Origin of the sequence: Erwinia aphidicola, from assembly GCF_014773485.1 — a bacterium.
GTDB lineage: Bacteria > Pseudomonadota > Gammaproteobacteria > Enterobacterales > Enterobacteriaceae > Erwinia > Erwinia aphidicola.
Genome location: NZ_JACXBP010000003.1, coordinates 1 through 57671, shown reverse-complemented (window position 1 = coordinate 57671; position 57671 = coordinate 1). Strand labels below are relative to the sequence as shown.

Below are 57671 nucleotides of genomic sequence, written 5' to 3'. Positions count from 1 at the left end.
AACGGCGAACGACAGCATGATGAGGGCCGGGCAATCTGTCCGGCTTTTTTATGCCTGCTGTTCCGGAGCCTGACGGGTGCTGGCGCGCACCACCAGCGTGGTGGCAAAAGGCGTCAGCGCCTCACAGGCAGCGGGGTTTTCCAGCTTAGCCACCAGCCAGTTCACGCTGCATTCACCTAGCTGGCGCATATTCTGGCGCACCGTGGTCAGCGGCGGCTGATACCAGGCGCTGTCGGCGGTATCGTCATAGCCCACCACCGACATCCCGGCGGGTACCGCCACGCCAAGCTGGTGCAGCGCCTGCATCGCACCGAGCGCCATCTGATCGTTAGCCACTAACAGCGCCGTAGAGCGTGCCGCGTCGTCCAGCTGCATCACCGCGCGGTAGCCCGACTCTGCGCTCCAGTCGCCGCTGAGCTGCTGTGAGGGTGCCAGATCCCGTTCCTTCAGCACTGCCAGCCACGCCCTGCTGCGCACCTGCGCCGCCACCGAGTCCGCCGGCCCGTTTAATAACGCAATTCGCCGATGCCCCAGTTGCAAAAGATGCTCGGCCCCCTGGCGTGCGCCGGTCTGTGCGCTGAAGCTGCATATCGCCACCGCGGCATCCTCCGCCACATCCAGAAAGATGCAGGGCAGGGACCCCGCCATCTGCTCAATCTGGCTGGCGGCAGAGGCATCAAGCGGGATATTGATTATCAGCGCGTCGACGCGCTGTGCCAGCAGGTCGCTGACCGCCTGGCGTGCGCCGCCGCTGCCCGCCATCGCTATCACCAGGTGGTAATCCAGCTGGCTGGCGCGCTGCTGAATGGCGGAGGCAATCTGCGCCGGAGCCAGCAGCGCGAGGTCGCTGGTGGCGAGGCCCAGCGTGCGCGTATTCTTGCCCGCCAGCTGCTGTGCCACCCGGTTTGGCACATAGTTAAGCGCCTGCATCGCTGCCTCAACCCGCTGGCGGGTCTTTCCGGAGACCTGCTGCGAATGGTTCAGCACTCTGGAGACGGTCTGATACGAGACGCCAGCGGCACGGGCGACATCTTCCAGCGTCACGGAACGGGGTTTCATAGGTCACTCCTGTTTTTGATGGCGCAGTGTAGCAACAAATCGCGCGCGCATCTTTCGCTTTACCGCAGGCGGTTCCGGGGCTGGATCGTTTAGTCGGGGTTTAATCAAAAATCCATCGTCTCCCTATAATGGCCGGGTAGAAGTTCCCCTTGTGGCATGCAATAAGGATATCAAATGTCTGAACAATCTTTATCTCAGGAGCTGGTGATTCGAACACTGCCCAACACGCGTTGGGATGAGTCATTGGTGGATACCAGCGCTATTGATGCGCTGGAGCAGGGTAAAGTGCTGTTTCTGCCCCAGCTGGCTTTCACTCTGACAGCCGAAGAACAGATGCTGTTAACGCCGCAGCTGGTCGATGCGAAGCGCAAAAACATCAGCTTTAATCCGCAGACAGATCGGGTTAACGGTGTGGCCGATGACAGCAAACTACCGCAGGTTAAAGCGCTGATGGTGCGTCACTACCAGCACTCTCTGCGGTTGATCGACGGCATACTGCCTGATTATCGCGCGTCGTTACACTCCCCGGCCAACACCCTGCGCCTGCACCCGATTGCCGCGTGGCGCGATGCCACTTCGTGGCGCAAGGACGACAGCCGACTGCACGTCGACGCATTCCCGTCGCGGCCTAATCACGGCGAGCGTATTTTGCGCATCTTCTCCAATATCCATCCCCACGGTGAAAGCCGCCGCTGGCGGGTGGGGGAACCTTTCCCGGTATTAGCGCAGCGTTTTATCTCACGCCTGAAAGGGTACTCGCCGCTCGGCAGCTGGCTGCAGCAGCGTCTTGGCATCACCAAATCCTACCGTACCCATTACGATCATCTGATGCTGCAGCTGCATGATGCAATGAAAGCTGACCTGCGCTATCAGGAGCAGGGCCCGCAGGTGGCACTGGAACTGCCGGCGGGCAGTAGCTGGATCTGCTTTGCCGATCAAACGCCACATGCGGCGATGAGCGGGCAGTTTATGATGGAGCAGACCTTTTTCCTGCCGGTGGCCGGAATGAGAAATCCACAAAATGCGCCGCTCACGATCCTTGAAAAGCTGCTGCAGCGACCGCTGGTCTGAGTGGCAAAGGGCATCTGCAATGGAGGCCCTTTTTTTTTGCTGCACTTTGATACATAAAAAGACTTTGCAGAAACCCTGTCCCTTTACCATGATAACAGTGACCCCCTCCTCTGGTAATAAACTGGAATACTCTTGCTAAACTTCAGAACTTCACTGCTGCAGGCTATCCAGCACAGTGCGTGGTATCCGAAACGACGTTCCCTGCGGATACTCTTCTGGCGAGAAATCACCCCGCTGGCCGTGCCGATCTTCTTTGAAAACCTCTGCGTTCTGCTGATGGGGGTGTTGAGTACTTTCCTGGTCAGCTGGCTCGGGTCGGAAGCGATGGCCGGAGTCGGGCTGGCGGACAGCTTCAATATCGTGGTGATCTCATTTTTTGCCGCCATCGATCTCGGGACCACCGTGGTGGTGGCTTTTAGCCTCGGCAAGCTGAACCGGGAGAGGGCAGTTGCCGCGGCGCGCCAGTCGCTGATTATTATGACGGGGTTCGCCGTGCTGCTGGCGCTGGCGATTGAGTTTATCGGCCCGCAGATCATCGACCTGATTGCAGGCAAAGCGGAGCCGCAGGTAAAAGCGCTGGCGCTCTCCTATCTGCAGACGACCGCATGGAGTTACCCGGCGGCGGCTATCGCGCTGATCGGCTGCGGCGCGCTGCGCGGCGCCGGGAATACCAAAATCCCGATGCTGATCAACGGCGGCATGAACATCCTCAACATTGTTATCAGCAGCGTGCTGATCTACGGCTGCTTCTCCTGGCACGGTCTGGGGTTTGTCGGGGCGGGACTCGGGCTGACCATTTCACGCTATATCGGGGCCGCTGCCGTGATTTACGTGCTGGTGATTGGCTTCGTCCCGGCGTTGAAAATCTCCCTGAAAAGCTACTTCACCCGGCTCAATCTCAACATCCTGCGCGAAGTGCTCGGTATTGGCGTCCCTGCCAGTATCGAGTCCGTGCTGTTTAACGGCGGCAAGCTGCTGACCCAGGTGTTCGTCGCCGGGATGGGCACCGATGTTATCGCCGGTAACTTTATCGCATTTTCTATCGTCTCCCTGATTAACCTGCCGGGTAACGCGCTGGGTTCCGCTTCCACTATTATCGTCGGCACCCGCCTTGGCCGGGGTCAGCTGGGCCAGCCGGAGCGCCTGCTGCGCTATATATTCTGGCTGTCGACCATTGGGCTGTGCGCGCTGGCGCTGCTGACGGTGCCGTTTGCCGGGCTGCTGGCACAGTTCTACACGCGTGATGAAGAGGTGATCCACGTGGTGAAAATGCTGGTGTGGCTCAACGCCGCGTTTATGCCGTTCTGGGCGGCTTCATGGGTATTGCCCGCCGGATTAAAAGGCGCGCGCGATGCGCGTTACACCATGTGGGTGTCGCTGCTCAGCATGTGGGGTGGACGCATCGTGGCCGGTTACCTGCTGGGAATTGTGCTCGGTTTTGGCGTGGTGGGGATCTGGTTAGGTATGGTGCTGGACTGGATGATCCGCGGCTCCTGCTTCTATCGCCGGCTGGACAGCGGTAAATGGCTGTGGAAATACCGCCCGCTGGTGAAGGAGCCGAAGGATTAGCACAGACTGCCACGTTTTTCCCGGCTGAGGATAGCGTGCTGGCTTGCATTCAAGATATATCATAGATATATTTTATCTCGCAAATGAGAATCATTACTGAAATTAAGCCGGGAGAATCTTCGTGACCGAACAGAGCAAAAATTCGCGGGCGCCACAGCGCGTGCGTAACGAACTGCGTTTCCGCCAGCTGACCGTCACCGGCAAAACCAAAGTGGCCGACAGCTTCTGGCGTATCGACTTTGGCGGCGCCGACCTGAGCGGCTTTACCTCGCCTGGCTTCGACGACCATATCAAAGTGTTTTTCCCCGATGCCAGCGGTGTGCTGAGCCTCCCTGAGGTGACCGAGGACGGCGTGGTGTGGAAAGAGGGGGTGCGCCCGGTATCGCGTGACTACACGCCGCTGTTCTTCGACGGGGAGAAAAATACCCTGACCATCGACTTCTTTATCCACGACGGCGGCGTGGCCAGCGACTGGGCTGAACAGGCTAAAATCGGCGATCCGCTGGCGATCGGTGGCCCACGCGGGTCGCTGGTGGTGCCAGATGATTATGCTTTCCAGCTCTATGTCTGCGACGAAAGCGGCCTGCCCGCCTTTAAGCGCCGCCAGGCCAGCGTCAGGGCGAAGCGCCTGAAGCTGTTTGCCTATGCGGATGAAGCACAGGGCAGGGTATATCTGGATCCCCTGAATGGTATCGATGCCAGCTGGTTCGGGCACGGCTGCATGGATAAAGCGCATCTTGACGCGCTGGTGGCGCAGCTTGACCAACTGGTGCTGCCGCCGGAGGAGTACTTTATCTGGCTGACCGGGGAAGCCGACTTCGTGAAGTCGCTCAGTGACTATTTCATTAACCAGCGCGGCTGCGATGCCACCTTTGTGCGCGCCGTGGCCTACTGGCATCAGAAATAGCATGCGCGTGCCGTTTCCCGCTGCGGAGCCCGGGCAGGGCCGCCGCAAACGCCGTGAAAAGATGCTTGATGCCGCCGATATTCGCCTGCTGGTGCTGCATTTTCTCAGCCTCAATCCGGCGCACGGCTACGAGCTGATTAAGGCGATAGAGGAGCTGTCGAAGGGCGAATACACGCCAAGCCCCGGCATTATCTACCCCAATCTCACCCTGCTGGAGGAGATGGAGTGCATCGCGGTGCTGGATGCGCAGGCCACGCGTAAAGCGTACCGGCTGATCGACAAAGGGTTTGAACTGTTACAACAGGAGCAGGCAGCGCTGGAGATCATCGTGCAGCGGCTCTCTTCGATGGCGGTACTGGTGAATAACCGCAGCCTGCCGGACGTGGAGCGTGCGATTCATAATATGAAGACCGCGCTTAATGTGCGCCTGTCGCAGGAGGGGATTTCTCAGGATGCGCTGTACGCGATTATTGATGCGCTGGATGACGCCGCAAAGAAGATTGAGCGCAGTTAAGTTCGCGGCGACCGGAAAAAACAGTCGCCCCTGCGGAATTTGTCGGGGCCGACCCGCTTTTTCGGTCAGCCTGTTTCCCGGCGTGTGAATGCGCTAAACGGGTTCTTCACGCAGCGGATTCTCTCACCGTGCTTGCGGCAGAACTGAATCACCCTGCAACGGAAGAGCGGCAGGGGCATAATCGAAAGAAAAGCAAAAAGCCCGCTCAGGTTTCCCTGAGCGGGCTTCTCAAATATGGCTCCTCTGACTGGACTCGAACCAGTGACATACGGATTAACAGTCCGCCGTTCTACCGACTGAACTACAGAGGAATTGTTGGAACGGGGCGCATCATATCCAGCAGGGCGGGTGATGTCAAAGGCTGATTTCACGCTTTTGGTTCGACTGCTGAATAAAACAGCATGTTGTGTGGGGGCGGCCGCTTTTTTCGGCAAATATCCGGCATTTGCGCTGCCTGCTGCAACTTCCGGCTGGTGTTGCAGTAGCGTTGCACTCTTTTTCGTCAGCGCGATCACGTTTGTTTCATTTTTATATTGTGAAGCCCGTTAATGGAATATACATTCCAATTACATTGTACGTTTGTTCCATTTTCACCCTGCACAAGGACCCACCATGCAAAAAGTCAGAATTGGATTGATCGGTACCGGCTATATTGGGCGCTGCCATGCCATTGCCTATTCGCAGGCGCCGACGGTATTTAACCTCAAGGGTGAACTGGTGCGCGAGATGCTGGCAGAGGTCAATCCAGAGCTGGCCGCCGCCCAGGCCGCAACGCTGGGTTTCAGCCGCTCAACCGGTGACTGGCGCGAGCTGGTGGCGGATGAAAATATCGACGTGGTGGATATCTGTGCCCCGAACTTCCTGCATAAAGAGATGGCGCTGGAAGCGATCCGTCACGGTAAGCATGTTTATTCCGAAAAGCCGCTGGCGCTGAATGTGGCGGACGCCGAAGAGATGGTGCGCGCCGCGGAAAAAGCCGGAGTGAAAACCCTGGTTGGCTTCAACTATATGAAAAATCCGACCAGCCAGCTGGCGCGTGAAATTATTGAGCGCGGCGAAATTGGCGAGGTAGTGCATTTTTACGGCACCCATAACGAAGATTATCTGGCAAACCCGAATACGCCGCTCGACTGGCACTGCCAGAAAGCGCTGGCGGGGCTGGGCGCGCTGGGCGATCTGGCGGCGCATATCGTCAATATGGCGCACTTCCTCGTCGGCAATATCGATGAAGTCAGCGGCGATATGATGACGGTAATCAAACAGCGCCCGGACCCGAAAAATCCGTCCCAGCAGCGCGAGGTGGAAAACGAAGACCAGGCCAGCGCGCTGCTGCGTTTTGCCAACGGTGCGCACGGCGTGATTGAAACCTCACGCATCGCCTGCGGCAGCAAAATGGGCCTGACCTATGTGGTCACCGGCACCAAAGGCAGCATTCGCTACACCCAGGAGCGCATGGCGGAGCTGGAGCTGTATATTCATGACGAACCGGCAGGGCGCCAGGGCTTCAAGACTATCCTTACCGGCCCGGCGCACCCGGACTATGCGGCATTCTGCATCTCTGCCGGGCACGGCATCGGCTTTAACGACCAGAAAACCGTTGAAGTACGTGACCTGATCAACGGCATCGCCGCTAACGATCGCATGTGGCCGGACTTTGCCGAAGGGTTGCAGGTATCAAAAGTGCTGGAAGCTATCGCCATCTCCGCTGCCGAAGGGCGCTGGATGAAAGTGTAAGTGAATGGCCGGGTGCGCCCGGCCTGATTTATCCCGCATCACTATCCCCGCAGCCTTAAGCGTTTAATTCGCCCGCCATTAATTGTATGATAATAAGACTCATTTACGATGAAATTGCCAAGATGAAAAAATCCTTCTCCTTCCCGCTGCTGTGCGCAGCGTTGATTATTGCTGCCCTGGTGATGGTGGTCGCAGTGCGCAGCTGCTCTACGCAGCATAAAGAAGCCCCCCCGGTTAGCACCGCAAACCAGGCAACCACCACAGTAGCTCAGGGCTGGCCGCGCACGCTGCAGACGCCAAAAGGGCCACTGACTCTACAACAGGCGCCCAAGCGCATTGTCTCAACCAGCGTCACGATTACCGGCACGCTGCTGGCGATTAACGCGCCGCTGGTCGGCTCCGGCGGCACCAGCCGCAACAGCACCGTCTCTGACGATCAGGGTTTTTTTAAGCAGTGGAGCGCGGCGGCAAAAAAGGTCGATCTCAAACCCTTGTATATCAGCGAACCCAATGCTGAAGCGATTGCCGCTGCGGCGCCCGATCTGATTGTGATTGCCGCCACCGGTGGGGATTCGGCACTGAAACTGTACGACCAGCTTGCCGCCATTGCGCCCACGCTGGTGATTGATTACGGCGATAAGAGCTGGCAGCAGCTGGCACAGCAGCTAGGGAAAATCACCGGCCATGAGCAGGACGCCGCTGCAGCGGTCGGCCAGTTTGAGCAGCGGGTGCAGGCGGTGAAGCAGGCAATAACGCTGCCGCCGCAGCCGGTTTCCGCGCTGGTCTACTACGAAGATGGGCGAGGGGTGAATCTGTGGACCCCGGCTTCCGCTCAGGGCAAACTGCTGGGCGAGCTGGGCTTCGCGCTGGCCATGCCGCCTGAAGAGGTTCACGGCGGCACCAGCATGGGTAAGCGTAACGACATTATCCAGCTGTCGGGGGAGAATATGGCGGCGGGGCTGACCGGGAAAACGCTGCTGCTGTTCGCGGCGGATAATGACACGGTGACGCGCGTGCGCGCCAATCCGTTCCTGGAACATCTGGAGCCGGTCAGCGCGCAGCGCGTGTATGCGATGGGGCCGGATACTTTCCGCCTGGATTACTACAGCGCCAGCAATATGCTTAACAGCATTGAGCGCCAGTTCACCGCGCATTAATACTGTGCGGGTCGACCCCTACGAGGGTTTTGCAGGGGCCGATTATCTTTTTCGGTCAGCCCTTAACCCGCAGGCGCAAGGCATGCCTTGCGCGGATTTTCCCTCTCACGTTGCTACGGGTTGGCAACCGGCTCTGCGATTTCCGGTTCTTGCGTAGCCAGCGTACTGCGGCGCAGCGTGCCGACACAGGCCGCCAGCACCAGCGCCACCCCAGCCGCCGCCGCGCCAAACGACAGCACTCCCACCAATGGCGTAAACAGTTTGCCCAGCACGCCTAATCCCAATGCCCCGACAGAATCCCCGGTGACGTCCTGCGCGCTGCCCAGGCTATTGACGCGGCCCAGCAGAGGGTCCGGCGTATGGTGCTGGATCAGCATATATTGCAGTAAGGATGCGATGGCGTTGCAGTAGCCGTAAACCACCAGCGCCAGCAGCGCGGGCAGGAAATGGCTGTAAAGACCAAGCGAGGCGATGGCGAGGAATGCACAGGTGGCGCTGACCAGCACCAGGATGCCCGGGCGGCGATGGCGCGGCACCCAGCCGCTGGTAAAGGCTCCAATCATCGCCCCCAGCGGCACGGCTGAGTACATCAGGCCAATCGCCGATGCATCCGCGTGATAGCTGATTGCCAGCGCCGGGAACAGAATACGCACCGCACCGACAATACTGATCAGCATCCCCAGCAGCACCACCGAACCGACCACCTTCTGACGGCAGACAAACTGCACGCCGCTGACCATCGCACGCAGCGGATGTTCCGGCTCCTGCGTTTCCGGCTTCATCGACGGCAGGCGCACCAGTGGGATCAGGGTCGCCAGCGTGCCCACAGCCGCCACGGCAAATGCCCAGCCCACACCGCCCGCCACGATAATCACGCCGCCAATCGCCGGGGAAAGAATGGCCCCGAGACGCACGGTCACCATGCTCAGCGCGCCGGCAGCGCCGAGGTTTTCGCGCCCGACCAGCAGCGGGATCACCGCCATCAGCGCGGTCATCCCCAGCGCGCCGAAGAAGCCATCCCAGAAGGCCAGCAGGTAGAGCGCCCACAGGGAAGGGGAGGCGCTAAAGGCGTTAAGGCTGAGGAACACAAAGCCAATACCGCAGGTGCCGCGCGCAAACAGGATCAGCTTACGGCGATCCAGGCGGTCAGCGAGAATGCCGCCCAGCATCAGGCCGATAAACATCCCTACGCCGTCCAGCGTCACCGCCACGCCAACCTGTAGCGTTGAGCCGGTCATCGCCTGGATCTGGATCGGGACGCCGACGGCCAGCATGCCGAGGGCAAACACCGACAGCATACGGGCGCAGAAGATGGCGCGAAAATGCGCGTTATTTTTCAGCAGGCTGAAATTAAGCAGGATGGAGGGCTTAGCCATAATTTTCCATTTTGGTTGACTGAAGTTTTGAGGCGAAGGTTGCCGATGTTTTTCTGGCGGGCGCATGGTAACATATTTGATTAATAACGTTAATGATAATAATACTCATATTCATTTGCATATGAGCAGGGGGTTTGGGGATGTCGTTGCAACAGGCTCGGGCTCGGCCGGCCACGGGCGTCGCGCTACCGCGTGGTATAACGCGCAGCGGCGGTGTGCTGCTCTGCCTGATTTTACTGCTGGCGATAGCCGCCATCAGCCTGATGTTGGGCGCGAAATCGATCCCCGCGCAGGGGGTCTGGCACAGCCTGAGCGGGCAGCTCAATGATGCTGACAGCACGATCGTGCTCAACGCCCGCCTGCCGCGCACGCTCGCCGGTATTCTGGTCGGAATGGCACTGGGCGCGGCGGGGGCGGTGATCCAGGCGCTGACGCGTAATCCGCTGGCGGACCCGGGTATCCTCGGCGTAAACGCCGGGGCCAGCTTTGCGCTGGCCGTCGGCATAACCCTGTTCGGGGTCAACGGTATGGCGGGCTGGCTCGGCTTCGCCTGGGCTGGCGCGCTGGCGGCCAGCGTGGTGGTGTGGACGATAGGTTCGCTGAGCGGCGGGCGCGTCAACCCGATCCGCCTGACGCTGGCCGGGGTGGCGCTCAGCGCGGTGCTCAGCGGGCTGACCTCTTCGCTGTCGCTGCTCAACCCGCAGACGCTCGACCAGCTGCGCTTCTGGCAGGCCGGTACGCTGGATATCCGATCGCTGCATAATCTGCTGCTGGTCACCCCGGCCATCCTGGTGGGTGGGGTGCTGGCGCTGGTGGCGGCACGCTCGCTCAACAGCCTTAGCATGGGGGAAGAGATGGCGGCGGCGCTCGGCACACGGGTTGTGCTGGTGCGCGTGGTGGCGCTGCTGGCGGTGATGCTGCTGTGTGGATCCTCCACCGCGCTGGTCGGGCCGATTGGCTTTGTCGGCCTGATGGTGCCGCACGTGGCGCGTTGGTGGGTGGGGGCCGATCAGCGCTGGGTGCTGATTTACTCCTCGCTGATGGCGCCTATCCTGCTGCTGTCGGCCGATATCCTCGGGCGCTTTATGGCGGCGGGGGAGCTGCGCGTGTCAATCGTTACGGCGCTGATCGGCGCGCCGGTGCTGATCTGGCTGGTTCGCCAGCGCAGGTATTAAGGAGAACAGGATGCAGAGCCGTACTTTACTGATTGGCCGCGCAGAGGGCTGGCTGAACCTCAAGCTATCCGCGCGCACGCTGTGGGTCAATCTGAGCGTAATCCTGCTCTGCCTGCTGCTGGCGCTGTTTGCCCTGTGCTACGGCACGCTGCGCATCGCTCCGCTGCAGGTGTGGCAGGCGCTGCAGGGCGAAGGGCCGCAGGGATTGATGACGGTGGTCGGCCAGTGGCGCGCGCCGCGCGTGGTGCTGGCGCTGGTGCTCGGCGCGGGGTTGGGCGTCAGCGGGGCGATATTTCAGTCGGCGATCCGCAACCCGCTCGGCAGCCCGGACGTGGTCGGTTTTAACACCGGAGCCTACACCGGCGCGCTGGTGACGATTATTCTGCTCGGCGGCGGCTACTATCAGGTTGCCGCCGGGGCGCTGGTCGGCGGCGTCGCCTCTGCCGCTCTGGTCTACCTGCTGGCGTGGCGTCAGGGCATTAGCGGCTTCCGCCTGATTATTGTCGGCATTGGCATTGGCGCCGTGCTGTCGGCGTTAAACAGCTGGCTGATTATCAGCGCCTCGCTGGAGAGTGCGATGAGCGCCGCGCTGTGGGGGGCGGGCTCGCTCAACGGGATCACCTGGGCCAAAGGCCAGCCCGCGCTGCTGCTGGTGCCGTTAACGGTTTGCGCCGCGCTGCTGCTCGGCCGCCGCCTGCAGCTGATGGAGATGGGTGATGACAGCGCGCGTGCGCTGGGCGTCAACGCGGAATCAAGCCGCCTGTGGCTGATGCTGTGCGGGATTATCCTTACCGCGATTGCCACCGCCAGCGCCGGACCAATTGCATTTATTGCGCTGGCCGCGCCGCAGATCGCCCGTCGCCTGATCGTGGCCAGCGCCGTTCCGCTATTCTCTGCCGCCACCAGCGGCGCACTGTTATTGCTGGCGGCGGATATCATCGCCCAGCACGCCTTCAGCGGGATACAGCTGCCGGTCGGCGCCGTCACCGTCAGCATCGGTGGGCTGTATCTTATCTGGTTGCTTATCAGGGAGTCACGACGTTAATCATGGAACCTTCCACCTCGCGTTTACAGGCTTCAGCACTGACGCTGGCCTACGATCAAAAGACCATTGCGCGCGATCTCAGCGTCGGGATCCCCGACCGCCAGTTCACGGTGATCATCGGCCCCAACGCCTGCGGCAAGTCGACGTTGCTGCGCGCTTTATGCCGCCTGCTGAAGCCGCGTAACGGCCAGGTGCTGCTCGACGGTCAGGATATCCACCGGATGGGCACCAAAGCCCTGGCGCGCCAGCTCGGCCTGCTGCCGCAGCACGCCATCGTGCCGGAGGGGATCAGCGTTGCTGACCTGGTGGCGCGCGGGCGCTATCCGCACCAGAGTCTGTTAAAGCAGTGGAGCGAGGCCGACCGCCAGGCGGTGGATGCCGCCATGCAGGCGACTAACATCAGTGAGCTGGCCGCGCGCAGCGTGGATGCCCTGTCCGGCGGCCAGCGCCAGCGCGTGTGGGTGGCAATGGTGCTGGCGCAGCAAACCCCGCTGCTGCTGCTGGATGAGCCGACCACCTGGCTGGATATTGCCCACCAGATTGAGCTGCTGGATCTGTTCCGCCAGCTGAATCAGGAGCACGGGCATACGCTGGTGGCGGTGCTGCACGACCTGAACCAGGCCTGCCGCTATGCCGACCATCTGATCGTGATGAAAGAGGGGGCGATTATTGCCCAGGGTAAGCCCGCTGAGATTATTAGCGCGCCGCTGGTGCAGCAGGTGTTTGGCATGAGCAGCGTGATTATCAACGATCCGGTGTCACATACCCCGATGATCGTCCCGTGCGGGCGCTATCATCAGCCTGGATAAATAAAAAAGGGTCGACCGGAAAAAAGGTCGACCCCTACATGGGTTCTTACAGGGGCGGACTGGAAAAAGGTCGACCCCGACGGCGAGACTTGTAGGGGCGAGGCAAGCCTCGCCCGTGATTCTACGCCAGGTGCTGGCACGCCTTCATCAGCCTGTCCAGCAGCGGCCCCAGCGTCACCAGCGTTTCCGGTGACAGGATATCCATATGCTCGCAGGCCAGCTCATGGACTTTCAGCTGTGCGATATACGGCGCCCAGCTTTCACGCACATCCATGCCCTGCGGCAGCGTTTTGCTGGCGACAAACAGCGTGGCTTCACCGTCAAAGCGCGGGCTGCTGGCGGAGGCCAGGCGCAGCACGGCATCTTTGTAGTTGGCCACAATGGTGCTGAACATCGCCGCTTTCTCCGCCAGCAGCAGCGCATCGTCGTCGGTGGCTGCCATAAACTCGGCCTCCTCCCGCGCCACTTCCTCACGCGCATCCTCTTCTGACGGGCTGGTCCAGTCCTGGCCTTCCGGCGGATAAGTATCCAGCAGGCCAAGGAATTTCACCGCTTCCCCCTGCTGCTGCAGGCGTGCGGCGATGCCGTGGGCAAGGGTGCCGCCGAGCGAGTAGCCAAGCAGGTGGTACGGCCCCTGCGGCTGCACGCTGCGGATGGTCGCCAGATGGCGCTCGCACATCTCATCGATGCTGTCACAGGCGGCAATCACCCCATCAGGGCGCGGCGACTGCAGGCCAATAATCGGGAATGCGCCCGCCAGGTGGCGCATCATGCCGGAATACTGCCAGGCAAAGCCGGACGCTGGATGGATGCAGAACAGCGCCGGTCCCTGACCGCTGCGCAACGGCAGGCTTTCACCGTTGGCGCGGCCATCAGTGCCATCGCCGGAGGCAGCATCATCCAGCAGGCGCGCCATCTTCTCAACGCTGCGCGCTGCCATAATCTGGCCGATAGAGAGTGGATGCGCCAGCGTGCGGCGCAGTTCGGCCGCCAGGCGCATCGCCAGCAGCGAATGCCCGCCGAGCGCGAAGAAGTCGCCGTCGGCAGAGACCGTTTCCAGCTCCAGCAGGCGGGCGAACAGCTGCGCCAGCAGCGTCTCGTGCGGTCCCTCAGGCTGACGACCAGCGGCCTGCGGGGCCTGCGGTGACGGCAGGGCTTTGCGGTCCAGCTTGCCGTTGGCGCTGAGCGGGAAGCTATCGGTCAGCACATAGCTGACCGGCAGCATATGCGCCGGCAGCCGCAGCGAGAGCTGCTGGTGCACTTCTGCCGTCTCCAACACGCTGCCGGGCTGCGCGATGAGCCAGGCGACCAGCTGGCGCGCATCGGCCCCAGCGGCGGCCACATTGCCGAGCTCGCGGGCGGCCACCACGCTCTGCGCGACCCCCGGTAAGGTCAGCAGCGCCTGTTCGATTTCGCCCAGCTCAATGCGCTGACCGCGAATTTTCAGCTGATCATCGCTGCGGCCCAGATACTCGACCGCGCCACTCTCCAGCCAGCGCGCGATATCGCCGGTGCGGTACATACGTTCACCGGCGGCAAACGGGTCGGCGACAAAGCGCTGCGAGGTCAGATCGGCGCGGTACAGGTAGCCTTCTGCCAGCTGCGCGCCGCACAGGTAGAGATCGCCCGCCACACCGATCGGCACCGGGCGCAGCAGCGCGTCCAGAATGCGCAGCTCGGTGTTCCATACCGGGTAGCCGATCGGCACGCCAGCACCCTGACATGCGGCGAGATCCCTGCCGGATGCCGGATGCCGGATGATAGGTGACATCTACCGCCGCTTCGGTCGGGCCGTACAGATTGTGCAGCGGTGCCGCGATCAGCGCCTGATAGCTGGCTGCAAGGTCGCACGACAGCGCTTCACCGCTGCAGAATACGCGCTGCAGGCTGTGGCAGCCCTTATCCGCACCTGAACGCTGCTCCAGCGCGCTGACCCAGGCGGCCAGCATCGACGGCACAAAGTGCATCGTGGTGACCGCATAGTCCTCAATCAGCTGCACCAGCGCTTCCGGATCGCGGTGCGCTTCCGGCGGGGCCATTAGCAGCTGTGAACCCACCATCAGCGGCCAGAAGAACTCCCACACCGACACGTCGAAGCTGCACGGCGTTTTCTGCAATACCACGTCGGCGGCACTCATCGGATAGGTATCCTGCATCCACCACAGGCGGTTAACGATCGCCTGCTGCCCGACCACCACGCCTTTGGGGCGCCCGGTAGAGCCGGAGGTATACAGCACGTAGGCCGGGTGGCTGCTGTCAGGCTGCGGCAGCGCATGCCGTGGCTGCTGATGCTCGTCGGCCAGCTGGTCAAAAGTCAGCAGCGTGCCGAGCAGGGCGAAACGGTCCTGCAAAGCACTTTCAGTGATGATCAGGCGCGGGCGCGCATCCTCAACCATGTAGCCGAGGCGCTCATCCGGGTAGCCGGTATCCAGCGGCAGCCAGGCGGCACCGGCCTGCAAGATGGCGGTCAGCGCCAGGCTGAGGCGCACCGAGCGCGGCAGGGCCACGGCGACGATATCACCCGGCTGCACGCCAGCGTCAATCAGGCGATCCGCCAGCAGGCGCGCCTGCTGCTGCATCTGGCGATAGCTCAGACGATGGTCGGCATCCAGCAGTGCCAGCGCGTCCGGCGTGCGCGCAACCTGCTGCGCAATAGCCCCCTGTAGGGTGCCCGCCGCCAGCGGATACGCGGTGTTATTGATATTCGCGATCAGCGCCCGTTCGTCCGGGGTTTGCAGCTGCCAGCGTGCCAGCGGCAGGTCCGGCTGCGCGACCAGTTGGGATAACAGCATCAGCAGGCGGGAAGCAAAACGCTCTGGCTGCAGCAACGCATCGCGGTACTCCAGCAGCAGATGCAGGCGCTCACCCGGCAGCACCAGCAGCGTCAGCGGATAGTGGGTGTAGCCACGGTTGCTGATAGCGTCGCAGCGCAGGCCATCGTGGCCCTGCAGCAGTTCGGCGTTATCCGGGTAGTTCTCGACCACCAGCAGGGTATCAAACAGCGTGCCGCTGCCCGCCAGCTGCTGGATCTCCCCCAGCCCCAGATCGTCATGCTCAATCAGCTGGATCTGCTGCGCCTGATGGTCGGCGAGCTGTGCCAGCAGCGGGCGCTGGCTGTCGAAGCGCAGGCGCACCGGCAGGGTGTTGCTAAACAGGCCGACGTGCTGCTCCTGGCCCTCAATCTGACCAAAGCGCCCGGAAACCGGCGAGCCGAATACCACGTCCTGATGACCGCTTTCGATGCTCAGCAGCAGTGCCCAGATGCCCTGCATCACGCTGTTGAGCGTCAGACCACGCTCGCGGCATAGCGCCATCAGGCCCTGTTCCACCTCTGGGGCCAGCGTCAGATCCCTGTCGTGCACCGGGCCGTCGTGCGGTTCATTGCCGAACAGCAGGGTCGGGCGCACGTCCTGCAATACCTGCTGCCACAGCTGGCGCGAGGCGTCGGCATCGCGCGCTGCCAGCTGGCGCACAATGGTGGCGTAGCTGAAACGGTGCGGCGTCAGCGCCTGCGGGCCGTGGTTCAGCGCGCTGAACAGATCGCGCAGGATCACCGGCGTTGACCAGCCGTCGACCACCAGATGATGCGCATTGAGCATCAGGGTAAAGCGCGCAGCGTCGCCGTGCTGCACCAGCAGCGCGTGTAACATCACCGGCTGGGCGAACAGATCGCGCGCCAGCTCGCGTTTCTCCAGTGCCAGCAGCGCTTCAGCCTCTTCGGCGGCGGTCAGTTCAGGCAGTGCATGGCGATCCAGCGCCCAGTAATGCCGGTTGGGCTGCATCAGTGGGATCAGCTGTAACGGCAGCAGGGTCTGTTCACTATCAAAGCGCGCCGCCAGCTGCGGATGATGGCGCACCACCGCATCCAGCGCCGCCTGCAGCCGCTGCTCATCGAGCGGGCCGCTGAAGCTCAGGCGCGTCAGCGAGTTATAGCTGCCGCTGCTGTCGGCGGTCTGGGCGTGGAACAGCAATCCTTTCTGTAGCGGCAGCAGCGGCAGCACGGCAGCCAGCGGGCCGTGATGCTGCGACAGGGCCAGCAGGTCCTGCTGGCTGACGCCGTCAATTGCCACCTCCGCCGCCACCAGCGTGTCAGCCGCCTGCTGTGGATGGCGCCGGGCGAAATCGCTCAGCCCGTCAGCGGCCTGGGCCATCGCGCTGTGCAGTGCATCAATATCCGCTTCGCTGAAGACGTCGTGCAGCCAGCCCCAGTTGATCGCCAGGCGCGGCTCGTTGGCGGTCTCATCAACGAAGATGTTGACCTCGAGCGCGTGCAGCTGCGGCATGTCGGCATCCTGATGCACGGCAAAGGCATCGCGGAAATGTTTGCGCGTGCGCTGCGGCGTCCAAAGTCCATCCCCGGCGCTGAAACGGCCCAGGTAGTTAAACAGCACCTCCGGCGCGTGCTGCTGCGCCAGGGCTTGCAGCTGCGGCGCACGCACCGCGTCGAGATAGTAGAGCTGGCCGTAGCCAATCCCGCGATCCGGCACGGCGCGCAGCACGCTTTTCACCGCGCGCAGCGCATCGCGCAGGCAGCCCGTTTCCCCTTCATCCAGCGTCACCAGCAGTGGATATTCGGCGGTCAGCCAGCCGACGGTACGCGCCAGATCGTGCTCACCGTCCAGCCCGGCACGGCCGTGGGATTCCAGAGTGTAGCGCAGTTGCGTGGCATTAAAGCGGGCGAGCAGCGCCAGCGACAGGGCGCACAGCAGGGTCTCTTCCACGCTGGCGCGATACTGCTGCGGCAGGCGGTTAAGCAGCGCGGCGGTTTGCTCTGCGCTCAGCAGGGTGCGCTTCTCTTTCATCGCGCGGTGGCAATCCTGCGGCAGCAGCGCACGCCGGCCGAGCCGGGGCACCGGCTGCTGCAGCATGCTCTGCCAGAATGGCAGTTCAGCGGCACGCTTTGCCACGCCGCGTTGCACGCTGGCGGACCAGTCGTGCAGCGAGGTCTCTTCGGCGGGCAGTGCCAGCGGCGCTCCGCTGAGTGCAGCCTCACTCGCCTGGCGCAGCTCATCGAGCAGCACGCGCCACGAGACGCCATCAACCACCAGGTGATGGATCGCCAGCACCAGGCCAAAGGCGTGCTGATGATGCTGCAACAGCACCGCCTGCATCATCATGCCGCAGGCAGGGTCAAGGCGGGTAACGGCGGCGTCAAAGGCTTCCTCGGCGCAGGCTTCGGGCGCGTGGTGCAGGATCTGGCTGCTGACGCGTGCTAAACCGGCAGCAGGGGAGGGTTCACCGACAATCAGCTGACCGTCGCGGGTAAAGGCAGCCAGCGCCGGGTGCGCCACGCTGAGCGCATGCAGCGCCTGTTCCAGCTGGGCAGCCTGCAGTTCAGCCGGCACCCGCAGGAACACGCCGTGGGCAAAGCGCTGGTTAATGCCGCCGTGCTGGTTAAACCAGTGCAGGATTGGCAGACCCGTTACCGGCCCCTGCTGCGCCACGCGATTGACCGCCACGCCGGAGCTTAGCGGCTGCATGCTGCTGGCCATGCGCGCCGGAGTGCGCTGGGCGAAAATATCGCGCGGGCGCAGCAGCCAGCCCGCCCGGCGGGCGGCGGTGCCCAGGCCCATGGCGGAGATACTGTCGCCGCCGAGCGCGAAAAAGTCATCGTCGGCGCCGACGCGCTCCATGCCTAACAGGTCGGCGACGGCCTGGCAGATCAGCGTTTCCTGCGGGGTCTGCGCATCGCGCCCCGGGGTAAAGGCCATCTGCTGCGGCGCGGGCAGCGCCTGGCGGTCGATTTTACCGTTAACGTTAAGCGGTAGCTCTTCCATCACTATCAGGATCGCCGGCACCATGTAGTCGGGCAGGGTGATGGCCAGTTTGCCCAGCAGCCTGGTTGAAATCTGCCGATCGGCGCGCAGCGCGGCGTCACCGACCGAGCAGTAGCCGATCAGACGGTTGGTCGCCCCAATCGGCTGAGCGATCACCACGGCGGTGCTGACCTCCTCCAGCGCTACCAGCGCGTTCTCAACCTCCCCCAGCTCAATGCGGAAGCCGCGCACTTTAATCTGATGGTCAGTGCGGCCGATAAACGCCAGCTGGCCGTCGCTGCGCCAGCGCATCAGGTCTCCGCTGCGGTACATCACTTCCCCCTCCAGGAACGGGTTAGCGACAAAGCGCGCGGCGGTCAGGTCCGGGCGGCGCAGGTAGCCACGGGCGATACCGCTGCCGGAAATATAAAGCTCGCCGGGGCAGCCCACCGGCACCGGGCGCAGCTGGTTATCCAGCAGCCACACCCGGGTATTGCCGACCGGGCGGCCAATCACCGGCTGATCGGAGACCATCACGCTGGCGCCGAGGGTATCGATGGTGTATTCCGACGGGCCGTAATAGTTAACGATCTCCAGCTCCGGGTGCTGCTGCATCAGCTTCCACAGCGTTGGCGTGGCGGCTTCACCGCCGATCATCACAAACGCCGGGCGATGATTTTCCGGCTCGAACAGCCCGGCGTCGATCATCTGCGAGAAGAACGACGGGGTGATATCCAGCAGATCGACCGGCACCTGCTTCATCTTCTGCAGCAGTGCCCAGGCATCGCGGCGCAGCTCTTCATCGAAGATATGCAGCTCGCAGCCCATCATCATGCAGAACAGCGGTTCCCATGACGAGTCGAACGAGAACGAGGCAGTGTGGCCGCTGCGCATGCGGCGCGTACTGGCGGCGGTGAATTTCTCTATCGCCGGACCGAACAGGTTGCTCTGGTGCGACAGAAACAGGTTCAGCAGCCCGGCGTGGGTGCTCATCACCCCTTTCGGACGCCCGGTAGAGCCGGAGGTGTAGATCATATAAGCCAGATGATCACCGCGCTGGGCGACGCGGCGCTCGTCATCGCACACCGGGCTGGCGGGGTGCGCATCGCACGCGGCGCGCACGGCGGCATCATCGATGCACAGGTAAGCGCCAGGCGGCATTTGCGCCAGCGTGCTGCTGTGGGTAAGCAGCAGCTGCGGCTGCGCGTCGTCGCACATCAGCGCCAGGCGTTCGCGCGGATAGTCGAGGTCGAGCGGCATATAGGCCGCGCCGCTTGCCAGCACGCCAAAGATCGCCACCAGCGAATCGACCGAGCGCGGAATGCCAATCGCCACCACGTCTTCGGCCCGAAGGCCGCGGGCGATCAGCTCCCGCGCCAGCTGCATCGCGCGCGCCGAAAGCTGGCCATAGGTCAGGCGCATCTCACCGCAGACAACCGCAATGGCGTCCGGCTGCCGATCGACCTGACGCTGAAGCATCGCCAGAATCGACACCTCACCCGCTTGAGGCGTGACGCCGATGCCCTGCGACCAGCTGGCGAGATGCTGCTGCTCATCGTGGCCCATCAGCGCCAGCGCCGCCAGCGGCAGCTGCGGTTGCTGCGCCAGCTGCTCTGCCATAAAGGCAATGCGCTCGCCGTGCCACGCCAGCAGTTGGCGGTCATATTTTTCCGCATTGGCGACCAGCGTCAGCTGAAGCTGGCCCTGCTGGAAGCCGATCTCAAACTCCAGATCGTCCACCGGTCCCATCGCCAGCGTGTGCGTTACCGCCGGGATGCCGTCAAACTCCAGCGGGTCGTGATAAACCTTCAGGTTGATCACCGGACCATACAGCGGCTGGCTGCTGCCGACCAGGCCGAGATCGCGCCGCAGCTGCTCCGCTTCATAGCGCTGGTGGCGGCGCACCTGCCCGATCTCCGCCTGCACCCGCTGACCGATCTCGGCCAGCGTCATCGCATCGTTGAGCGCCAGCTGCAGCGGCAGTACGTTGACCACCGGGCCAGTAGCGGCCAGCGCGGCCGACCCCATGCGGCGCATAAACGGGAAGCCAATGCTCAGACGGTTTTCGCCGCTGATGCGCGCCAGATAAGCGGTGAGCAGGGCGCAGGCGATCTCCGCCGGGGCGCTCTGCTGCAGGCCGGGCTGCTGCGCCAGGCTGGTGAACAGGGCGGTGGGAAGCGTGACCTGCTGCTTGAGCGGCGCACCATCGCCCTCAGGCGTGAACTGTTCGGCGGAGAGTGAGATGGCCGCCGGGAAAGCCTGGGTGTGCTGCTGCCAGAACAGCGCCGCCCGCTGGCAGGCGGGGGAGTGCTGCCAGGCCTGATATTCGGCCACCACTTCACCAAAGGAAATGAACGGCGAGGGGGCTGGCGTCTGCTGCTGACGCAGCGCCTGGTACACCGCCGCCACGCGCCGGGTCAGCGCTTCGAAGCTAAAGCCGTCGAGCATCAGATGGTGATAGCGCTGGTACCAGAACCAGCGATCGTCGCTGACGCGGATCATCAGTTGCCGGTACAGCGGGCGTTCGCCGTCGGCGGGCAGGTCGGCGGCCAGGTCGGACTGCATCAGGCTGAGCGCAGCCTGCGCACCGTCAGCACGCTGGCTGAAGTTGAGCCATTCAACGGGCTGCACCTGCTGCGCTGAGCAGGCGTTGGGCAGCCGCTGCACGGCACTGCCGTCGGCGGCGAGGCCGAACTTAGCCTGAACGGTGTCGGCTTCCGCCATCGCCTGGCGGATAGCCGCGTCCAGCGCGGTGCGGTCGATATCACCATGCAGCTCGCTGTAGTGGGCGACGGCAAAGGTATTACCTTTGGTCGCGATCTGATCGGCGATCCAGATGCCGGGCTGCGCGGCTACCAGCGGATATTCACTATAGCTGGCCTGCACGACGGGCGTAATTTGAGCTTCTGACACGGGAGCGATTCCTGTCGATAAATGAAAAATTCATCATTAAAATTCAGCGCCGACCGAAAAAAGGGTCGGCCCCTGTGTTGTATGGCGTAAATATTCCGTTGTCGGGGGCGACCCTCTTTTCCGGTCGACCCGTTCCTTGATTAACCGGCCGTTTTTATCGCTGCCGGGCGCATATCCTGCCAGTGCGTTTCGATGTAGCTGATGCACTCGGCGCGGGCTGCGGGACCGGACACGGTCTGCCAGCCGGCGGGAACCTCGGCAAAGGCAGGCCACAGGCTGTACTGCCCACGCGCGTTCAGCAGCACCAGGAAGTCCAGGCTTTCATCGTCGAAGGGGTTTTGTTGTTCGGTCATGGTCGTTACCTGTTGTCGCCAGAGAAAGGAGGGGTGATAAAATCGGCCAGCAGCCAGCGCAGCCCGTCAAGCAGCCCGCCGCGCCAGCACAGCGAGTCGTGCCCGCCGGAAAAAATACGGAAGTGAATGTCATGCCCAGCCGGCAGCAGGGCCTGGCGCATCTGCTGGTTGACGTAGGCCATATCGCCTTCGCGATCGCCAGCTTCCTGGAAGATCTTCAGCCTGCCCTGCGGCAGCCTACCGGCCAGCACTTCAGCGGTCAGCCAGCCCATTTCATGGCCTTCAATCTCGGCAAAATGCGTCACCAGGCGGAAGTCCGGCCACCAGAAAGAGCCGGACTGGCTGAGGATGCGGCCAAAGCGTGCAGGCCAGTTAAGCCCGGCATATATCGCGGCCAGCCCGCCGTAGCTCTGACCGGCCACCACGGTGTGGTCGGCCCGTTCGCTGAAGGCCATCCGCGCGCGCACCTGCGGCAGCAGCTCTTCCTGCACCGCCTGCCAGAACTGCGCATTGCACGGCAGCTCCTTCTCGCGCCACTCGCCGTTAATCGCATCAATAAATAGCCAGCAGGCGGCGGGCAGATGGCCGCTGTTGGTTTCCGCATCCAGCGCGGCAAAAATCGGTAATCCCAGCGCCCAGTTCTGGCCGTCCAACAGGATGCCTAATGGCCGGGTTTCTGGGGTGACGGTGCTGCCGGTGGTGTAGAGCCAGATGCGGCGCTGATTGCCGAGCAGGGCGCTCTCCCAGCTGAACTGCAGCAGGCGCTGCTCATCAACCCGCGCCAGACTGCCGTCCAGCGCATGCCAGGCCGACTGGTCCGGGGCGGCGGGCATATGGGCCGCGGATGTCGGATGGCGGCGGCTGTTGCAATGCGCGCAGCTCCGGTTAAGCGGATCGGCGATGGCGCTGGGGAACAGCGAGATCCACCACTCGCGCTGCTGTTTGCTGCGCGTGGCGTCATCGCGGCTAAAAGCAGGAGGAAGCTGGTGGGCATCAATGGGGATCAGGCTGTAGCTGCCGCGCCAGCGCTGGTCAATCTCAGTAGACCAGTGCCAGACGTCGGTGCCCGCCAGGCGCTGCAGGCTCTGCGGCTGCGGGCTGTGATGGTCGGTCACGCAGTTGATATCGATATATACCCGGCAAACTTCAGAGCGGGTTTCATCCCCGGCCGGGTCGCGCCAGAAGTAGCTCATTTTCACTTTGCCGGCGGAAAACTCCTCCACCAACGGCGTGCCAAGCTGTGCCAGCTGCTGCCACCAGGCAGTGTTGCCGACATTATCGGCAGCCAGCAGCTCAGCGGCGCATCCGGCGGGCTGACGCAGAGGCCACGATTGGTGCCTGGATGTCATGATAATTTTCCTTAATTTACTTTTGATGACTTAAACGGAAGAACTTGAATCTCACTGACAATTAGCGGCGCTAATGCGAATAGTATTGAGAATAGTTTACATTTGCAATAAGATGCGACGCAACTTTCTTGAGATGCCTGTAACTGGCACAAAGCTAAGGGGTTTTTAAGAAGGTAGAGAAGCCGCGTCAAAAGCAGTGGCCGACGTGATGCTTGATCTTAGCCTGCGCCAGCCAGCGGCTCTTATCGGTTGGCAGGCTTTACTGGTTTTTTTCGTAGACAAGGCTGTTCCAGACGAGATAACTGAACATGTTTAATAAGATTAAAAAACAGGCAATACCCGGCTCGGCAGTACACACGGATAAACACACCCTGCGCTTAATACTGGCTTCAACGCTGTTGATGGTGCCAGCCGTACAGGCAGCAGAAGATACCCTGACCGTGACCGCAGAAACCCAGGAGAGCGTGACCGCGCCGACCAAAGGGATCGTGGCGAAGGAGAGTGCTTCAGGCACCAAAACCGCCACCCCGCTGCGGAAAACCCCGCAGACCATCTCGGTGGTGACGCGCGAGCAGATGAACGATCAGCAACCTGCCTCGGTGGCGGATGCGCTGGGCTACAGCAGCGGCGTGGTCACCAACTATCGCGGTAACTCAAACCGTAATGATGAAGTGATCAGCCGCGGCTTCCGCTACGCGCCCAAGCTGCTGGACGGTTTGCACTACGGGCTCTCCTCCGAGAACGGCGGCGCGGGGCAGTTAGACCCGTGGTTATTAGAGCGCGTAGAGATGGTGCATGGCCCGGCCGGCGTGCTGTACGGCCAGGTCAGCCCCGGCGGCCTGCTGATGATGACCAGCAAGCGCCCGACGGCAGAAAGCATTCATGAAGTGAAGCTCAGCACCGGCAACCGCCACTATGGCGAAGTGGCGTTCGACTTCGGCGGCAAGCTAAATGATGACAATACGCTGTTCTACCGCATCAACGGCATCGCTAATACTAAAAGCGAGTTTGTGAAAAACAGCAAACAGCAGCGGATGGCGATTGCCCCGGCAATCACCTGGCTGCCCAACGAAGACACCAGTTTTACCCTGCTGACCAGCTACCAGAACGACCCGAAAGCGGGATCGCGTAACTTCCTGCCGCGTTCCGGCACGCTGTACGCCACGCCGGAAGGCTTCACCGTGCCTTACGACCTTAACGTCAGCGACTCCGATTTCGCCAAATCGAAGCGCGAGCAAACCTCCATCGGCTATAGTCTGGATCACAGCTTTAATGAGGCGGTCTCGTTCACCCAGAACCTGCGCTACAGCCACCGTAATGAAGACTATAAGTACCTGGTTTACGGCTACGACTACAGCGACCATGTGATGACGCGCATGCCGCAGCATGAAGAGACACAGACCAATGAGTTCAACGTTGATAACCAGCTGAAAGGGCTGTTTGAAACCGGCGATGTCAGCCACACCGTGCTGGGTGGCCTGGACTATCGCTATAGCCACATCGACCTCAAGCTGTCGCGCGCCTACGGCACGCAGTACAACCTCGACTGGACCAATCCGGGGCGCATCGACATTGATGAAAACGATCTGGCGCTGGCTACCAGCACGCTGAAGACGCTGAATCAGTATGGCGTTTACCTGCAGGATCAGATGGCGTGGAATAACTGGAACCTGGTGCTGTCCGGCCGCGAAGACTGGTCGCAGGTGCGCACCCAGGATCGCCTGGCAAACACCGATGTGACCTATAACGACAGCGCCTTCACCGGCCGGGCGGGGCTGCTGTACGCCTTTGATAACGGGGTTTCTCCGTATATCAGCTACAGCACCTCGTTCGAACCGGTACTGGCGCAGCCTGCACCGGGCTCCGATCCGCTCAAGCCAACGACCGGCGCGCAGACTGAGGTTGGGATGAAGTTCCAGCCGGTAGGCAGCAATACCATGATGACCGTCTCCTGGTTTGATATAAACCAGAAGAACGTGCTGAGCTCGATTGATGGCACCCGCTATTACAATCAGATCGGTAAGGTGAACTCGCAGGGGATCGAAACTGAGATCCACGCGCAGCCAACCCCTGAAATCAAGCTGATTGCCGCCTACACCTACACGGATGCCACCACGAAAGAGTCGGATACGGCGGCAGAAGTGGGGCACAGCCCGGCAGCTATTCCGCGCCACGCGGCATCTGCCTGGGGCAGCTACAGCTTCCTCGACGGCGCGCTGGACGGCCTGACTGTGGGAACCGGCGTGCGCTACGTCGGTAAAGCGGGCGGTGATAACACGGGCGAATACTATGTGCCGCACTACACCCTGTATGACGCGATGGTGAAGTATGAGCTCGGCCAGGCCGTTCCGGCGCTTAAGGGAACCAGCCTGCAGTTCAACGTGCAGAACCTGACCGACGAGCACTATGTCGCATCCTGCTCTAACGCCTATGCTTGTTTCTATGGCAGTGGCCGCACCTTTGTTGCTTCCGTCGATTACCGCTGGTAAGCGCACGGGTTAGCTTGCATCATTCCGCAGGGGCCAGGCATGCCTGGCCCGTTTTATCTCTTGCCCCCCCCCAGGGCGATCGATAAGGAGCACTATGCAAAAACTCACGCGATGGAACCGGATCGGCGCCGCCTGCCTGGCGCTGGGCGGGCTGATCTATCTGCTGGCGGAGCGCATCAGCGCGCTGGCGTGGCAGCACCCCCCTTACCGCTATCAATTCAACTACATCAGCGACCTTGGCGTCCCCCAGTGCGGCTCGCTGATCTGCTCCCCGCTGCATAACGTCATGAACAGCGGATTCGCCGCCGAAGGAGTGCTGTTTTTCTGCGGTTGTATCCTGCTTTTCTCGCGAGTTAAAAACCGCTGGGCGCTGCTGCTGGCAGGCATCCACGGCGCGGGCGGCGTGCTGATTGCTCTGTTTCACAGCGGCGGCATCAGCAGCGGCATCACCCTGCATCAAACCGGCGCGGTGATGGCGATTGGCGGCGGTAATCTCTGTTTGATCGCGGTCGGTCTGCACGCTATTTTTCTCGCGCCGGGCGGAAAAGGAGGTCGGCCCCTTCCCGCCGGACTCGGCTATTTCAGTTTGCTGCTCGGTGGGTTTGGCCTGCTCAGCATGCTGGCTATCCCCTCGGCGCTGTTCCCCATCGGCATTATTGAGCGCGCCTCGGTTTACCCCATCACCACCTGGCAGATCGTTACCGGCTTTGCGCTGTTGATAAACCGTTCTGACGCTGATTAATCTGAGTAATATTCTGCAACTTATCGCCGACAGGCGTATTCTGTTGTCGCCGTCAGAGCGGCGTCATTTCCACAGGAGGGTGAGTTGTGAATCAGAGCCAGCGCGAACATATTGCCACCGTCATGGAGAGCCTGAGCCCGGGCGCGCAGAGGCGACATCTGCGCCAGCATGACCAGACCATTCGCGACTCCTGGCAGCGCTGCGTCGAGTTTCACGGCCTGGATCCGAGCCGCATGCAGGAAGCGCGCATTCTGCCGTATAACGAACTGCGTGAGCATCGCGAAAATCTTGAAGAGTTCCGCCGCATTGCCCGTCACGGGCTGGGCGTGCTGTATCAGCAGATCGCTCAGGCCGGTTATGTGGTGCTGCTCAACGATGCCAGTGGCGTGACGGTCGACTATCTGGGCGATGCCGGGTCTGAAATCAGCCTGCGCCGCGCCGGGCTATTCCTTGGGGCGCAGTGGTCGGAAGCCTGGGCGGGCACCTGCGCGGTGGGCACCGCGCTGGCGACCGGCAAGGCGCTGACCGTGCATCAGGCGGACCATTTCGACGCCACCCATATTCCGCTCACCTGCAGCGCGGTACCGCTGTTTGACCCGCAGGGGCAGCTGAATGCCATTCTCGATATCTCCGCGCTGACCTCGCCGCAGTCGAAATCCAGCCAGCAGCTGGCGCTACAGATCGCCAGACTCTCCGCCCATCAGATTGAAAACGCCTGGTTTGAGCACCGCCACCGCAGCGACTGGGTGCTGAAGCTCAGCCCGTCGTCGTCGTTTGTTGAGGTTAGCCCGGATTTCCTGATCGCCTTTGACGCCAGCGGGCGCCTGGTCGGGCATAACCATCGTGCGCAGCGCATGCTGGAGCACGAGCTGGGGATTACGGCGCCGTCGCCGCACAGCCGCAGCACGCTAATCGGGATGCCGATTGAACAGCTGTTTAATACCGCCATCGACAGCCTGCCGGACTGGCTGGCCAGCGCTAACGGGCGGCAGGGTACGCTGGAGCGGATCAACAGCGGCGAGCGGCTCTATGTGACCGCCGTGCAACCGGCGCGGCGCCCGCCGCGGCGAGTGATGACCGCACCGCTGGCACTGCCGCAACCCCTGGCAGCGCTGAGCGGTGGTGATGCGGCGCTACAGCAGCAGCTGCAGCGGGCGGCACGGCTGCTGAATGCGCCGCTGCACCTGGTGGTACATGGCGAAACCGGCTGCGGCAAAGAGGTTTTTGCCCGTGCGTTTCATCAGGCCAGCGCGCGCCGGACACGGCCGTTTATTGCGGTTAACTGCGCCGCCATCGCGCCGACGCTGATTGAAAGCGAGCTGTTCGGCCACCTGCCGGGCAGCTTTTCCGGCGCGGGCAGCAAGGCAAAGCGCGGGCTGGTGCAGGAGGCCGACGGGGGGACGCTGTTCCTCGACGAGATCGGTGATATGCCGCTGGAGATGCAGACGCGGCTGCTGCGCGTGTTGGCCGAGCAGGAGGTGCTGCCGGTTGGCGCCACCCGCCCGCAGCCCGTCGATATCCGCGTGATCTCCGCCTCGCATCACGCGCTCGATAAGCTGGTGGAGCAGGGGCGTTTCCGCGCCGACCTGTTTTATCGCCTGCAGGGTGCACGCATCTCGCTGCCGCCGCTGCGCGCACGCAGCGATCTCGACTGGCTGGTCGCCCGACTGCTGGCGGGCAGGGCTGAACTGACGCCGCAGGCGCGCACACGGCTGCATCAGCACGCCTGGCCCGGCAACCTGCGCGAGCTGCGTAACGTCCTCGACTACGCTGCCGCAGTGTGTGACGGCGGGCGGATTGAGGTTGACGATCTGCCGGAAACCCTGAAGGCCCACGCTGACGATCCCCGCACGCAGCCTGACCCGCAGGAAGCCACGGACCTGCCGCCGCAGGCGCAGTTGCTGATGCAGCAGCTGCACGCCGCCCGCTGGAACCACAGTGCGGTGGCCCGCCAGCTGGGCATCAGCCGCATGACGCTCTATCGACGCATGCAGCGTTACGGCATCCGGTCACCGAATAAGGGGGGGCGATGACCCCTGTGACGGCGGCCGCTACGTCAGGCGGTCTGTTTAGCTTAGGGTTCGGTCGGCTACAAAAGCAACTGCGCTTCTCGCTCATCGCTGCCCGTTCAAATATCTTGTATGGGCAGTTTAGTCACTATGCGCTTAGATACGGACGGGCCTGAATTTCAATATTAATTGTTACCGTGTCATCCACCAGTGCGGCAAAGCTGTCCATATTGAATGCTGAACGCGAAATCGCTGTTGAAGCATGCATAACAAGGATCTCAGTACTGGAGGATACCGCCTTTTTCCCATTCAGTGAGGCGTCAAGGATCACCGGGCGCGTGACGTTCTTGATTTTCAGCGTGCCAAACAAGCGAAAATGTCCGTTTCCCAGTGCCACAAGGCGACTGCTGGTGAAAGCGATGTTCGGATAGCGCTCTGCATCAAAAAAGGGACGGCTTTTCATCTGATAAGTTAACAGGCCATTGGAAGCCTCAAGGGTCGCGGCCGGAATGGTCACTTCGATACGGTCCGCCCTTTCATCTCCTGCATCCAGGGTAATTCCTCCCGTCACCTTTGCCATGCTGGCTTTAGAGACACTGCCAAATGCATGCCATGAGAGGGAAATTGTCGTGTTTTGAGTGTCGATACGGTAGCTGACCGGGCTGGCGTATAAGCAAAGCGGATGGAACAAAAAGCCCAGGGCGATGGCATGCATGAAACGAGTCATATTGATAATCCTCAGAGTGAGTATCGTGTAAACGCTTCAGCCGTCTTTTTTATTCGATTTTACGCCCCGTTTTAAAATTGAAATGCGGTCAACGCCATAAGTTGAAGATGCGGCAGACATTTCGCCTGCCGCATCTATTATCCCGACGATTCAACCCACTGGCGTTTTAGCTATTTCGTGCGACCTGAGAGTGATACGAACTGGCGCAGATTTATAGGATGGTGTGCCGCTTTCCTTGTCGATATAGTCGAGCGGAATAAGTACGTTAGCTTCAGGGTAGTAGGCGCCAATCGACCCCGGTGAAATAGCGTAACGCACTACCGTCATGGATTCGAGGCGCATGTGGTAGCCCGGTACCGCTGACTCAAGATCGACGACATCACCGTGTTCCAGGCCCAGACGCTCAAGGTCATAATCGCACATAAATAGCACATCGCGGCGGCCAAATACGCCGCGATAGCGGTCGTCTAAAGCGTAGATTGTGGTGTTGTACTGATCGTGACTGCGCAACGTAATGAGCCGCAGCACGTCCTCACCCTCAACGGATAAATCCTCATGAGTGCCCTGATAGACTGAAAACACCGCTTTTCCTGATTGAGTGGGCCAGATGCGCTCTCTCGGTGGAAGCGGCATCTGGAAACCGCCGGGATGACGAATACGCGCGTTATAGTTGTCAAAACCGGGTATGGTTTTTTCGATCAGCTCCCGGATGAGGTCGTAATCGGCAACCAGTTCACTCCAGTTAACCCGTGTATCCGGCAAGGAAGCTTTCGCCATCCCGGCGACTATCGCAGGTTCAGAGCGCAGCAGTGGTGATGCAGGCTTGAGCTTACCGGAGGAGGCGTGCACCATCGACATCGAGTCTTCAACGGTGACCGACTGCCGGATACCGGATTGCTCGTCAAGTTCAGTGCGTCCGAGGCAAGGCAGCAGCAACGTCTCTTTCCCGGTCAGAAGATGTGTCCGGTTAAGTTTGGTGGCGATGTGGACGCTGAGCTCAAGTTCACGCATCGCCGCAAAGGAGACATCAGGGTCGGGTAACGCCACCGCAAAGTTACCGCCAAGGCAAATCAGTGCCTTAGCTCTTTTCTCAACCATGGCTTGCATCGCCTGCACCGCATCGTGACCGTGCTGAGCGGGCGGAGTAAATCCGAATACGTTCTGCAGCTTGCTGAGGAAATCAGAGCCGGGCTTTTCAGTGATCCCTACGGTGCGGTTGCCCTGGACGTTAGAGTGACCTCGCAGCGGACACACGCCAGCACCGGGTTTACCGATATTGCCGCGCATCAGCAACAGATTAACCAGCAGGCGTACGTTGTCCGTTCCGCGGTTGTGCTGGGTGATGCCCATGCCGTAGGTCAGGATGGTGGCCTTCGATTTGACATAGGCTTCTGCCACGCTGCGAAGTTCCGCTTGCTTCAGACCGGAGTCATGCTCAATTGAATGCCACGAAGTGGCATGAATGTCCGTTGCAAAGCGCCCGAAACCTTCGGTGTGCTCGCGGATAAAATCATGATCCAGCGCCGCGCCTGTTTCGGCCTCAATTTCAAGTACCGCTTTAGCGATGCCCTTTAGCGCAGCCGAGTCGCCTCCGGCGCGCACCAGATAGTAAGTTGAGGCGATGTCAGTCGAGCCGTAAGTGGCCATCTCCATGACATTCTGCGGATCGGCGAAACGCTCAAGCGCGCGTTCACGCATTGGGTTAAAGACGATAATAGGTACTTTGCGGCGCGCCAGCTCGTGCAACGTCCCCATCATACGCGGGTGGTTGGTCCCCGGATTGTGGCCCATTGAGAGAATGAGCTCTGCGCTATCGAAGTCGTCCAGTGAGACAGTGCCTTTACCGATACCTATCGACTGCGGCAAGCCTACGCTTGTCGCTTCGTGACACATGTTTGAACAGTCAGGAAAATTGTTGGTTCCATACTCGCGGGCGAACAGCTGAAACAGGTAGGCTGCTTCGTTAGATGCCCGGCCGGAGGTATAAAACTCGACTTCGTCCGGCTGCAGCGCTGCCAGACCTTTGGCGATGTGGCTGAATGCTTCGTCCCAGCTCACTTCTTTAAAGGTATCGCTTGCTGCATCGTATCGCAGTGGCGTGGTTAACCGGCCATACCCCTCAAGCTCGAAGTCTGTTCGCTTCAGCAGGGAGGTAACGGTATTTTCTGCAAGAAATGCCGGCGTCACGCGTTTGGTGGTGGCTTCCCAGGTGACGGCCTTGGCGCCGTTCTCACAAAACTGGAAGGTTGAACCATGGTCCTTATCCGGCCAGGCACAGCCGGGGCAGTCAAAGCCTTCTGGCTGGTTTGTGCGCATCAAAGTGGGCGGCGCTTTGAAGGTATCCATCTGGTTTTTAACGGCAATGGCGGTGGCCTTGAGTGCTCCCCAGCCGCCTGCGGGCCCATCATATGGATGTACACCAGGCACTGTACGATGATTTTTCTTGCTCATAATGGTCCTGCGGCCTCTTCATCTTTTTAAAATCTGATTAAATGAAAGTAGCAAAGAAATGCAGCAGGCCCCGGCGGGTTATCAATTAGTTACTTAAAAGTTCAGGCTGCTATCGATGGAAGTGGCGACCAAGGTAGAGCCTGAGTTATCTCCAGAAATGACTTCCATCGCTAAACGTCCGCAAACCGCTCTGAGCTCAGCCCCCCGTTACCATCGTGCTCGCTGTGGCTTTAAACCGCGACGCTGGGGCCTTGGGTGCAAGGAGGGCGGGCTGATTGCAGCAGGCCCACGGCCAGGGATGGCCGTGCTGCCTCGCTACAGGGATGTATTCATGCCGGTGCGGAAAGCAGCCCCCCTCCTGAAACCGTACACCTGTCATCCCGCGATAATATTCAGATCAATGTCTGGGGGGGACCGCAGAGGTCGACCCTATAGCAGCGGTTACTGCGGCGGGCGCACCAGGATTTTCACCTGATTCTTCTCTTTGACCAGTGCCTCAAAACCTTCGGTCACCAGATCGTTCAGCTCAATGCGCTTAGTTACCAGCTTATCGGCCTGGAAGTAGCCCTGGGTCATCAGCTCCATCACCGCCGGGAAAATATGGCGATAGGCAATAATACCCTTCACGTTGCGTTCTGCCAGCACCACCCTGTTCGGATGGAATGAGGCTTCGCCCTCCCAGATAGAGACAATAATGGTTTCGCCCTCGTAGCGGGTGGCGTCGATGCACTGTTTCAGCACTACCGGCACCCCGGTCACTTCGAACGACACGTCTACGCCGCCTTTACTCAGGTCGCGGATGGTGGCAACAGCGTCCTTCTTGCTCGGGTCAATCACCACGTTGGCGCCCAGCTCAAGCGCCTTCTCAGCGCGCTGCGGCGACAGCTCCACCACGTAAATCTCAGAAGCACCCGCCGCGCGCAGCGCTTCAATCACCAGCAGGCCAATCGGGCCCGCGCCGAATACCGCCGCTTTATCCCCGGCTTTCAGCTTACTCATGCGCACCGCATGTAGCGCCACGGCGGCAGGCTCGACCAGCGCACCCTGCTCGTAAGAGAGGCCATCCGGCATGCGGTGCACCATATGCTCGTCAACCATCGTAAAAGAGGAGAAACCGCCGCCGCCGCCGGATAAACCGTGGAAGCCAAGGTCGCCGCACAGGTTATATTTGCCTTCGCGGCAGGCCTCGCACTCGCGGCAGGCGAGGATAGGTTCCACCACCACGCGGTCACCTGCTTTAAATTTGCTGACGCCTGCGCCCACCTCGACCACTTCGCCGGAGAACTCGTGGCCCATCACAATCGGGGCGATGTCATGGCTGATTTTGTGCGGCTTATCGACCGGGACGAAAATGGGGCCGGCGAGGTACTCATGCAGATCGCTACCGCAGATCCCAGTCCACGCCACTTTGATTTTGACTTTGCCTGCGGATACCTGCGGCTCCTCGATGTCGTCAATGCGGATATCGTGCGCTTTATACCAACGTGCTGCTTTCATCATATTTCCCTTGAGAGTGGAACAAGAAAACCTGTCCATCGCCGCAGTCAGCGGCCGGTGCAGGAACTCAGGGCGACATAGTGCGAAAAGCGTGCCATAAAGTGCTTTTTTGGTAATTTGCTGATTCTATTTGTTTATTTCTGTTTCTACAGAGGGGAGAGGGAGTGACACAAGAAGGAAATGTGACACCTGTAACAGCGACAGGTGTCACAGCAGGCTTAACGGAACGGCGGCTCGTTAAAGGTGCGCAGCTTGCGCGAGTGCAGGCGGTCGCCCTCGGCGCGCAGCAGATCAATCGCGCGGATGCCAATCTGCAAATGCTCGGAAATCGCCCCTTCGTAGAAGCGATTCGCCTGGCCCGGCAGCTTGATCTCGCCGTGCAGAGGTTTGTCGGAGACGCACAGCAGCGTGCCGTAAGGAACGCGGAAGCGGTAACCCTGTGCGGCAATGGTGGCGCTCTCCATATCTACCGCCACCGCTCGGCTGAGGTTAAAGCGCAGCGCGGAAGCGGAGTAGCGCAGCTCCCAGTTGCGGTCGTCGGTAGTGACTACCGTTCCGGTACGCAGGCGCTGTTTCACCTCTTCGCCCGGCATGTTGCTGACCTGCTTGGTCGCGTCGTACAGCGCGCGCTGCACTTCGGCAATGCTCGGGATTGGGATATCCGGCGGCAGCACCGCGTCCAGCACGTGGTCATCGCGCAGATAGGCGTGCGCCAGCACGTAATCGCCAATGGTCTGGCTCTCACGCAGGCCGCCGCAGTGGCCAATCATCAGCCAGGCATGCGGGCGCATCACCGCCAGATGGTCGCAAATGGTTTTAGCATTTGACGGGCCAACGCCGATATTGACCAGCGTAATGCCCTGGCCGTCTTCAGCAATCAGGTGCCAGGCGGGCATCTGATGTTTTTTCCATGCCAGATCGGAGATGGTCTGCTCCGGGTGCGGCGTGTCGTGGGTCAGCGTAGTGCCGCCCGCGCAGGAGAGGGCCACGTACGGCGAGGCCGGGTCGGCTATCTGCGCGCAGGCCCACGTCACGAACTCATCAACGTAGCGCGTGTAGTTGGTAAACAGCACGTAGGGCTGGAAGTCTTCCACCGGGGTGCCGGTGTAGTGGCGCAGGCGGGCCAGCGAAAAGTCGGTGCGCAGCGCATCGAAGTGCGACAGCGGGAAAGTTTCCCCCGGTGGCAGCAGGCCGTCGGCATTCTCATCGCCAATCTGTGATAGCTCGGTGGTCGGGAAGTGCTGGGCGATCCCGGCGCTCATGCTGCGATCCAGCGCCAGCCCGGAACCGTCAATGACATACGGGAAGGGGATCTCCTGCTGCGATGGCAGCACTTCAATGGTGACCTGATATTCGCTGGTCAGCATCGACAGCTGCTCACTGAGATAGTGGCGCAGCAGGGCCGGACGGGTAATGGTGGTGCTGTAGCAGCCGGCTCGGGTAAAGCGGCCAAAGGCGCGGGTCAGGCGCTGCGAGGGGGCAACGCCGTTCCAGCTGACGCGCAGCTGCGGGTAGACAAACAGACCGGCGGCACGGCGTGCCGCATCCGGCAGGGCGCCGTTAGCGATAAATGCGGTAATGGCATCACGCAGGGCATCGACCGCCGCGTTGTACTGGCTATCCAGGGCGTCCAGCGCCTCGTTAACCGTCAGGGATCGCGCTACGGGTTGAGTCATAATATCTCCTTGGATCGTTTGCACCATGGCAAACAGACTAACTGAAGATGGTGATAAACGGCTATTACCAGTGAACTTTTTTCTCTTCTGGCCGGAAATTTGTGCGGCGCGCTGTATAAAAAAAAAGCATAATTGCTAAAAGTAGCAGCAGGGCTTAGGTTGGAAATAGAGGCCCGCCTGCGCAACGGTTTTTATGCCACAGGAGGGGAAAGGATGCAGAAATCAGGGAGGAAGACAGGGATGCCACTACTTATTCCGTCGGCGGAGTTCGATGAGAAACTCAGCCGGACATCAACAGGGAAGAATACCCAGCATACCCAGGCATTTATCGATGGCGGGTCGCATGATTTTTACCTGACTGACTACGCGGTGCCGCCGGGGTATCGCCTGCGGCAATCATCGCGTGAAGATCAGTATCGCCTGATTAAAGCAGGCGCTGAGCCGGAAACCGTCTATGCCGTCAAGCTACTGCTGCTGGACACTATCGTCCCTTCGCGGCGCAGCTGTACGCAGATTATGGTGTGGCGCAGCGTGTTGCCTCAGCACGAAGAGGCGGTTCATGGTCTCGCCCGGCGCTTCTTCCGCTATTTTCTTCAGCGCTATTCCATCGTGGTTTCCGACAGCGAGCATACCGGCGATGGCCGCCGCTTCTGGGAGGGGATGATTGCCTGGGCTCTGGCGCAGCCTGAATACCATGTCTATCTGTCTGACGGCCGTTTCTACGATCGTCCCCTGCGTGCTATCCCCAACTGGGACGATTTTTACGACCACTGGGCGCAATATGGCTGGGGGGAAGACCGCGATTATCATCCACACAGGCTTTTTGTCATCAGCCACGAAAAGCTGGAGTAATCCTTCAGCTGCTGGCGCCAGGCTCGAGGGTAAACTTCGCCTGCTCGGCCAGCGGCTGCGGGGCGTCATCCAGCATCGCCATTAGCCGCTCGCCGACCTGCTGGCCAAGTTTTTCATAATTGAGGCGCATCGACGTCAGCGCCGGGAATGTGTGGTCACAGTTGCTGGAGCCGTCCAGGCAGGCGACCGCCAGGTCGTACGGCACCTTCAGCAACCGGCGCTGGCACTCGGCCAGCACGCCAAAAGCAATCTCTTCATGGCTGCAGATAATCGCATCGAGGTCCGGCTGATTCTGTAGCAGCTGGCCGAGGGCGTAGCGGCCAAACTGCAGGCTCGGTGCGTCCGGCACGGTGATCATCAGGTCCGCGTTCTGATAGTGCGCCAGCATCGCCTTGTGCCAGCCGTTAAGCTGCTGCTTGTGCAGGCGGTTGTCGGTCTGCGCGCCGATAAAAGCGATGCGGCGATAGCCTTTATCCAGCAGGTGGCGGGTCAGGCGTTCGGCGGCATCGCTTATCGCAATATCCAGCGTGATATCGGCGTTAAAGCGCTCGGCGCCGCAGACGTTGGCGGTCACCAGTTCGCAGGACTCAATCAGATCGGCGGTTTTCCTCGCCAGCTGCGCGCCGAACAGCACCAGCGCGGAAGGGCGGTGCTGCAGCAGCTTCTCCACCAGCGGCGTTTCGCCGTACTGATGATACTCGTGGCAGGCCATAATTAACTGGAAAGGCTGTTTGCTCAGCGTCTGTTGCAGCGCCTGAATAAAGCGCGTACTGGCGCGATCGTGCTGAAAGGGGTAGAGCACGGCGACGGTATGCAGGGTGCTGGAGGCCAGCGAGGCGGCGGCAAGGTACGGTACGTAGCCCAGTTCTGTGACCGCCTGCTGCACTTTTTTGAGCGAGGCGTCAGAGACCAGCGAAGGGTCACGCAGGGCGCGGGAGACCGTCATCGGTCCGATACCGGCGTGGCGCGCCACGTCCTGCAAGGTGACGCGGCTGGCGCTGCTGCTGGCGACGTCGCTGGCGTCGGGGTTGGCTTCATAACCCAGTGCGCGTGCGGCTTGCTCAACTTTGCTGCGCACCTTTTCAGAAACCAGCTCCGGCGTGCGCATGACGCGCGACACCGTCATCGCGCCGACGCCGACATAGTCGGCCACATCCTGCAGTGTCACGCGACCGCTACTTCGCCGCTTTCGCATCCTGGTTTCTCCTTTCATCATCTGGTCAAGCGGGCTGACCGAAAAGAGGGTCAGCCCCTACAAAGGCCGAATAATAGCGCTGTAGGGGCCGATCATTTTTCCGATCGGCCCGCCTGATCCTCATTTACGGCACAGTTGCAGTGTGCCGCGCCAACCTTCAGGCAACAACTTATTCTTCGGCGGATGATAAGCCGATCACATTTAGTGATAGTTATAACAGTTAGCGCTATCTTTTTAGATATTCGTCACATTATTCCAGCGTTACTGGCACTACTCTGCTCGAGCGATGAGAGAGAGGTGACCTGAAATGCTGAAAGAATTACTGACCGCTGATGTTGTCCAGATTGTTCCCGCCTGCACCGACTGGCGTCACGCCGTCTCGCTTTCCTGCCAGCCGCTGCTTGATAACGGCACGGTGGAAGCGCGCTACGTAGACGCCATTTTCCGCTCGCATGAAGCCATCGGCCCATATTACGTGGTTGGCCCCGGTCTCGCTATGCCTCATGCACGCCCGGAAGACGGCGCCCACAAAATGGGAGTCAGCCTGACCGTGGTGCAGCAGGGGGTGAACTTTGACTCAGACGGTAACGACCCGGTGCACCTGCTGATTGTGCTGGCCGCGACCGACAGCAACAGCCATATCGGTATTATTACCGCGCTGGCACAGCTGTTTGATACCCCTGAAGATACCGCGTCACTGATGGCTGCGACGACGGTTGAAGAGATTTTATCCATTATTTCGCGTTATTGATAAACACCAGAGGACACAAAATGAAAATCACCGTGGTATGTGGCAACGGCCTGGGCACCAGCCTGATGATGGAAATGAGCATCAAAAGCATTGTGAAAGATCTGGGTGTCAACGCTGACGTTGACCATGTCGACCTTGGCTCAGCCAAAGGCACCCAGAGCGATATCTTCGTCGGCACCTCCGATATTGCCGAGCAATTAGTCGCTCAGCAGGTTGGCGGCAAAATTGTCTCCCTGAAAAACATGGTGGACAAAGTGGCGATGAAAGAGCGTATCGCAGCGGCGCTGACCGAACTCGGCGCATTATAACAGGGAGCCAGAAATGGAATTTTTCCGTTTTTTAATGAGCGACGTGCTGTCTGAGCCCTCCATCCTGGTGGGGCTGATTGCACTGATCGGTCTGGTGGCGCAGAAAAAGCCGGCGACCGAAGTGATCAAAGGCACGGTGAAAACCGTGATGGGCTTCCTGATCCTCGGTGCGGGCGCCGGGCTGATTGTCTCCTCGCTGGGCGACTTCGCCGCTATCTTCCATCATGCCTTCGGGATCCCGGGCGTGGTGCCGAATAACGAAGCGATCGTGGCGGTAGCGCAGAAGAGCTTCGGCACGGAAATGGCGATGATCATGTTCTTCGCCATGGTGATTAACATTGCGATTGCGCGCTTTACGCCGTGGAAATACATCTTCCTGACCGGCCACCACACGCTGTTTATGTCGATGATGGTGGCGGTGATTCTGGCTACGGCGGGCATGAAGGGGGCCACCCTGATCGCCGTCGGCTCGCTGGTGGTCGGCGTGTCGATGGTATTCTTCCCGGCGATCATCCACCCGTATATGAAAAAGGTAACCGGTTCGGATGATGTGGCGTTCGGTCACTTCTCGGCGATCTCTCAGCTGCTCTCTGCCTGGATCGGCAGCAAGTTCGGCAATAAAGAGAAGTCGACCGAAGATATGGAAGTGCCGAAAAGCCTGCTGTTCCTGCGCGACACGCCGGTGGCGATTGCCTTTACCATGTTCTTCATCTTTATCTTCACCTGCCTGGTGGCCGGTCCGTCAACGGTGAAAGAGATGAACGCGGGTGGCAAAAACTGGTTTATGTTCTCGCTAATGCAGTCGATCACCTTTGCCGCCGGGGTTTATATCGTGCTGCAGGGCGTACGCATGGTGATTGCGGAGATCGTTCCGGCGTTTAAAGGGATTTCCGACAAGCTGGTACCGAACGCCAAACCGGCGCTCGACTGCCCGGTGGTGTTCCCGTATGCGCCGAACGCGGTACTGGTTGGCTTCCTCAGCAGCTTTGTGGCCGGGGTGCTGGGCATGTTCCTGCTGTATGCGCTGAACATGACGGTGATTATTCCAGGCGTGGTGCCGCACTTCTTCGTCGGCGCGGCCGCCGGAGTATTCGGTAATGCAACGGGAGGGCGTCGCGGCGCCATCCTTGGTGCGTTCACCAACGGCCTGCTGATCACCTTTATTCCGGTGTTCCTGCTGCCGGTACTGGGCAGCATTGGCCTGGCGAACACCACCTTCAGCGACTCCGACTTCGGCGCGGTCGGGATCCTGCTCGGCTTGATCGTGCGTTAACCGCTGGCTTCACTGCTGAACACGCCCCGCTTAGTGCGGGGCTTTTTTATGGTCAACGGTACAGCCACGGATAGTGTAAAAGGGTATTTGCGAGGAATACATTTCTGTTCAGGCTTGTGATAGCTTAATGACCCACGCGGGATGGCAGGAAGCTTAAGGAGAGCAAGCAATGAAAGAAGTAACGCGAGAAGACCTGTTGAAAGGCGGCTTTACAGAGAAAGAGATAATCCGGCTAGATGATGCTATTATTAGGGGCGGAGGGGAAACGGGAAAATATGAGCCCACTATTAAAGGGTTAAGACAAATATTCATTAGGGGTTTATGTATACTTCTGTTTGTTATCTTGTCATATATTTTTGTTTTGCTTCGTTACAGGCAGTACTGGGTTGGGTTATCTGTTGTTTTTGCATTTGGCTTTTCTGTTTTTTTCTTCCTGATTCCATTCGGATTGTCCTGTAAAGCTTATAAATTCATATCGAACAGGAATGACAAGTGAGTATTGCTGTTCACTTTATTTCTTTCTCTTTCTCTTTCTCATTCAGGTCGTTAATGGTTATGCCTAACTTGATTGCTTTTACTGCTGCTCCAGCCCCTTTTATTGCAAGAGCGGGTCTGCTCATCTTACTGACTTTTCGGTAGTAATCAGAAGGTAAATGGCTAAACAATCTCCATGCTTCTGGCTTTAGGGATAGTTTTATTATTCCATAATATGCCGTGGACAAATCAGTTATCTGATATGACAACGTTCCAACTCTTCTGTCAAATCCTAAAAATTCCGCTACATCCTGATGGGTATCTCTCATGAAATTAGTGGGGTTAGCATCACCAGTTAATTTCTGATAACTCTCAAAAGTTGATGACAATCCATTTAAAAAAATATTAGCCCCGGCTATTATGCCCACAACATTCTCGCTCATTACTGATGTGGCAAGAATACCCGCACCACCGACCACCTGTAGCCCACCGATTACTACACCAATCCCATCAATCACATAGCCAATGACTTTTTCATGATCGTGAAAAAACTGCGCTGACGCTGTGACGACCGCGTCACCAAATCTCAGCATTCTGTCCTGTTTTTCGATGTTGACTTGCTCCTGTCGCATATTATCTACATATAGATTGCACTCATTATCAGATTTAGCGTTGTTTAAAGCCTGCATATTAGCGTCAATAAATCGCTGAATATCCTCCTGAAAGCGAATGCGTATCAGATAATCCTTTATATGCCAGATTGAGATAACTTTGGCTTTATCATTCAAGTTTTCGGCAGCTTTTTTGGCAAGCATCCGTTAAGTCACGCGCAGCCTGTTTTTATCCAGATAGTTATCCACTTTTTTATTCTCCCTTTTCCCTGTAGGATCTGCTTGAGTGTATATAGCAGATAATTAAGGAGAGTGAAATGAGCAAGGATATCTTTTTAAGAGTTGATGGCATTACGGGGGAATCAAAAGATGCACGGCATCCGGGTTGGATACAGGTAGAATCATTCGGCTGGGGAGCGACGCAGCCTTCGGCTATAGAGGTTGGCAGCGGCGGTGGGGCAGGAAAAGTTAAATTTCGTGATTTAACGGTTAATGCTTTTATCGATAAAGCCACACCCAATTTACTACGCTATGTATCAAATGGGAAACATATTAACTCGGTAGAGCTCTCTTCCTGCAAAGCCGGAGGTGAACAGTTAGAATATTTCAAAATAAACCTGAAACAAGTGATGGTTACCGATGTGGTATTTAACGGGGCAACCGGGCAGGATTTATTTGGCGTTACTTACTGCTTCAGGGCAGCAGAAGTGAGTAATCATTATTTTGAGCAAACGACAGAGGGTGCTCGTGGCGCGGAATTCTCGTCTGGGTGGAGCATCAAAGAGAACAAAGAATTGTAGTAACAGGCACTACCCTTGAGAGCGACCAGCGGTGGATGTTTTCCAGCTTCTTCAGCCGATCGCTCTTAAAGCCGGGGATTGCAGACTCCGCATCCACCGGGAATCCAGTGGCCTGGGTATCCCTTACATCAAACCTTTTTTGGGTTTTTATCAGATTTTTTTAGTTAATTTAATGTATAGTGCATGTAATTATTTGTCAGAAAATAATTACGTTGATTAACACTAAGGGATACCAATGCTTAACAAACTCACCGGTATTGTCATCGCGGTCATTGCAATCGCTATGCTGTACATGGGCGCCCAACTCCTGATGCTGGGAGGGTCGCCATTCTATGTGATTATCGGGGTTGGCCTGTTGGCTACCGCTATCACACTGTTTATGAACAAAAAAATTGCGCTTTCCATCTATGCCGTGCTGATGTGGCTGGTGGTCGCGTGGTCAATTTATGAAGTCGGCTTCGACAAATGGCAGTGGATCCCACGTGGGGATATCATTGGTGTGATCGGCCTGTGGCTGGTGATGCCGTGGGTGGTACGCCCGCTGTATAAAGCTGAAAAACGCCGCTTCCATCCGTTCCTCGGTACCACCATGGTGCTGATTATCGCGCTGGTAGTGGGGATGATGTTCTATGACCCGTATCCGAAAGCGGGCACCATCACCACCCAGCGTCAGGGCAGCAGTACCGAGGTGGCAGGCAGTGACTGGTCAGCCTACGGCGGCACCAGCAATGGCCTGCGCTTCTCCGACCTCAAGCAGATCACCCGCGATAACGTCAGCAACCTGCAGGTGGCCTGGACTTATCATACCGGCGATCTGCGCGCCAGCGATGATGCTTCCGAATACACCTTTGAAGCGACCCCGCTGAAGGTTAACAACAGCGTCTATTTCTGTACGCCGCACAATGAAATTCACGCGCTGAACCCGGAAACCGGGGCGCTGAAATGGAAATATCAGCCGAAGAAAGAGGCTTCTTATCTGCAACAGCACCAGACCTGTCGCGGCGTGAGCTATTACGACGGCGGCCAGCAGGCCCAGGCAGACACTGGCGCGGCCAGCCCAGCTATCTGCCGCAAGCGTATCTTTAACGCCAGCAACGATGCCAAACTGATCGCGCTGGATGCCGATACCGGTAAACTGTGTGCCGACTTCGGCAACAACGGCGTGGTCGATCTGCATGCCAACATGGGTACTGTGCGCCCGCACGCGCTGATGCAGACTGCGGCACCGCTGGTAGCCGGCAATCTGGTGATTGTCGGGGGGTCGGTGATGGATAACGGCTTCAACAGCGGTAATCCGTCTGGCGTGATCCGCGCTTACGATGCCACTTCCGGTCGCCTGGTGTGGAACTTTGAGCCGGCTAACCCGGAAAACACTCAGCCGATTGCGGCTGACGCCACCTATCCGCAGGATACGCCGGTAGCCTGGGCCACGCTGAGCGCTGACCTGAAAAATGGCCTGGTGTACGTTCCATTTGGTAATGCCTCCCCGGATGAAGTGGGGATTGAGCGTAATGCCGACAGCAACACCGAGAAGTTCCGCGACACGCTGGTGGCGCTGGATCTGAAAACCGGTGCCTTTAAATGGCGCTTCCAGTCATCGAAGCATGACCTTTGGGACCGCGATAATCCATCACAGCCGTCGCTGCTGGATATTGATTACCAGGGCAAGAAACAGCCGGTGGTGATCCTGCCGACCAAAACCGGCAACCTGTTTGTGCTTAATCGTCTGACCGGTGAGGCGGTGTATCCGATCAATCAGAAAGACGTTTCTACTAAAGGTATTGCTGGCGAGAAGTATTCGCCAACGCAGCCGGTCTCCGCGCTGAACTTTATCCCGGAGCCGCTGAGCGAAAAATCAATGTGGGGCATCACGCCGTTCGACCAGATGGCCTGCCGCATTGACTTTAAATCCCTGCGCTACGACGGTAACCCGTGGACGCCAGCGACCGAAGGCGGTTCGATTGTCTTCCCGGGCAATATCGGGGTGTTTAACTGGGGATCGGTGGCGGTTGACCCTGAGCGCCAGATCCTGATCGCTTCGCCGGTACGCCTGGCCTATAAGTACAACCTGATCAAACGTAACGCGGAAAATGCTAAACAGCGCCTGTTCACCAAGGACGGCACGCCGTACTGGAATGAGAACTTTGACGGCGATTATGCCATTCATATTCAGCAGCTCTCCTCCAGCCTGGGGATCCCGTGCATCGCGCCACCGTGGGGCCGTATGGTGGGCGTTGACCTGTCTACCGGTAAAACCGAGTGGATGCGCCGCGTAGGTACCACTAAAAATCTGAAAACCTCGTTCCTGCCGGGCCGTTTCCCAATCGGTTTCCCGATGGGGATGGTGGCACACGGTGGGCCGTTAACCACGGCCGGTGATGTGGTGTTCCATGGCGCAACGGCGGATAACTTCTTCCGCGCTTACGACGTCAACAGCGGAGAACTGCTGTGGCAGACCGAGCTGCCAGCGGGCGGTCAGGCAACGCCTTCTACCTATATGGGCAGCGACAATAAGCAGTACGTGGTGATTGCGGCCGGTGGTCACGGTTCGCTGGGCACCAAAGAGGGTGATGCCGTGGTGGCGTACCGTCTGAAATAAGCGGGATGTGGCTGGCTGACCGAAAAAGAGGGTCAGCCACTACTAAAAACCGTAGGGGTCGACCCGCTTTTCCGGTCGACCCGTGCCGAGATTTGCGCCATTCGTATTGAAGACCCGCTTTTCCGGTCGACCCTGATTCTGCGCTAATCGACGATACAAATCCGGCAGGTATTCGCGCTGCCAATCAGCCCCACGCTGTCCCCCTGCGACAGCACCACCAGATCCCCCGAACTGAGATAACCCGCTTCCCGCAGCACCGCGATGGCATCCTGCGCCGACTGCACGCCCTCCGCATGGCCGTTAAACAGCACCGGCGTCACCCCGCGGTACAGCGTGGTGAGGTTAAGTGTGGACTGATGGCGGGAGAGGGCGAAAATCGGCAGGCGTGAGGTAATGCGCGACATCATGCGCGCGGTGCGCCCGGATTCGGTCATGGCGATCACCGCTTTTACCCCGGTCAGATGGTTGGCGGCATACATTGCCGACATCGCCGTCATCTCTTCAATATTATCGAACTGCACCTCAAGGCGATGCTTCGACACCGTGACGCTCGGCACGCGTTCCGCCCCCAGGCAGACACCGTGCATGGCGGCGACCGCTTCGGCCGGGAAGCTGCCGGCGGCGGTTTCGGCAGAGAGCATCACCGCATCGGTGCCGTCAAGTACCGCATTTGCCACGTCCATCACTTCGGCGCGGGTCGGCAGCGGATTGGTGATCATCGACTCCATCATCTGCGTGGCGGTAATAACCACGCGGTTGAGCTGGCGCGAGCGGGCAATCAGGCGCTTTTGCACCGCCACCAGCGCAGCATCGCCAATCTCTACGCCGAGATCGCCACGCGCCACCATGATCACGTCGGAGGCGAGGATCATGTCGTCCATGCTCTCCTGCGTGGCTACCACTTCTGCGCGCTCAACCTTTGCCACAATCAGCGCGCGGCAGCCCGCTTCCTGCGCCAGCCTGCGCGCGTAGCGCAGGTCTTCACCGTTGCGCGGGAAGGAGACGGCAAGATAGTCGACGTTCATCGCGGCGGCGGTCACAATATCCGCCTTATCTTTTTCGGTTAGCGCCTCCGCAGACAGTCCGCCGCCGAGCTTGTTGACGCCTTTATTATTTGACAGCACGCCGCCCACCGTGACAACGGTGTGAATGGCGGCCCCGGCAATGCTCACTACGCGCAGCTGGATGCGGCCATCGTCGAGCAGCAGAATATCGCCCGGCAGCACATCCTCCGGCAGCGCTTTGTAATCAATGCCTACGCGCTGATTGTCACCCAGCCCCTTTTCCAGCCAGGCATCCAGAATAAACGGCTCGCCGGCCGTCAGCAGCGCCTTGCCCTCTTTGAAAGTCGATACGCGGATTTTCGGCCCCTGCAAATCGCCGAGGATCGCCACCTGGCGACCAAGACGCTGCGCCACGTCGCGCACGCGCTGCGCCCGGGCAATATGGTCGGCGGCGGCGCCGTGGGAGAAGTTGAGCCGGACCACATTCGCCCCGGCCTTGATGATTTTTTCTAAGTTGTTATCGCGGTCGGTTGCCGGCCCCAGGGTGGCAACAATTTTGGTGCGTCTTAATACGTCAGACATGATTACGTCCTTATTAACATTCACGTTGAAAAAGAAGCAGAGTGAGACAATTGTTTTATTTAATGCTGCTTAGTGTACGGACGCAGATCAATATAGTGGAGAACGGTGGCATTTCTTTTACGCGAAGTGCATTACGCAGAGAGTTTGATGCAGGGGCGGACCCTCTTTTCGGCCCGCCCGCGTGATGATTACAGCTGAGCGATGCGCAGTAAATCCTCTTTGGCGCCGGGGGCTACCGCCAGCACCGGGCCGCCGCGCAGCAGGTTTTCACCGTCGGTGTTAAACGGATGTACCCAGCCGCCTGCCTCGCTCACCAGGCAGTAGCCCGCCAGGCAGTCCCAGGCGTGCATATAGGGTTCGTAATAGCCGACCAGGCGCCCGGCGGCGACATAGGCCAGCATCATCGCGCCGGAACCGTTGCGGAAGAAGTTGCCGCCGACGGCGGTAATGGCAGCGACAATCTCGCCGACGCGCTGCGGCGTAACGTAGCTGTTAGCGCCAAAGCCGATAACGTGATTCTGCATGGTGCGCGCCGGGTCGACCTTCAGCGGCCTGCCGTTCAGGGTCGCGCCCTGGCCGCGTGCCGAGACAAAGCACTCCTGCTGGCACGGGGCCATAATCACGCCGATTACCGGCTCACCCTGATAGATCACCGCCACCGATACGCACCAGTTCGGCATGCCGTTAACAAAAGGGCTGGTGCCGTCAATCGGGTCAACCACCCAGCTGTAGCCGGAGCTGCCGGGCAGCAGGCCATACTCCTCGCCGAGAAACCCGTCCTGCGGGAACTGCTCTGCGGTCTGCTCGCGGATCAGCAGCTCCACCTCGCGGTCGGCTATCGACACCACGTCCTGCGCGTCCCGCTTGGTTTCTATCACCAGGCTGTCGCGGCGGTTAAAATAGTCCAGCGCTTTTACCCCGGCCTGGCGCGCGACCTGCTCGGCCAGCGCCAGGCGCTGCAAAATCTCGTCACTCATGGTCATTCCTTATTAAAGCGGGATCACTGCGCAATCAGCGCCAGCCCCTGAGGTTTAAAATCTACGGATACCGCTGTGGCGGGCGCCAGCTGGCGCTCCATCTGCACATCGATAACAAACAGCGCGCCAAGCTCGGTCTGCACTTCATATTCGATGTGATCGCCCAGCCAGGTGCTGTGGGTCACCTCCCCGTTCAGCGCACCGGGCTGGTCGGCGTGCAGCGTAATAAACTTTGGCCGCACCGACAGCTGTGCTGCCCCTGGTCGCGCCTGCATGCCGGGCACCCGGTAAGTGCGACTGCCGAGAACGATCAGCGCTTCGCCGCCTTCCACCCGCTCTACGGCGCAGGGCAGGATATTTGCCTCGCCCATAAAATCGGCGATAAACACCGAGGCAGGAGAGTGGTACAGCGCCTGCGGTGCGCCCTGCTGGGCAATATGCCCCTCTTTCATGACAATTATCTTATCGGAGACCGCCAGCGCTTCCTCCTGATCGTGCGTGACGTACACGGCGGTAAAGCCGAGGCGCTGCTGCAGATCGCGGATCTCAGTGCGCACGCGGCGGCGCAGGCGTTCATCCAGGTTAGATAACGGCTCGTCGAGCAGCAGCACCTGCGGTTCCAGCACCAGCGCGCGCGCCACGGCAATACGCTGCTGCTGCCCGCCCGAGAGTTCGGCAGGCAGGCGCTGGCCCATGGTCTCCAGCCCGACCAGCTTCAGCCCCTCACGCGCCCGGTCCTGCGCCTCCTTACGACTCAAGCCGCTGGCGCTGAGGCCGTACATCACGTTATCCAGCGCGTTCATATGTGGGAACAGCGCATAGGACTGAAACACCATCGCCACATCGCGCTCGTTGGCGGGCAGATGGGTGACATCCTTGCCGCCGATCAGGATGCGCCCGGACGTCGGGTGCTCCAGCCCGGCCAACAGGCGCAGGGTAGTGGTTTTGCCGCAGCCGCTGGGGCCGAGCAGCGTCACCAGCGTGCCCGGCTCGACGGTGAGCGACAGGTCGGGCAGGGCGGTAAAGCCGGCAAACTGTTTACTGACGTTTTCAAACACCACGGAACCGGTTTTGATGGCGGTCATACGGCACTCTCCTGAGATAAAGTGGTTGGAACCACGGCGACAGGTGCCGTGGCCACGCGATAAGTGCGGCGCAGGCGGCGTTCACCGACCAGCAGCTGGAAGGTGAGGATCACTGCCAGCATCACCACGATAAGCACCGAGGAGTAAGCGATAGCCACGCCGTATTCCCCATTTTCCACCAGCCCGACAATATAGGAGGTGGCCATGTTGTACTGGGCGCTGACGAGGAAGATCACCGCGCTGATCGAGGTGATAGCGCGCACGAAGGCATACACCAGCGCGGCGCTGATCGCCGGCTTCAGCAGCGGCAGGATCACCTTGCGCAGGGTGCGGAAGCTGCTCGCACCGAGCGTCAGTGAAGCTTCATCCAGGCTGCGGTCCAGCTGGCTCATGGCGGCAATTCCGCCGCGCACGCCAACCGGCATATTGCGGAACACAAAGCAGGCGACGAGGATCAGTGCCGTGCCGGTGATCTCCAGCGGCGGCAGGTTGTAGGCCATGATGTAGCTGACCCCGATCACCGTGCCGGGAATGGCAAAGCTCAGCATCAGCATAAACTCGAAGGTCTGGCGCCCGGCAAACTTCTGCCGCACGATCAGCCACGCGGTCAGCAGGCCAACTATTGCCGTGAGCGGGGCGGCAATCAGCGAGATTTCCATCGTGGTCCAGAACGAGTTCCACGCCACGCCGGTCCAGACAATCTGCCCTTCATTCCAGTGGAAGCCGAATGCACGGGCGTAGTGCGCCAGCGTCAGGCTGCTGTCCAGACCCCACGACTGCACAAAGCCGCCAATTAAAATCATGCCGTAGATAACCAGCGTGAACAGGCCCCACGGGATCACCAGCGCATAAACCCCGTAGCGCAGCGCGCGCGGCAGCCCGCAGTGCTGGCCGGAATCGCCTTTGCCGGTGACGGTGGCGAAGTTTTTCCCCGCCAGCCACAGGCGCTGCAGGATAAAGGCGCTGAGGGTGAAGCACAGCAGGATAATCGCCAATACCGCCGCGCGGCTCGGGTCATTCTGCGCGCCGACCACCGAGAAGAAGATCTCCGTCGACAGCACGCCGTGACTGCCGCCCAGCACCATTGGGTTGCCGAAGTCCGCCATGCTCTCGATAAAGCTGATGAGAAATGCGTTTGCCAGCCCCGGTGCCATCAGCGGTAGCGACACCGAGCGGAAGGTGCGCCAGCGGTTGGCGCGCAGGGTCTGCGACGCCTCCTCCAGCGACGGGCTGACGCCCTCGACCACGCCGATCAGCACCAGGAAGGCGATAGGCGTAAACGAGAGCACCTGCGCAATCCAGATCCCGGTCAGGCCATACAGCCAGCGGCCGGGTTCAATGCCGAACAGCGAGGAGAGCAGCTCGGTAACCACCCCGGCGCGGCCAAACAGCAGCATCAGCGCCAGGCCAATCACAAACGGCGGCGTGATGATCGGCAGCACGGTCAGCAGGCGCAGCCCCTTTTTAAACGGCAGCGGCGTGCGCGTCGCGGCCAGCGCAAACGCCAGCCCCAGCAGCGTGGATCCGCTGGCGGTCATTAGCGCCAGCCACAGCGTGCGCCATGCGGTGCCGCAGCTGCCGCCGCTCAAGCAGCCCAGACTCCAGATCGCCGGATCCTGAATATTAGCGATCATGCCGTCCGGTTTAAACGAGCCGTCTGTATCCTGTACCGAGGCGACAAACATGCTCAGCACCGGGTAGAGCACGAAGGTAGTGACCAGCGCCACCAGCAGCACAATGGCCGCAACGACAAAGGCATCGCCCTTCAGCACGCCGCGCTCGGCCAGCGCAAAGGAGAACAGCAACAGGAAAGTGGTCAGCAGCAGGATCGCCCCGGCGCCAAACGCCGGCTGGCCGTCGCTCAGCGCGCCGAATAGCTGCTCGCTCCACTGCCAGTTCCAGCCGCTGTAGCCGATGGCGTGGCCCTCAAACAGCAGGAACAGTACGCCGGCCGCGCTGGCCCCCAGCAGCACGCCCGAGCGCAGCGTGCCGATGTGCAGCAGGCGGCCCAGCGCGCACAGCACCAGCATCAACACAGCCACGGCCAGCCACGGGCGGCCGAATAGCGCGATTTGCCACAGCGCCGGAGCGCTTTCGCCCTCCTGCCACAGCGTGGTCAGCCAGCCGAAGTCGAAGAATCCGGCTTCGAGGCTGTACCAGGGCAGCAGCAGAATTGCCAGTGCGCCCAGCAGTAAAGCCCCGTCGAGGCGGCGGTTTTGAGCATTCATCTTCACCTCGACAGTTATTGGGCGTTGGCGCCGATCTCTTTATCCCAGCGGCTGAGCAGCGCTTTGCGTTTTGCCGAGTCGCCGTAGGTTTTGAAGTCGTAATCGATCAGCTTGATGTTCTCAAAGCGCGGCGCATATTCGGAGATGGCGGCGTTTTTATTCGATGGCAGCTGGAAGGATTTGGCATCTTTCATATGCGACTGCGCTTCCGCGCTCAGCGCCCAGTCGTACCACACTTTGGCACTGGCGAGGTTGCGGGCGCCTTTCACAATCGACATCGAGCCAATCTCATAGCCGGTGCCTTCGCACGGTGCCACGGCCTTGATCGGGAAGCCATCGACCTGCATCGCCACCGCGTCATGCATAAACACGATGCCGATGGTGGTTTCGCCACGCGCCGCGGCTTTCACCGGGGCCGAGCCGGATTTGGTGTACTGGGAGATATTGGCGTTAAGCTTTTTCAGGTAGTCGAAGGCTTTCTCTTCGCCCATGATCTGCACCAGGGTGGCGAGGGTGTTATAGGCGGTGCCGGACGAGTTCGGGTTTGCCATCTGGATTTCGCCCTTGTACGACGGGTCGAGCAGATCGGCCCAGCAGGCCGGGGCTTTTAATTTCTTATCCGCGACCAGTTTCGTGTTGTAGCCCCAGCCAAGGGCCCCAGCATACACGCCGATGGTGCGATATCCGGCGCTTTCGGCCTGCTTGCGTGCCCAGTCCTGCTGCTGGTCAAGCAGCGGAGATTTGTACACCTGGGTTAAGCCCTCATCCGCCGCCTGCATGTGCGGGTCGCCGGTGCCTGCCCACCAGATATCGGTACGCGGGTTGCGGGCTTCAGTGCGAATGCGGGCATAGGCTTCGCCAGCGGAGAGGCGCACCATGCTGACCTTGATATCCGGGTGCTGTTTTTCAAACAGGTTGGTCATTTGCTCACAAACCACGACATCCGCGGAGCAGATCATATTCAGCTTTCCGGCGGCACAGGCGGGCAGGGCAGAGAGCGTGGTAGCGGCAGCAATAGCGGCCATCAGAGTGACGCGATGCATGGTGTTCTCCTTGGTTGTGTAGGGTAGCGATACGTTGTCGCCAGGTTTTTATTTACGCGATTTTTGCACGTGTGTGCAAAGGAATAATGATTAATAATTGCGCTGTCAATCGCGCTGATACGCAACTCCATGGCTGTGTCACAAAAATGAAACAATTGCCTAACAAATTTATTTGCACAGCCTTGCAAAGTGCGACAGACTCTCTGGCGTACAGTTATCAGGCGGAAAAGATATGGCGGTTGAGAAGTCGGTAGTCAGTGCGCAGGACGTGGCGGAGCTGGCCGGGGTATCCCGTTCGGCGGTGTCGCGCACCTTTACGCCGGGGGCCAGCGTGTCGGCGGCAACGCGCAAGCGGGTGATGGCGGCGGCGGAAACGCTGGGTTATCACGTCAATCATCTGGCGCGCGGGCTGGTGCGCAACCGCAGCGGCATTGTCTGCCTGATTGTCTCCGAACTGGCCACGCCATACCGCGCCAGCCTGGTGCGGCTGGTGACGCAGCACCTGCAGGAAGCGGGCAAAATCGCCATGCTGATCAACACCGATCGTTCGGATGACAGCGTCTCCCAGGCGCTGCAGCAGGCGATTAATTACCGCGCCGATGCTTCTTTTGTCCTCTCCGGAATGCCGGAAAGCGCCATTGCCCGCCTGTGCCACAAGCACGGCCAGCGGCTGGTGCTGATCAACCGCAACGACGCGCTGCCCGGATCGCTCAGTATCAATCTGGATAATGAAGAGGCCGCCAGCCGGGTGGTGATGGCGTTTGCCCGGGCGGGCTGTAACAAGCTGGCCTTTGCCAACTCGCTGGCGGGCACCCCCAGCCTGATGGCGCGCGAGCGCGGATATTTACAGGCGGCGCAAGCGGCCGGGCTGAGCGTCAGCGTTGAGCGCTTCGGCACCACCTCCTATGAGAGCGGTCAGATCCTCGCACATCGCCTGTTGACCCGGCGCGAGCGCCCGGATGCGGTGTTCTGCGTCACCGATCTGCTGGCCTGCGGCTTTATGGATGAGGCGCGCCACCGCTTTTCCCTGCGCATCCCCGAGGATCTCTGCGTGGCGGGCTACGACGATATTCCGCAGGCTGCCTGGTCCTCCTATCATCTCACCACCTTCGCACAGCCGGTCGAGCAGTTCGCCCGTGACGCGGTGCAGTGGCTGATTGCCGAAGAGCAGAAGGAAGGGGAGTTACCTCCCCCCCCTGGGCTGGAGATGCCCGGCGAAACGCGGCTCTATCATGCTGATTTTATCTGGAGAGGGACGGTGCGTGGGGGTTAGGTGGTGGCGACGCTTATTTTTAACCGCTTTGCGCTCATGCTCGCAAAGTCATGCAAGCAAATGTCTGTTACCTCGAAACGCCCGAACATTTTGGCTTTGCGTTATAAACAACTCCTGCTGAAAACAAAAAGCCCGCTCAGGTATCCTGAGCGGGCTTTTCAAATTTGGCTCCTCTGACTGGACTCGAACCAGTGACATACGGATTAACAGTCCGCCGTTCTACCGACTGAACTACAGAGGAATCGTGTGAACGGGGCGCATAATAATCATGGCAGGGAGGTGTGTCAACGTTAAATATCCTCCGATAGAATGCTGCCTGCCATGTTGGTCAGAAGATTATTATCCGCCGTGCCACTGGTGCTCAGCGAGCAATCGCTGTGCCTGGCTCTAGGTGGATTTTTCGACGTCTATTCCAAACTATTTACTGTTTCGCATTATTGCGGTCGCTGTCCTGCGGGTAGCTTCTGGTATCCAGCTTGAAGTTTACTGAGTATTAAACAGTATGAAAGCGGTCTTTTTTGCAAAAATGAATCACGCTTAATACATTAAATTTTCATCAAAAAATGGAAGGCGCGCCGCAGTTATTTTCAGCATTTTCAGCGATTTTGCAGAAATTCAGGAGTATATTTGTACAGTAGTTAACAGAGCAGGGCAGGCAGAGAGACAGAACAACAAAGAGTAACTAAGCGCGGACTGAAGGTGTTCAAGCACCGACAGCCCGCTGACCACAGCAACTATACAAGGTAGTTATCATGGCTAAGCGAGATTGTAAGTCAGAACCACGCACAACTGAAGTTCCGCAACCGACCCACCGCTGTGAGTTTCACAGCAGCGCCCTGCATCACGGGCTGTTTTTACGCGGTGAGTGGCTGGAGCAGGCGGGATTTATACAGGGGATGCCGATTAAGATCCGGGTGATGCCCGACTGCATTGTGATTACCACCCAGGACACCCGCGAGCTGTGGGGCTGCATCGAGGGCTTAAGCGTTGTGCCGATTAACCGCAGGAAGGTGGCGCAGTGGCTTAAAGCGTTTCCGGGAGCGATACAAAATACCTGTGACGTGCCGAAGTTTACGCGCAACAGCGGGTATCATGCACGGGAGCTGAAATAGCGACGATCCCGCCTGATGAGGGCGGGATTTTCTTTTAATTATTATAAGTGATTATGAGTTTGCTTATTTCATGCCGAAGCTGCTCTTCATTAAACTCATACTCTTCACGATCATCATCTGGATTATACATATCAGCGATGCAAAATACGCTGGATAACAATTCGCTCAAGTTATCATCATCTTGTACAAGTAAATTACTATCGCATTCTATCTTTCACTTCATCATATAAGCGTCTGCAAAGCAGTCAGCATTTATATCCTTGGATATAAAACTATCAATATAGTTCTTAAGTGATTGGCTCATCTTAATGCCCCCCTTATTTATGAAGTTTTTATACTATTTTGTTGGGGGGCAAGTTTCCACCCGTGGCGATTCAAAAAGCCAGATCACGAACTTTTCCTTCCAGCTCAAGACGGATACGAATTCCCCAGATATGAGGGATCTCAAAAGGCCGTTTCTGGCCGATAATGCAGCTTTTGTTCCAGGGGGAGGTTGTCATGTTCAATATCCATGGGTTAGGAGATGTGATTATGAATGTACCATATGAGCGAAAAGCGGCCATAAGGCGTTTCAAATCGACAAAGGTGAGTTATATTAGTACTTAACGATTAGCAATACACAGCCTAAATCATTTGAAAGGGTGAAAATTAAAATACTCATGAGCAGACGGCTTAACAGAGATCATCGAACCAAAGTCAGAAATATTCCACGCCGCTTGAAAGCTCTTAACCGGTGGGCTGATACATTTCATAACCCTCAACGAAGCGTGTTTTCAGAGGATGAGCATTACTGGAATTTTAAAATCCCGGTAGAGATTAATCTTGTTGAGGGAAAGTACAGTACACTTAAAACCAAAGCAGATTGCGCGCAAGCCATGATTAATGCTTGTTCAAATCTTATAACGGCAACTGCTGGTATAAATTACAGCCCCCGGATTACTGCGGTTATATGCCTTCCGGATATGTTTACAAGCGAAATCTGTCTCTATCGATCAGAAGACTATTACCAAAGCTTTATTACTGAAGACCGTTCTGAAAATGGTGCCTCCGCTTTGATTAAAAAGCGCAGCCTAGCTGCTGAGTGGGGGCTCATTCTTCCCGATAATGTGCAAGAACTGGGTATTACGCTCGAATACTATGGGAGTGAGGATCGTGATGAATGGTTCACCGGAGAGCGTTGGTATTATGGACAGCTCCTGTGATAGTGCTGTTTTCTATGTTTACTTGAACGTCCGCTCTTGGCACGAAGCAGGCTTGCGTTCTGGGAGGTCCACTAAGAGCGAAAAGCAGATGTAGTTTTCAATTACTGAGTCTGTTATTTAATATCCTAACGTACGATGGTCTTGCTCATATTGATACCTGTCACTCCAAAACCGCAGCTCTGGTATACATGGAGAGCACGGGCATCAGACTATCATTACCACGAGAGATGCTGATGACGAAGCAGAAATTTGTTTCTGAGATGCTGGATAACGTGATTGGTAAAGCAGAATAGTTAACAGCCGCGGGACTGAGGTGATTGCCACACCCCGGTCCCGTTAACCACAGGCAACTAAAAAGAGTTGATTATGGCTAAGCGCGATTGTAAGTCAGAACCACGCACAACTGAAGCGCCGGAGCTAAAAAAACGCAGTTATACCGTGGGTTATATCCGGGATTCAAACCATTTCCGGCCATCGGCTAGTATTACGTTTAAAGGAGGCTGGCGGGATTTGCAACCGGGACGGCGGTTTACGTGCGGGTGATGAACGGCTGTCTGGTGCTGACGGCGGAAATACCGCCACCGGAACCGGAGATAATGCAAACCCTGCGCCAGCTCTGCCCGAAGCTCTCGGCCCGTAAGCAGCGGGAGCTGTTGGGGGTGATTCAGGTGATGGCGAAGCCGCAGAAGCGGGGCGGTAACTGACCGTTAACGTAAAAATCCCGGCGCGATGGCCGGGATTCCTGATGGCTAATAGAAGTCGGGATCTATTTGACCTTCTGCTTTCAAGATCTCAAGAAAGCGGTTATAAGCAGCTTCATCCCGCTCTAATATATCATCCAGTAACTTTTCTTTTATCAAGGACCAATGATATATCCCATTTATATGCGTGGAAAAGTATTTAAAGGTACCATGCAAAGTTGAATCAATAACTTGAACATTTTTTTCTTTATAAGCAAGTAAGCCGCCATAGTTTTTAGGTAATCCTAAAAATAGAGTTTCATTTTCAAGCCAATATATGGCGAACACATCCAATATGGTTCCATCTTTCTCTTTTATTTTCATTTAACCTGCCCTTTAATATTCTCGATCACATTTGCTGGATCAGAGCTAACCCTTTGAGGAGTATCAATTTTCATATCGTAGGCTTTACCAGTATTAGAGTTATACTGATAATGAATAGTGATTGATTCTCCCTTAGCATTTTTCTGTACTACCTGCATTTTTTGGGATCCTGCACTGGTAGGAAAACGAGGATCATTATTCATCCCTGGCAGGACATCCCCTTTTGCAGGGTTTTCCTCCACCTGTTTCCACACTATTTGTTCATTCAGATCCCTTGGTATTGCTGATTGTTTCCCAGGTTTCGCCGTCGATATTTTTTCCGCTGCGCTGATCAGGATCTTGTTATCAATAAATTTAAGACCTTTACCAACCAGTGACAGCGCTTTTTCTGCCGGGATCGACGTCAGCAGCGCCAGCGCATAATCCTTCGCATCTTTTGCATCCAGCAACGCCATGACCGTATCTGAGCCGGGATTATTGCTCAAAATTGCCTTGATGATGTCTGCACCTTCCGGCAGGTCACCTTTGACCATTCTTTCCATGTCGGCTTTGACCTGCTCAGGCGGCAGATTGTTATCCTGAGCATACTGCGCATAAGAAGCAACAGATTGACCGTAATCTGCCATCCCTTTTGGCAGGCTCAGCGCATTATTCTCCACAACAACATTATCCGTTGCGAAGTCAGCCAGAGAACACCATTTTTCCCTAGTACAGTCAGTAGGTTACAATCTGTTTTCGCCAGTGCGCTCTGATGTACGGACTTACAAGCCCCGACGCGCACTTTTGCACCCTGTAAGCCATTTTCCCCGACGCTGTTAAAGAGCTTTCATCCGCAACAGTATATCGGCGGCGTCAGCCGCCGATAAGCCCATGCTTTTGTTTTGTGACCACCATCATTACACTAACCAATACCATCATCCTGAAGGGCGACTAGCTGGAAGGTGCAGGGTTTACAACCGGTACACCGCTGAAGATTCGCGTGATGCCCGGTTGGCTGGTGCTGACCGCACAAGATCTCGAACCCACACCGCCGCCAGAGCCGGAGATTATGCAGACACTGAATGAGGTCTGTAAGCTCTCGGGCCGTAAGCAACAGCAAATCCTTGAGTTTATTGAGGTGATCACCGCTAAGAAGCCTCTTGTCGGGAAGTGGATTCGACAGCTGACAGGTAAAAAAATCCCGGCTCGGTGGCCGGGATCTTTCAGTTCATTTGTTTGTGTATATGCTTTAACCATTCTTCAGATGAAGGCCATTCATTAGGGTAATAATAATTACAATCAATTTTGTTAAGCAAAATGTCTTGTAATTCATCATCTGACAAAGAAAGTGCCAACAGATAATCTATTTCAGCTTTCATCTGCAATCGCTCTTCCGTAGTTTCGGTAGCCTTATAAGCTGCTAATGTTTCATCCGCGTTGCCAAAGAGCACTTCAAAATCTTGGTTAAAGTAGCATCTTAGCAAATATGATAAAGAAGGATATTTTTCGTTAATATTCATGGCGTTGGATATCCTGTAATGATTCTATACCCATCTGGCATTGAAGGATCCCTTCCAATGATGATTCTGGCATTTGTGGTTGGTACAACATTTGTAGAACCACGAGTAACGCTAATACCAATAGCTGCAGAAGATTGATAATCAAGTTCTAAGTAACCCTTTTGGCTACCAGATAAATAACTCTGGATCTTCGATTGATTACTATCAATGGCTTTACTTGTTACAGCTTCTGCTGTAGCTCTATCAGTAAATGTAGATGCTGTTTTTGTATTACCTGTAGACACTCTATCAAATAACTCCGCTTCAGTTTTTCCTACATGTCGATCAATCAAATGACCGCCTGCTTTCTCATGGGCTGCCAGCCCGCCACCAGGAACGATAGTACTACTTTGTCCAGTTGCCGATGTTTCTTTCGCTCCAGACTTCCCAATCCCCGCCGCTATCCCTGCCGCACTTGTCCCTGCCACCTGCGCTAACGAGTTTATTGCAAGTTGCTTCACTTCAGGCGAGTCACCGGACATCAGCGCATTATGGATCGCCGCGTTTCTGTCTGCCTCAAGTTGGATAGCCGTCAACTGAAGGACAGATAATTCGTTCTGTTCTGCCGGGCTTAAACCACCATCAGAACGAGCCTTTTCAAGCAACTCATTGGTGCGACGGACATAATCAGCCTGTAACTGGCCCACCTCATTGGCTTTGTTAACACAGTCCTGAGCGCCTTTGCATCCCACCACGCTTTCATGCTGTTCTGCATTGATTTTCTTGTACTTATCAATAACAGCATTTTTACAGGCAGCACTACCCTGGCACTGAGTCATTTCCTGAGCACGCGCTTTGTTGTCCGGCACGCTCAGCGCATTATTCTCCACCGCATTCTTACCCGCCTGAGCGGCCGTCACAGCACCGCCAGTATCGCCCGTCGCCAGGCCCCCTGCAAGCCCTGGGGCCAGCTGGCTCAGCGCGCTGACCTGTTGTTTCTCACTCTCGCTCAGCTGGTCTGCGGTTTTGCCCGGGAACAGCTGCCCGGCGATGTAGCGCGCCGCCAGCTCGCCGCCGCCTGCGCCCAGCCCCCCGGCCACGGCCGACTGGTTGTTCAGCTGCGCCGTTACCGCGCCCAGCACCGCGTGCGCCATCGCGTTGGCGGCAATGTTGTCTTCACCCACGCGTTTCTTTATTTCCGTCGCCAGATACGGCGATGCGCCGCTCGCCAGCGCCCCGGCCAGGTTATTGCCCGCCAGCGCCGTCAGCGCGCCCGTTACCGCCTGCGCCGCCTTCTGCAGGTCGCTGCCGGTGCCGTACTGCTGCATCGCGTTGTTATAGGCGCGCTGCAGCACGTCCGACTCGCGGAACGGTTTGTCGTC

General features: G+C 58.7%; 46 protein-coding genes, 2 tRNA genes and 2 pseudogenes (1 of these 50 running past the window's edge). 26 read left to right on the top strand and 24 right to left on the bottom strand.

Features of this window, described 5'->3' with window-relative positions:
- A protein-coding gene (locus ID864_RS07670) for a DUF496 family protein (protein WP_048915616.1) crosses the window boundary here: on the top strand, positions 1–2 show a 2-nt sliver of it. It extends 316 nt beyond the left edge of the window; a 2-nt sliver of its 318-nt coding sequence is all that appears in the window; its start codon lies beyond the left edge, outside the window; only part of the stop codon is in view: it crosses the left edge, with 2 bases visible at positions 1–2.
- A 46-nt stretch (positions 3–48) separates the two neighbouring features.
- Here ID864_RS07670 and ID864_RS07665 read toward each other — a convergent pair whose 3' ends face one another.
- A complete protein-coding gene (locus tag ID864_RS07665; RefSeq protein ID WP_191149667.1) occupies positions 49–1059 on the bottom strand; it encodes a LacI family DNA-binding transcriptional regulator in 1011 nt (336 codons plus the stop codon).
- Between the two features lie 174 nt (positions 1060–1233).
- Here ID864_RS07665 and ID864_RS07660 point away from each other — a divergent pair, with 174 nt between their 5' ends.
- The 4 genes from ID864_RS07660 (at position 1234) to ID864_RS07645 (ending at position 5120) form a co-directional block, all read left to right on the top strand.
- Positions 1234–2130 carry a Kdo hydroxylase family protein gene (locus tag ID864_RS07660; RefSeq protein WP_191149666.1) on the top strand — a complete coding sequence of 299 codons (897 nt, stop codon included), beginning with the start codon at positions 1234–1236 and terminating at the stop codon, positions 2128–2130.
- 132 nt (positions 2131–2262) lie between these two features.
- The gene (locus tag ID864_RS07655; protein WP_099753283.1) at positions 2263–3699 is read left to right on the top strand and encodes an EmmdR/YeeO family multidrug/toxin efflux MATE transporter; all 1437 of its coding nucleotides are present in this window, start codon (positions 2263–2265) and stop codon (positions 3697–3699) included.
- Between the two features lie 121 nt (positions 3700–3820).
- The gene (locus ID864_RS07650; RefSeq protein WP_048915617.1) at positions 3821–4606 is read left to right on the top strand and encodes a siderophore-interacting protein; all 786 of its coding nucleotides are present in this window, start codon (positions 3821–3823) and stop codon (positions 4604–4606) included.
- Between the two features lies 1 nt (position 4607).
- Positions 4608–5120 (top strand): PadR family transcriptional regulator, encoded by a 513-nt coding sequence (locus ID864_RS07645; protein ID WP_224750452.1) that lies wholly within the window; start codon positions 4608–4610, stop codon positions 5118–5120.
- A 235-nt stretch (positions 5121–5355) separates the two neighbouring features.
- Here the strand turns inward: ID864_RS07645 and ID864_RS07640 are convergent.
- Positions 5356–5431 (bottom strand) — tRNA-Asn (locus ID864_RS07640).
- A 40-nt stretch (positions 5432–5471) separates the two neighbouring features.
- Between ID864_RS07640 and ID864_RS07635 the strand changes: the two genes are divergently transcribed.
- The 3 genes from ID864_RS07635 (at position 5472) to fepB (ending at position 8011) form a co-directional block, all read left to right on the top strand.
- Positions 5472–5669 carry a hypothetical protein gene (locus tag ID864_RS07635; protein WP_191149665.1) on the top strand — a complete coding sequence of 66 codons (198 nt, stop codon included), beginning with the start codon at positions 5472–5474 and terminating at the stop codon, positions 5667–5669.
- A gap of 63 nt (positions 5670–5732) precedes the next feature.
- Positions 5733–6854, top strand: coding sequence for a Gfo/Idh/MocA family protein (locus ID864_RS07630; RefSeq protein WP_048915692.1), 1122 nt, complete (start codon positions 5733–5735; stop codon positions 6852–6854).
- Between the two features lie 122 nt (positions 6855–6976).
- Entirely contained in the window at positions 6977–8011 is a 1035-nt protein-coding gene (gene fepB, locus ID864_RS07625; RefSeq protein ID WP_191149664.1) for a Fe2+-enterobactin ABC transporter substrate-binding protein, read from the top strand.
- Between the two features lie 113 nt (positions 8012–8124).
- Here fepB and entS read toward each other — a convergent pair whose 3' ends face one another.
- The gene (gene entS, locus ID864_RS07620; protein WP_191149663.1) at positions 8125–9387 is read right to left on the bottom strand and encodes an enterobactin transporter EntS; all 1263 of its coding nucleotides are present in this window, start codon (positions 9385–9387) and stop codon (positions 8125–8127) included.
- Between the two features lie 140 nt (positions 9388–9527).
- Here entS and fepD point away from each other — a divergent pair, with 140 nt between their 5' ends.
- The 3 genes from fepD to ID864_RS07605 are packed head-to-tail and all read left to right on the top strand — an operon-like array spanning position 9528 to position 12416.
- Positions 9528–10562, top strand: coding sequence for a Fe(3+)-siderophore ABC transporter permease (gene fepD / locus ID864_RS07615; RefSeq protein WP_099753287.1), 1035 nt, complete (start codon positions 9528–9530; stop codon positions 10560–10562).
- Positions 10563–10572: 10 nt separating this feature from the next.
- The gene (fepG, locus tag ID864_RS07610) at positions 10573–11607 is read left to right on the top strand and encodes an iron-enterobactin ABC transporter permease (RefSeq protein ID WP_048915620.1); all 1035 of its coding nucleotides are present in this window, start codon (positions 10573–10575) and stop codon (positions 11605–11607) included.
- Positions 11608–11609: 2 nt separating this feature from the next.
- Positions 11610–12416 (top strand): ABC transporter ATP-binding protein, encoded by an 807-nt coding sequence (locus ID864_RS07605; RefSeq protein WP_048915621.1) that lies wholly within the window; start codon positions 11610–11612, stop codon positions 12414–12416.
- A gap of 121 nt (positions 12417–12537) precedes the next feature.
- Here ID864_RS07605 and ID864_RS07600 read toward each other — a convergent pair.
- The 3 genes and pseudogenes from ID864_RS07600 to fes form a co-directional block, all read right to left on the bottom strand.
- Positions 12538–21085, bottom strand: a pseudogene (locus tag ID864_RS07600) (amino acid adenylation domain-containing protein).
- Between the two features lie 140 nt (positions 21086–21225).
- Positions 21226–21438: an MbtH family protein gene (locus ID864_RS07595; RefSeq protein WP_099753290.1), complete on the bottom strand. Its 213-nt coding sequence runs from the start codon at positions 21436–21438 to the stop codon at positions 21226–21228.
- Positions 21439–21443: 5 nt separating this feature from the next.
- A complete protein-coding gene (gene fes / locus ID864_RS07590) occupies positions 21444–22787 on the bottom strand; it encodes an enterochelin esterase (RefSeq protein WP_191149662.1) in 1344 nt (447 codons plus the stop codon).
- 308 nt (positions 22788–23095) lie between these two features.
- Between fes and ID864_RS07585 the strand changes: the two genes are divergently transcribed.
- The 3 genes from ID864_RS07585 to ID864_RS07575 all read left to right on the top strand — a co-directional run bounded on the left by ID864_RS07585 (position 23096) and on the right by ID864_RS07575 (position 28051).
- Positions 23096–25276 (top strand): TonB-dependent siderophore receptor, encoded by a 2181-nt coding sequence (locus ID864_RS07585; protein ID WP_191149661.1) that lies wholly within the window; start codon positions 23096–23098, stop codon positions 25274–25276.
- Between the two features lie 94 nt (positions 25277–25370).
- Entirely contained in the window at positions 25371–26018 is a 648-nt protein-coding gene (locus tag ID864_RS07580) for a DUF998 domain-containing protein (protein ID WP_191149660.1), read from the top strand.
- Positions 26019–26104: 86 nt separating this feature from the next.
- Positions 26105–28051 (top strand): sigma-54-dependent Fis family transcriptional regulator, encoded by a 1947-nt coding sequence (locus tag ID864_RS07575; protein WP_191149659.1) that lies wholly within the window; start codon positions 26105–26107, stop codon positions 28049–28051.
- Positions 28052–28175: 124 nt separating this feature from the next.
- Here ID864_RS07575 and ID864_RS07570 read toward each other — a convergent pair whose 3' ends face one another.
- From ID864_RS07570 to ID864_RS07555, 4 genes are all read right to left on the bottom strand, one after another.
- Positions 28176–28754, bottom strand: coding sequence for a YceI family protein (locus ID864_RS07570; RefSeq protein WP_191149658.1), 579 nt, complete (start codon positions 28752–28754; stop codon positions 28176–28178).
- Positions 28755–28904: 150 nt separating this feature from the next.
- Positions 28905–31205, bottom strand: coding sequence for an FdhF/YdeP family oxidoreductase (locus ID864_RS07565; protein WP_099753296.1), 2301 nt, complete (start codon positions 31203–31205; stop codon positions 28905–28907).
- A 441-nt stretch (positions 31206–31646) separates the two neighbouring features.
- On the bottom strand, positions 31647–32702 hold the full coding sequence (locus ID864_RS07560) for a 2,3-butanediol dehydrogenase (RefSeq protein ID WP_048915629.1): 1056 nt from the start codon (positions 32700–32702) through the stop codon (positions 31647–31649).
- 218 nt (positions 32703–32920) lie between these two features.
- A complete protein-coding gene (locus ID864_RS07555) occupies positions 32921–34378 on the bottom strand; it encodes an AMP nucleosidase (RefSeq protein ID WP_048915630.1) in 1458 nt (485 codons plus the stop codon).
- 213 nt (positions 34379–34591) lie between these two features.
- Between ID864_RS07555 and ID864_RS07550 the strand changes: the two genes are divergently transcribed.
- Positions 34592–35230 carry a hypothetical protein gene (locus ID864_RS07550; RefSeq protein WP_191149657.1) on the top strand — a complete coding sequence of 213 codons (639 nt, stop codon included), beginning with the start codon at positions 34592–34594 and terminating at the stop codon, positions 35228–35230.
- Positions 35231–35234: 4 nt separating this feature from the next.
- Here the strand turns inward: ID864_RS07550 and ID864_RS07545 are convergent, their stop codons facing one another.
- The gene (locus ID864_RS07545) at positions 35235–36425 is read right to left on the bottom strand and encodes a LacI family DNA-binding transcriptional regulator (protein ID WP_191149656.1); all 1191 of its coding nucleotides are present in this window, start codon (positions 36423–36425) and stop codon (positions 35235–35237) included.
- Positions 36426–36732: 307 nt separating this feature from the next.
- Here ID864_RS07545 and ID864_RS07540 point away from each other — a divergent pair, with 307 nt between their 5' ends.
- The 4 genes from ID864_RS07540 (at position 36733) to ID864_RS07525 (ending at position 39253) form a co-directional block, all read left to right on the top strand.
- Positions 36733–37176: a PTS sugar transporter subunit IIA gene (locus ID864_RS07540; protein ID WP_048915633.1), complete on the top strand. Its 444-nt coding sequence runs from the start codon at positions 36733–36735 to the stop codon at positions 37174–37176.
- 20 nt (positions 37177–37196) lie between these two features.
- Positions 37197–37484, top strand: coding sequence for a PTS sugar transporter subunit IIB (locus ID864_RS07535; RefSeq protein ID WP_048915634.1), 288 nt, complete (start codon positions 37197–37199; stop codon positions 37482–37484).
- A gap of 13 nt (positions 37485–37497) precedes the next feature.
- A complete protein-coding gene (locus ID864_RS07530) occupies positions 37498–38757 on the top strand; it encodes a PTS ascorbate transporter subunit IIC (RefSeq protein WP_048915635.1) in 1260 nt (419 codons plus the stop codon).
- Between the two features lie 169 nt (positions 38758–38926).
- A complete protein-coding gene (locus tag ID864_RS07525) occupies positions 38927–39253 on the top strand; it encodes a hypothetical protein (RefSeq protein WP_191149655.1) in 327 nt (108 codons plus the stop codon).
- A 10-nt stretch (positions 39254–39263) separates the two neighbouring features.
- Here ID864_RS07525 and ID864_RS07520 read toward each other — a convergent pair whose 3' ends face one another.
- Positions 39264–40046, bottom strand: a complete 783-nt coding sequence (locus ID864_RS07520; RefSeq protein WP_191149654.1) for a DUF4225 domain-containing protein — start codon at positions 40044–40046, stop codon at positions 39264–39266.
- A gap of 113 nt (positions 40047–40159) precedes the next feature.
- Here ID864_RS07520 and ID864_RS07515 point away from each other — a divergent pair, with 113 nt between their 5' ends.
- Positions 40160–40642 (top strand): Hcp family type VI secretion system effector, encoded by a 483-nt coding sequence (locus tag ID864_RS07515; RefSeq protein ID WP_099753301.1) that lies wholly within the window; start codon positions 40160–40162, stop codon positions 40640–40642.
- A gap of 235 nt (positions 40643–40877) precedes the next feature.
- The gene (locus ID864_RS07510; protein ID WP_191149653.1) at positions 40878–43241 is read left to right on the top strand and encodes a membrane-bound PQQ-dependent dehydrogenase, glucose/quinate/shikimate family; all 2364 of its coding nucleotides are present in this window, start codon (positions 40878–40880) and stop codon (positions 43239–43241) included.
- 143 nt (positions 43242–43384) lie between these two features.
- On the opposite strand, the gene pyk is transcribed toward ID864_RS07510, so the two are convergent.
- From pyk to ID864_RS07485, 5 genes are all read right to left on the bottom strand, one after another.
- The gene (gene pyk / locus ID864_RS07505) at positions 43385–44827 is read right to left on the bottom strand and encodes a pyruvate kinase (protein WP_048918272.1); all 1443 of its coding nucleotides are present in this window, start codon (positions 44825–44827) and stop codon (positions 43385–43387) included.
- A gap of 188 nt (positions 44828–45015) precedes the next feature.
- Positions 45016–45810: an inositol monophosphatase family protein gene (locus tag ID864_RS07500; protein WP_396018875.1), complete on the bottom strand. Its 795-nt coding sequence runs from the start codon at positions 45808–45810 to the stop codon at positions 45016–45018.
- Between the two features lie 17 nt (positions 45811–45827).
- Positions 45828–46889 carry an ABC transporter ATP-binding protein gene (locus tag ID864_RS07495; RefSeq protein ID WP_048918274.1) on the bottom strand — a complete coding sequence of 354 codons (1062 nt, stop codon included), beginning with the start codon at positions 46887–46889 and terminating at the stop codon, positions 45828–45830.
- Complete coding sequence (locus ID864_RS07490; RefSeq protein ID WP_191149651.1) at positions 46886–49117, bottom strand: ABC transporter permease; 2232 nt, start codon at positions 49115–49117, stop codon at positions 46886–46888. The genes ID864_RS07495 and ID864_RS07490 overlap by 4 nt, the downstream gene beginning before the upstream one ends.
- Before the next feature lie 14 nt (positions 49118–49131).
- Positions 49132–50160: an ABC transporter substrate-binding protein gene (locus tag ID864_RS07485; protein WP_191149650.1), complete on the bottom strand. Its 1029-nt coding sequence runs from the start codon at positions 50158–50160 to the stop codon at positions 49132–49134.
- A gap of 232 nt (positions 50161–50392) precedes the next feature.
- Between ID864_RS07485 and ID864_RS07480 the strand changes: the two genes are divergently transcribed.
- A complete protein-coding gene (locus ID864_RS07480) occupies positions 50393–51433 on the top strand; it encodes a LacI family DNA-binding transcriptional regulator (protein WP_191149649.1) in 1041 nt (346 codons plus the stop codon).
- A 165-nt stretch (positions 51434–51598) separates the two neighbouring features.
- Here ID864_RS07480 and ID864_RS07475 read toward each other — a convergent pair.
- Positions 51599–51674: transfer RNA gene (locus tag ID864_RS07475), tRNA-Asn, on the bottom strand.
- A 511-nt stretch (positions 51675–52185) separates the two neighbouring features.
- Here ID864_RS07475 and ID864_RS07470 point away from each other — a divergent pair.
- The gene (locus ID864_RS07470; protein WP_187498807.1) at positions 52186–52545 is read left to right on the top strand and encodes a SymE family type I addiction module toxin; all 360 of its coding nucleotides are present in this window, start codon (positions 52186–52188) and stop codon (positions 52543–52545) included.
- Positions 52546–52579: 34 nt separating this feature from the next.
- Here ID864_RS07470 and ID864_RS07465 read toward each other — a convergent pair whose 3' ends face one another.
- Positions 52580–52756: a colicin immunity domain-containing protein gene (locus ID864_RS07465; protein ID WP_396018876.1), complete on the bottom strand. Its 177-nt coding sequence runs from the start codon at positions 52754–52756 to the stop codon at positions 52580–52582.
- Positions 52757–52925: 169 nt separating this feature from the next.
- Positions 52926–53045 (bottom strand): annotated as a pseudogene (locus tag ID864_RS07460) (integrase); the annotation flags it as partial.
- A gap of 159 nt (positions 53046–53204) precedes the next feature.
- Between ID864_RS07460 and ID864_RS07455 the strand changes: the two are divergent.
- Together ID864_RS07455 and ID864_RS23870 are read left to right on the top strand one after the other, a co-directional pair.
- On the top strand, positions 53205–53747 hold the full coding sequence (locus ID864_RS07455) for a DUF3916 domain-containing protein (RefSeq protein WP_048916315.1): 543 nt from the start codon (positions 53205–53207) through the stop codon (positions 53745–53747).
- Positions 53748–54280: 533 nt separating this feature from the next.
- Complete coding sequence (locus ID864_RS23870) at positions 54281–54451, top strand: SymE family type I addiction module toxin (protein ID WP_318153227.1); 171 nt, start codon at positions 54281–54283, stop codon at positions 54449–54451.
- Positions 54452–54496: 45 nt separating this feature from the next.
- Here the strand turns inward: ID864_RS23870 and ID864_RS07445 are convergent, their stop codons facing one another.
- Complete coding sequence (locus ID864_RS07445; protein ID WP_191149648.1) at positions 54497–54811, bottom strand: hypothetical protein; 315 nt, start codon at positions 54809–54811, stop codon at positions 54497–54499.
- On the bottom strand, positions 54808–55470 hold the full coding sequence (locus ID864_RS07440; RefSeq protein ID WP_318153226.1) for a type 1 periplasmic-binding domain-containing protein: 663 nt from the start codon (positions 55468–55470) through the stop codon (positions 54808–54810). The genes ID864_RS07445 and ID864_RS07440 overlap by 4 nt, the downstream gene beginning before the upstream one ends.
- Positions 55471–55745: 275 nt before the next feature.
- Here ID864_RS07440 and ID864_RS23945 point away from each other — a divergent pair, with 275 nt between their 5' ends.
- On the top strand, positions 55746–56072 hold the full coding sequence (locus ID864_RS23945; protein ID WP_336797087.1) for a SymE family type I addiction module toxin: 327 nt from the start codon (positions 55746–55748) through the stop codon (positions 56070–56072).
- Here ID864_RS23945 and ID864_RS07435 read toward each other — a convergent pair.
- Both ID864_RS07435 and ID864_RS07430 read right to left on the bottom strand, forming a co-directional pair.
- Entirely contained in the window at positions 56014–56310 is a 297-nt protein-coding gene (locus ID864_RS07435) for a contact-dependent growth inhibition system immunity protein (RefSeq protein WP_224750450.1), read from the bottom strand. The genes ID864_RS23945 and ID864_RS07435 overlap by 59 nt on opposite strands.
- Positions 56307–57671 (bottom strand): RNase A-like domain-containing protein (locus ID864_RS07430; RefSeq protein ID WP_224750449.1); only part of this gene is annotated, 1365 nt, incomplete at its 5' end. The genes ID864_RS07430 and ID864_RS07435, both read right to left, overlap by 4 nt.

Coding starts and splice junctions, on each gene's coding strand:
- ID864_RS07665 (WP_191149667.1), bottom strand. CDS start 1,059: ATGAAACCCCGTTCCGTGACGCTGGAAGATGTCGCCCGTGCCGCTGGC.
- ID864_RS07660 (WP_191149666.1), top strand. CDS start 1,234: ATGTCTGAACAATCTTTATCTCAGGAGCTGGTGATTCGAACACTGCCC.
- ID864_RS07645 (WP_224750452.1), top strand. CDS start 4,608: ATGCGCGTGCCGTTTCCCGCTGCGGAGCCCGGGCAGGGCCGCCGCAAA.
- ID864_RS07635 (WP_191149665.1), top strand. CDS start 5,472: ATGTCAAAGGCTGATTTCACGCTTTTGGTTCGACTGCTGAATAAAACA.
- ID864_RS07630 (WP_048915692.1), top strand. CDS start 5,733: ATGCAAAAAGTCAGAATTGGATTGATCGGTACCGGCTATATTGGGCGC.
- fepB (WP_191149664.1), top strand. CDS start 6,977: ATGAAAAAATCCTTCTCCTTCCCGCTGCTGTGCGCAGCGTTGATTATT.
- entS (WP_191149663.1), bottom strand. CDS start 9,387: ATGGCTAAGCCCTCCATCCTGCTTAATTTCAGCCTGCTGAAAAATAAC.
- fepD (WP_099753287.1), top strand. CDS start 9,528: ATGTCGTTGCAACAGGCTCGGGCTCGGCCGGCCACGGGCGTCGCGCTA.
- fepG (WP_048915620.1), top strand. CDS start 10,573: ATGCAGAGCCGTACTTTACTGATTGGCCGCGCAGAGGGCTGGCTGAAC.
- ID864_RS07605 (WP_048915621.1), top strand. CDS start 11,610: ATGGAACCTTCCACCTCGCGTTTACAGGCTTCAGCACTGACGCTGGCC.
- ID864_RS07595 (WP_099753290.1), bottom strand. CDS start 21,438: ATGACCGAACAACAAAACCCCTTCGACGATGAAAGCCTGGACTTCCTG.
- fes (WP_191149662.1), bottom strand. CDS start 22,787: ATGACATCCAGGCACCAATCGTGGCCTCTGCGTCAGCCCGCCGGATGC.
- ID864_RS07585 (WP_191149661.1), top strand. CDS start 23,096: ATGTTTAATAAGATTAAAAAACAGGCAATACCCGGCTCGGCAGTACAC.
- ID864_RS07580 (WP_191149660.1), top strand. CDS start 25,371: ATGCAAAAACTCACGCGATGGAACCGGATCGGCGCCGCCTGCCTGGCG.
- ID864_RS07570 (WP_191149658.1), bottom strand. CDS start 28,754: ATGACTCGTTTCATGCATGCCATCGCCCTGGGCTTTTTGTTCCATCCG.
- ID864_RS07565 (WP_099753296.1), bottom strand. CDS start 31,205: ATGAGCAAGAAAAATCATCGTACAGTGCCTGGTGTACATCCATATGAT.
- ID864_RS07560 (WP_048915629.1), bottom strand. CDS start 32,702: ATGAAAGCAGCACGTTGGTATAAAGCGCACGATATCCGCATTGACGAC.
- ID864_RS07555 (WP_048915630.1), bottom strand. CDS start 34,378: ATGACTCAACCCGTAGCGCGATCCCTGACGGTTAACGAGGCGCTGGAC.
- ID864_RS07550 (WP_191149657.1), top strand. CDS start 34,592: ATGCAGAAATCAGGGAGGAAGACAGGGATGCCACTACTTATTCCGTCG.
- ID864_RS07545 (WP_191149656.1), bottom strand. CDS start 36,425: ATGCGAAAGCGGCGAAGTAGCGGTCGCGTGACACTGCAGGATGTGGCC.
- ID864_RS07540 (WP_048915633.1), top strand. CDS start 36,733: ATGCTGAAAGAATTACTGACCGCTGATGTTGTCCAGATTGTTCCCGCC.
- ID864_RS07535 (WP_048915634.1), top strand. CDS start 37,197: ATGAAAATCACCGTGGTATGTGGCAACGGCCTGGGCACCAGCCTGATG.
- ID864_RS07530 (WP_048915635.1), top strand. CDS start 37,498: ATGGAATTTTTCCGTTTTTTAATGAGCGACGTGCTGTCTGAGCCCTCC.
- ID864_RS07525 (WP_191149655.1), top strand. CDS start 38,927: ATGAAAGAAGTAACGCGAGAAGACCTGTTGAAAGGCGGCTTTACAGAG.
- ID864_RS07520 (WP_191149654.1), bottom strand. CDS start 40,046: ATGCTTGCCAAAAAAGCTGCCGAAAACTTGAATGATAAAGCCAAAGTT.
- ID864_RS07515 (WP_099753301.1), top strand. CDS start 40,160: ATGAGCAAGGATATCTTTTTAAGAGTTGATGGCATTACGGGGGAATCA.
- ID864_RS07510 (WP_191149653.1), top strand. CDS start 40,878: ATGCTTAACAAACTCACCGGTATTGTCATCGCGGTCATTGCAATCGCT.
- pyk (WP_048918272.1), bottom strand. CDS start 44,827: ATGTCTGACGTATTAAGACGCACCAAAATTGTTGCCACCCTGGGGCCG.
- ID864_RS07500 (WP_396018875.1), bottom strand. CDS start 45,810: ATGACCATGAGTGACGAGATTTTGCAGCGCCTGGCGCTGGCCGAGCAG.
- ID864_RS07495 (WP_048918274.1), bottom strand. CDS start 46,889: ATGACCGCCATCAAAACCGGTTCCGTGGTGTTTGAAAACGTCAGTAAA.
- ID864_RS07490 (WP_191149651.1), bottom strand. CDS start 49,117: ATGAATGCTCAAAACCGCCGCCTCGACGGGGCTTTACTGCTGGGCGCA.
- ID864_RS07485 (WP_191149650.1), bottom strand. CDS start 50,160: ATGCATCGCGTCACTCTGATGGCCGCTATTGCTGCCGCTACCACGCTC.
- ID864_RS07480 (WP_191149649.1), top strand. CDS start 50,393: ATGGCGGTTGAGAAGTCGGTAGTCAGTGCGCAGGACGTGGCGGAGCTG.
- ID864_RS07470 (WP_187498807.1), top strand. CDS start 52,186: ATGGCTAAGCGAGATTGTAAGTCAGAACCACGCACAACTGAAGTTCCG.
- ID864_RS07455 (WP_048916315.1), top strand. CDS start 53,205: ATGAGCAGACGGCTTAACAGAGATCATCGAACCAAAGTCAGAAATATT.
- ID864_RS07445 (WP_191149648.1), bottom strand. CDS start 54,811: ATGAAAATAAAAGAGAAAGATGGAACCATATTGGATGTGTTCGCCATA.
- ID864_RS07435 (WP_224750450.1), bottom strand. CDS start 56,310: ATGAATATTAACGAAAAATATCCTTCTTTATCATATTTGCTAAGATGC.